Genomic DNA, 56,231 nt, shown 5'->3' on the forward strand with positions numbered 1-56,231 from the left:
GGCGGAGGCGGTTGAGCTGCATGTGTATGCCAACCAGGCCGTTCCGGGGTTGTTGCAGACGGAGGAGTACGCGCGGGCTGTGTTCGACACGCGGCGCCCTCTTCTGGACGAGAGGGTCATCTCTGAGCGGGTGGCGGCGCGCATCGCTCGGCAGGAGATCTTCGACCGGCAGCCCTTCCCGACGATCAGCTTCGTGATCGAGGAGTCGGTACTACGGCGGCCGATCGGCGGGTGGGGTGTGTGGCGTGGGCAGTTGGAGGAAATCTGCCTTCGAGGGCGGAGCCGGAACGTCGAGGTTCAAATCATGCCGACCGAGGTCAGTGAACATGCGGCGCTGGCTGGTCCGTTCACCTTGATCGAGACGGCCAGAGGCCAGAGGATCGCCTATGTGGAGGTGCAGAAGGAAAGTCGTCTGCTCCTTGAGCGGAGTTCGGTGCGTGAGCACGAGGAGCAGTACGGCATCCTCCGGGCACAGGCGCTGACGCCGCGTGAGTCGTTGCAACTGATCGAGAAGCTACTGGGAGAGAGATGAACGCCGTGGACGAAGCTAAGGCGAACGGTGAACTGGTCTGGCGCAAGAGCACCTACAGCAGCGGCGAGGGTGGCGAGTGCGTGGAAGTCGCTGTCGCTGGCGGGGTCGTCCATGTGCGGGACTCGAAGCAGGCACTGGAGCACGGGCCAGTGCTGACGGTTGCCTCGGCGGCGTGGTCGGTCTTGCTCAAGGCGATGTGAGCTGGCCGTTCCACGGTCGGTCGAGGCATATCGTGACTTGCGAGGTCGGCGCTTCTCTCAATGAAGCGCCGACCTGCGCTATGAGGAGCGGCGCTCAGGCCTTGCGGCTCCCAGGCGGAGTCCAGCGGCCAGCGGTGATCTCCTTGTCCAAGCGAGCTTGGAAGTGCGCGTGCGCGGCACGCATCTCGGCCTCACGGTCCGCCTTGACCTTCTCCCTCGGCACCGCGACCTCGGGCGACCGCGGCCAGCCGTCCTCCGCGCCCCACACATCCGCCCGCCGCGAGATCTCCCGCTCGGAGATCTCCAGCCGGCGCACGACCAGTCCCCACCAGCGGGATCGCGAACCGCGTCCACAGCTCGTGCTGGAACTGCTCGAGCACGTGCTGCGGGGTGACGACGAGGATGCGCTCGCCCCGGCCGCGGCGGATCAGCTCGGCCGGCGTGAGACCGATCTCCAACGTCTTGCCGAGGCCGACCACGTCCGCGATGAGCAGGCGGGGGCGCAGGTTGCGGCCGGACAGGGCGAGCTGGGCGGGGCGCTGCTGGTAGGGGAGGGCGTCCAGGAGGAAGGAGTCCGCGAGCCCGCGCTCGGCCTGCGGCAGCGGCGTCTTGCGCAGCACCGCCTCCAGGAACAGGCGGGAGCGGCGGAAGTTCGGGGAGTCTCCCGCACCAGGCGGGTCAGCTTCGGGTCGAGCAGTTCGATCCGGTCGAGCCTGTCGAAGAACACCGCCTCCTGGTCCCGTACGAAGTCCGACGCGCCCACCGCCTCGATCCTGGCCCCGTCGTGCTCGGTCCGCGTGGCGTTGCGCACCGGCCACACCTCGTCCCGTACGAGGATCTGGGCGCCCGGCGGGTACTGGGCGTCCTCACCGCTCGTCGCGGGAGCGGTGCTCAAGTCGGCGGTCACGAGGGGCCTCCTGGGCGATCGTGTCGATGGGGTGGACGTGGGGCGGTGCGGACGACCGGTGGCGGGGGCACGGCCGGACCGGCGGGGCGTGGGGCCGGGGGAGCGGGCGTGAGGCCCGTCCCGGCCGACCGGCCGCCGGTGTCAGAACGGGGCCTTCGCCGCGTACGCGGTACGCAGCCGCTCCGCCGTCCTGCGGGCCTGGACGGAGTGGCGCAGCGAGTGCGTCGGCCCCTTCGGCCGCTGGGGATCCGCGGGCGGGCGGCGGTCCGGCGCCGGCTGTTCGCGCCGGGACCCGTCGGGACGGTCCCGCGGCTCGGCGGGTACGACACCGGGGGAGCCGGGGACCCGAGGATCGGCGGGGCCGGGGGAGTCGTCGTCGTGGGACGGAGCGACGGCGGGGCTGCCGGAGCCGGTCTCGACCGGGGTGGCGGGGGAGACCGGCGGGGCATCGGCCGGGGCCGGTGTCTCCAGCTCGGCCGGGCTGATCTCCGTGGCCGGGGTGTCGTTCGCGGGGGCGGGCCAGGCGACGGTGGGGATGCCGTCGGAGGGTGACTCCCTGTGCCGCTGCCCCGCCGTGTGCGCGGTGAGCCTGCGACGGGCCTGGGCGATCTTCATGCCCCGGGCCTCGATCACCGAGCGGCACCGCTGCACCACCTCGGTCAGCGACGGCCGGACGGCGGCGTCCTGGGCGAGCATGCCGGTCAGCAGCGGTTCCAGCTCGTCCGGCACGCCGGACAGGTCCGGTGCCGTACCGGGGTCCGTGACCAGGTGGAACACCATGTACGGGGTGGCCGCCTCATGCGGGTAGTGGCCGGTCACGGCGAAGAGCAGCAGGGCCCCAGCGCGTACACGTCCACCGCCGCCGTCAGCGGCTTCACGCCCGCGGCCTGCTCCGGGGCCATGCAGATCGGGGTGCCGACGACCTGGTGGGGGGGGCGGTGAGGGAGACGGACGACTCGGTGAACGCGGCCAGACCGAAGTCGATGATCTTCGGGCCGTTCGGTCCCATCAGCACGTTGGCCGGCTTGAGGTCGCGGTGCAGCAGGCCCTGGGCGTGCACGGCCGACAGCGCCTCCGCGAGGACCGCGCCGAGCGCCGCGGTGAGGACGGACGGCAGCGGCCCGTGCGTCTTGGCGTGCCGCGCGAGGTCCGGGCCGTCCACGTACTCGGTGGCCAGCCACGGTTGCTCCGCCTCCGCGTCCGCTCCCAGGAACGCCGCGATGCGCGGACCCCAGATGGTCTTGAGCACCTCGATCTCCTGCGCGAACCGCTGCCGGGACTCGAAGTCCACGACCGACGGTTTGATCACCTTCACCGCGGCGGGCTCACCGCCGAGGGACTCGCCCAGGAAGACCTGGCCCATGCCGCCCTGGCCGATCCGGCCGAGGAGCTCGAAGTCACCCATCGAGGGCGGGTCCTCGGGATTCAGGGGCGTGATCTGCACGTGTGTCCTCGACATTCGGTCCTGGCGAGCGTCCGATCAGCCGCGATGCGTGCCTGGGGACACGGTAGTGGATGGGGGAGGAAGCAGGGACAGGGGTTGCGGAACGGAGATATCCACCTCTATGAGTGAGGAACGCGCGGAGGGTTCGGGCCGGTGGTGGTGCGCCGGCTAGGACCCCGCGTCCCGGGACGGGAGCAACTGCCCCCCGGGTCAGCCCGCCCGCAGGCCCCGACCGCCCGTCCCGTGCGGCCTCGCCCACCACCATCCGCGACCTGGAAGGCCACGTCGGACACGACCTCGACGAGAGCGCCGACGCCTTCGCCCGCGAAAATGCACCGCGGCCCCCTTCCGCCCCGGACGGGGAAGGGGGCCGCGGTGCGGACGCCGGACGGTTCAGGAAGCAGTCGTGGCGACGGGGCTCTCGTTCCGGTCGGAGGTGTCGACGGCCTCGCCCTCGTCGAGCCCCACGTCCTTCGTCTCCTTGCCCAGCAGCAGCGCCACCAGGGTCAGCAGCGCCATCGAGGAGAGGTAGACGCCGACCAGCCACGGCGAGCCGTCGCCGGCCTCCCACAGGGCGACCGCTATGAACGGGGCGACGGCCGCGCCGAGGATCGAGCTGACGTTGTAGGAGATCCCGGAGCCCGTGTAGCGCACGCTCGTCGGGAAGAGCTCCGGCAGCAGCGCGCCCATCGGGCCGAACGTCATGCCCATCAGCGTGAAGCCGAGCACCAGCCACAGCACCACGCCCAGCGTGCCCAGGCCGATCAGCGGCACCCAGACCAGCCCGAAGACCAGGATCCCGGCGGTGACCAGGATCAGCGTGGAGCGCCGGCCGTACTTGTCGGCGAGCGGTCCTGAGACCAGGGTGAACACGGCGAAGAACAGCACCCCGAAGATCATCATCAGGACGAAGGTGGTGTAGTCGTATCCCAGGCCGGGCACGGCGGCGTCCTCGGGGGTGCGGCCGTAGCTCAGCGAGAACGTGGTCATCAGGTAGAAGAGCACGTACGTCGCCAGCATGAAGAAGGTGCCGAGGACCAGTTGCCTCCAGTGGCCGCGGAAGACGGTGGCCAGCGGCAGCTTGCGCACCAGCCCGGCCTCGCGGGTCCTGGAGAAGACCGGCGCCTCCACCAGGCGCATGCGCACCCACAGGCCGATCGCGACCATCACCGCGGAGAACAGGAACGGGATGCGCCAGCCCCAGCTCAGGAAGGCGTCCGAGGGCTGGGACGGGTCGGCGCCCGCCGCGGACGGCAGCAGCGCGCCGATGATCAGGAAGAGGCCGTTGCCGATGATGAAGCCGAGCGGGGCGCCCAGCTGCGGGAACGTGCCGTAGAGGGCGCGCTTGCCCTTCGGGGCGTTCTCGGTGGCGACCAGGGCCGCGCCGCTCCACTCGCCGCCGAGCGCGAAGCCCTGCGCGAGCCGCATCAGCACCAGCAGCGCGGTGGCGACCCAGCCGGCCTGCGCGTAGGTGGGCAGCACGCCGATGAGGAAGGTGGCGATGCCCATGGTGAGGAGCGAGGCCACCAGCGTGCCCTTGCGGCCGAGCCGGTCGCCGAGGTGTCCGAAGACCACGGCGCCGATCGGGCGGGCGACCATCGCGGCGCCGAACACCGCGAAGGACGACAGCAGGGCCGTCGTCGGGTCGCTGCTCGGGAAGAAGAGCTGGGGGAAGACCAGGACGGCGGCGGTCGCGTAGATGTAGAAGTCGTAGAACTCGATCGTCGTGCCGATGAGGCTCGCGATGAGGACCCGGGACCGGGAGTTGGCGGGAGCCGGGGCCGGGCTGGTGGTTGGTGCGGGCATTTCACGGTCTTTCCGGGGAGGAACGGTCACCGGCGGCGTACGCCGGCGGCCCGCACGGCACCACGCGTCCCCCTCGCGGGAGGCCGCGCGAACCGTGTGGGCCGTACAACGATCTCAGACATCTCGCTGGCCGGAAACGTCGTATCAATATGTGAGACGTGGATATTGCGTGGCCCGACCTTCCGCTCCCTCCCTACACTCACCGAGCAGACGCCGCCCGTCCTGGGGCAGCGCATCCATGACCAGTGAGGGGAGACCGGCCGTGCGCGACCACGCCACCGTTGCCGCTCCCCGTTCCCGGTCCCGTCGGTCCGTGGTGATCCTGGTGTCCCGGTCCGTCCGGTGCCCACTGCGCGCCCGGCACCGGATACCCGTGACGCACGTCTGATCTTCGACGCCCCGCACATCGGGGGCGTTCGACGTCGTGCGTCGGGGACATCGCGCCGCCCTTTTCCGGATCATCCGAAAGGCCACGGGCCATGCGCACCAACCCCCTCGCCACCGTCCGCAACCTGGGCATCCTCGCCCACGTCGACGCCGGCAAGACCACCGTCACCGAGCGGATCCTGTTCGCCACCGGCACCACCCACAAGCGCGGCGAGGTGCACGACGGGACCACCGTCACCGACTTCGACCCGCAGGAACGCGACCGGGGCATCACCATCTTCGCCGCCGCCGTCAGCTGCGCCTGGGACGGCCACCGGATCAACCTCATCGACACCCCGGGCCACGTCGACTTCGCCGACGAGGTGGAGCGCGCCCTGCGCGTCCTCGACGGCGCGGTCGCCGTGTTCGACGCGGTCGCCGGTGTGGAGCCGCAGAGCGAGTCGGTGTGGCGGCAGGCGGACCGGCACGGTGTGCCGCGGATCGCGTTCGTCAACAAGATGGACCGGGCCGGCGCCGACCTGGACGCCGCCGTCGCCTCCGTCCGGGAGCGGCTGCACCCCGCGCCCCTGGCGGTGCAGCTGCCGATCGGCGCGGAGGACACCTTCACCGGCGTCGTCGACCTGCTGCGCATGCGCGCCCTGACCTGGACCGACGAGGGCGAGGCCCGCGACGCGGCACCGGTGCCGGACGAACTGCGGGAGGAGGCGCACCGACGGCGCCGGCTGCTGGAGGAGGCCGTCGCCGAGCTGCACCCGGGCGCGCTGGAGGAGTTCTGCGACACGGGCGCGCTCGGCACCGGCACGCTCGCCGCCGCCCTGCGGGACCTGACCCGCAGCGGTGACGCCGTCGTCGTGCTGTGCGGCTCCGCCTACCGCAACCGCGGCGTCGAACCGCTGCTGGACGCCGTACTCGCCTACCTGCCGTCGCCCCTCGACGTGCCGCCGGTCCGCGGTGCGCACGCGGGCGACGGCGCCGAGCAGCGGCGGGCCGCCGACCCGGCGGCACCGCTGGCCGCCCTCGCGTTCAAGGTGAACGCCACCGCCACCGGGCGGCTGACCTACCTGCGGGTGTACTCGGGAACGATCGAGAAGGGAGACACGGTGTGGGACGCCACCGCACGCCGCTCCGAGCGCGTCGGGCGCATCCTGCGCGTCCGGGCCGACCGGCACGCGCGGCTGGACCGGGCCGTCGCCGGGGACATCGTCGCCGTGGTCGGACTGAAGTCCGCCCGCGCCGGCTCCACGCTGTGCGCGCCGGACGCCCCGCTGGTCCTGGAGCCTCCGGGGGTCGCCGAGCCGGTCGTCTCCGTGGCCGTCGAGGCACTGAAGGGCACGGACACCGGGCGTCTGGCGTCGGCGCTCGCGCGGCTCGCCGAGGAGGACCCCTCGCTGGTCGTGCGCACCGACCCGGAGACCGGTCAGACGGTGCTGTCCGGCATGGGCGAGCTGCACCTGGAGGTCGCGGTGGAGAAGATCCGGCGTGAGCAGGGGCTGGGCGTCACCGTGGGCCGTCCCCGGGTCAGTCACCGGGAGACCGTCGGCCGCGGGGTGTCCGGGTTCGTGTTCCGGCACGTCAAACAGGACGGCGGGGCGGGCCAGTTCGCCCACGTCGTCCTGGACGTCGAGCCGCTGGACTCCCCGGAGTCCGGCTTCGAGTTCCGCTCGGCGGTCGTCGGCGGGCGGGTGCCGCAGGAGTACGTCCGTGCGGTCGAGGCCGGCTGCCGGGACGCCCTGGCCGAGGGGCCGCTGGGCGGTCACCCGGTGACCGGGCTCCGCGTCACGCTCACCGACGGGTCGACCCATGTGAAGGACTCCTCGGACACCGCGTTCCGCACCGCCGGCCGGTTCGGGCTGCGAGGCGCCCTGCGGGCCTGCGCGATGGTCCTGCTGGAGCCGGTCGCCGAGGTCACGGTCACCGTGCCCGAGGACGCGGTGGGCGGGGTGCTCAGCGATCTGGCCGCCCGTCGCGGCCGGGTGACCGGTTCGGTCGTCCGGGCGGGTGCCACGGTCGTCACCGCGACCGTGCCGTTGGCCGAACTGTTCGGCTACGCCACGCGGTTGCGCAGCCGCACCCAGGGCCGCGGCACCTTCACCACCCGGCCCACCGGCTACGCCCCCGCGCCGGCCCCCGCGCCCGTGCGGTAGGCGCAGCACGGCGGCCCCTCCCGCGACTCAGCCGGGAGAGGCCGCCACCGGTGCCGCAGGGGCACGCCCGACCGTCGGCGTCGGCCATGGCGTGCCCCCCGGCGCCGGGGTCAGGGGTACGACACCACCGTGGACGGCACGGTGGTGGTGCCCGAGGTGGGGGCGCCGGTGTCGTTGATGACGCACTCGTACTGCCCGTGCCCGCTCAGCGAGACGACCAGCAGGTCGTGGAAGCGCACGCCCGGACGGTCCGGGGCGGCGAAGCCGTGGTGCTGGACGATGCCCGGGTTCACGTTGTAGTAGCAGTAGCTGCCCATGCCCCAGCCCTCGTGGGTGGTGACCCGGTCGCCGACCTTGTAGGCCGCGTAGCCCTTGATCGAGCCGTTCTGGATGGCGGCCTGGTCGGGGGCGTCGTACGCCTTCTCGTTCTGGAAGAAGATCGTGCGGCCGCGCTCGCCGTTCCACTGCACGTCGTACTTGTTGAAGTGCTCGACGAACAGGCCGGTGGCGAGGACGTCGTGGCCGTTGACGACGACGCCGTAGTCGCAGCGGTTGGTCTCCCAGCCGACGCCGTCGCCGTGGTCGGCGCGCCAGACCCAGGTGTGGTCGACGATGGTGTGCCGGGCGTTGACCACCATGCTGGTGGTCGCCCTGCCGGGACCCGCCCCGCCGATCCGGATGAACACGTCCTGCACGGTGATGGGGTTCGCGGAGTGGTTCCGGGACGCGCCGTCCGGCCCGACCTCCAGCAGGACGGGCGAGTCGACCGGCCCGGCGTCGATCAGGAAGCCCGCCAGCCGTACGCCGTCGACGTCGGCGACCTTCAGGGCGGTGACGCCGTTGTCGGGGATCAGGGTGGCGTAGCCGAGACCCAGGACGACCGTGCCGGGACGGTTCACCCGGACCGGCCGGTCGACGTGGTAGATGCCGGGCGTGAGCAGCAGGTGGAGGCCCTGGTCGAGCGCCTGGTTGAGGGTGGCCGCCGAGTCGCCCGGCTGGGCGACGTAGAAGCGGTCCAGCGGCAGGGAGGTGCCGCGCGGGGTGCCGTTGCCCCAGGTGACGCCGCGGGCGTTCGTCCGCAGCGCGGGCAGGAAGACGCGGTACCGGTCGCCGTCGAGGTACAGGAAGGGCTTCTCGCGGGAGATCGGCGTCGTGGCGAGCGTGGTGTACGGCGGGTCCGGGAAGCTCTGTGCGGGGGCGCCCTCGACACCCGAGAACACCATGTTCCAGACGGCGTTGGTCCAGCCGCCGACCGAGCTGTCCCGGGTGTACCACTGCTGCTGCGAGTACGGCCCGACGGTGCCGTCGACGCGGCTGTCGGCGATGTAGCCGCCGCTCGCCCAGCCGTAGCCGGACGGGGCGAGGTCGAGTCCGCCGCGTACGTGCATCCGGCGGAACGGGGCCGCCTGAGCGACCGCCCACCGGTTGGTGCCGGTGACCGGGACGAGCGCCAGGTTCTCCGCCGAACGCCAGAAGTTCTGCGTGGCGTTGCCGTCGAACCAGCCGGCGTCGACCGTCACGTCACCGTTGATGGTGGTGTCGTCGGGGGAGAGGCCCAGTCCGGAGATGGAGGTGTAGAAGCCGAGTTGGGCGTTGAGCCCGTGGTACGTGCCCGGCTTGAACAGCAGCTGGTAGCGGCCGGTGCCGAACTGCGCCGACTCCTGCCGGGCGAACACCTCGTCGAGCCTGGCCTGGATGCCCGGCGTGGACGGGTCGAAGACGATCACGTTGGGGCCGAGATCGCCGCCGCCCTTCAGCCGGCGCGGCTTCTTGCGTCCCGCCGCGGGCGCGGCGGAGGCCGCCGAGGGCAGTCCGGCCAGGACGGGGGCGGCGGCCGCGGCGCCGAGGACGGTGCGGCGGCCGATGGCCGGCGGCCGGGAGGACGACGGGGAGTCGGACGTCATGGGGCTGGCTCTCCTGGTTCGGGAAATGAACGGCGTGGGGTGCTGGGAGCGCTCTCTCGACGCTGAATGGTTCATCCGTGGAACGGGTGAGTCAAGGGGGCCGGCGAGAGTCGGGTGAGTCCGTCCAAACCCTTGACGTGCCGCCTCCGGAGGGTTTAACTCACGTCCTAAATTAAGCCGTGAGGCGCTTTCTTCGTGCGGTGCCGTCCTGTCTTCGTGCGGCGCTGCCTTACGTACGGAGACGCCTCATGCACCCCGGAAAGGGACATCAGGAGCCATGCGCAGTATCCGAGCCGCGGCCACAGGCGCCGTCATCCTGTCTCTCGCACTCGCCGCCTCGGCCTGCGGAGGCGGATCCAGCACGGGCGGCGGGTCCGACGACTCGCCGAAGGAACTCACCTACTGGGCCTCCAACCAGGGCGCCGGCATCGAGGTCGACAAGAAGGTCCTCCAGCCCGAGCTCGACAAGTTCGAGAAGCAGACCGGCATCAAGGTCAAGCTGGAGGTCGTGCCCTGGTCCGACCTGCTCAACCGGATCCTCACCGCGACCACCTCCGGCCAGGGCCCGGACGTCCTGAACATCGGCAACACCTGGTCCGCCTCGCTCCAGGCGACGGGCGCCCTGCTGCCGTGGGACGCGAAGAACTTCGACAGGATCGGCGGCAGGGACCGCTTCGTCGACTCCGCGCTCGGCTCCACCGGCGTCGAGGGCCAGGACCCGGCCGCGGTCCCGCTGTACTCGATGGCGTACGCCCTCTACTACAACAAGCAGATGTTCGCCGACGCCGGCATCGACGGCCCGCCGGCCACCTGGGACGAGCTGGTCGCCGCCGGGAAGAAGCTGTCGAAGGACGGCAAGTGGGGCATCGGCATGGAGGGTTCGAACCCCTCCGAGAACATCCACCACGCCTTCGTCTTCGCCAAGCAGCACGGCGCCGACTTCTTCACCGCCGACGGCGAGGCCGACTTCACCAACGACGGAGCGGTCGCCGCGGTCAAGCAGTACGTCGACCTCATGGCCAAGGACAAGGTCATCGCCCCGGGCAACGCCGAGTACGCCCAGAACCAGTCGGTCAGCGACTTCGCCAAGGGAAAGACCGGCATGCTGCTGTGGCAGTCCGCCTCCGCCAACCTCAAGTCCCAGGGCATGAGCGAGGACGCCTACGGCATCGCTCCCGTGCCGGTGCAGTCCGGCACCCCCGGCCCCGGCAAGCAGGTCAACTCGATGGTCGCCGGCATCAACCTCGCCGTCTTCAAGAACACCGACAACCTCGACGGCGCCACCGAGTTCGTGAAGTTCATGACCAGCGACGCCGAACAGAAGATCCTCAACACGGCGTACGGCTCCATCCCGCCGGTCAAGACAGCCCAGCAGGACCCGGCCTTCAACTCCCCGGCCAACGCCGTCCTGAAGGACACCCTCGCCAAGAGCGCCGTCGCCCTGCCGCAGGTGCCCGACGAGTCCCAGTTCGAGACCGCCGTCGGCACGGCCGTCAAGGAACTGTTCGCCGACGCCGCCGCCGGACGCGCGGTGACCACCGACTCGGTGAAGGCCGCGCTCACCGAGGCGCAGCAGCAGATGCCCGAGAAGTGAGCCCCGACACCACCATGACCGCCACCGCGCCCGCAGCCCGGGCCGCCGTGCGGAAGAGCTCCCCCGGTGCGGCGCGCGGCCCCCGCCGCCGCCCCGGGCGGATCCGCCGCATCGGACTGCCCTACCTGCTCCTGCTGCCCGCCCTGCTCCTCGAACTCCTCGTCCACCTGGTGCCGATGGTCATCGGCATCGTGATGAGCTTCAAGGAACTCACCCAGTTCCACATCCGCGACTGGGGCACCGCCCCCTGGGCCGCCTTCGACAACTACTCGGTGTCGGTGGACTTCGACGCCCCCGTCGGCAAGGCCCTGCTCGACTCGTTCCTCGTCACCATCGCCTTCACCCTGCTGTCGGTCGGCCTGTGCTGGCTGATCGGCACGGCCGCCGCGATCTGCATGCAGGACACCTTCCGCGGCCGTGGCCTGCTGCGCGCCCTGTTCCTGGTGCCGTACGCCCTGCCGGTCTACGCGGCCGTCATCACCTGGGTGTTCATGTTCCAGCACGACAACGGCCTGGTGAACCACGTCCTGCACGACCAGCTCGGCGTCACCGACAAGCCGTCGTTCTGGCTCATCGGCGACAACAGCTTCTTCGCCCTGCTGACCGTCTCCGTCTGGAAGGGCTGGCCGTTCGCCTTCCTCATCGTGATGGCCGGCCTGCAGAACATCCCGCGCGAGCTGTACGAGGCCGCCGCGCTCGACGGCGCCGGAGTGCTCCAGCAGATCCGCCGCATCACCCTGCCCTCGCTCCGCCCGGTCAACCAGGTGCTCGTCCTCGTCCTGTTCCTGTGGACGTTCAACGACTTCAACACCCCGTACGTCATGTTCGGCAAGACGGCGCCCGAGGCCGCGGACCTCGTCTCGGTCCACATCTACCAGGCGTCCTTCGTCACCTGGAACTTCGGCACCGGCTCCGCGATGTCCGTCCTGCTCCTGCTGTTCCTGCTCGTCGTCACGGGCGTCTACCTCGCCCTCACCTCGCGCGAGCGGAGGGCCTCGCATGCCTAGCACCCCGCCGACGGCACCGGCCGCCTCCCCGATGGCCCCGCCCCGCTCCTTCCTGTGGACCCGGCGGATCTTCCTCACCCTGCTGACCGGCTTCGTGCTCGTCCCGGTCTACGTGATGGTCTCCAGCTCGCTGAAGCCGCTCGCCGACGTCACCGGCGCGTTCCGCTGGCTGCCCACCGAGCTGACGATCGACCCGTACATCGACATCTGGTCCACGGTCCCGCTGGGCCGCTACTTCGTGAACTCGCTGATCGTGGCGGGCGCCGCGACCGTCTGCTCGGTCGTCATCGCCGTGTTCTCCGCGTACGCCGTCAGCCGCTACTCCTTCCGCGGCAAGCGCGTCTTCACGGTGACCGTGCTGTCGACGCAGATGTTCCCGGGCATCCTGTTCCTCCTCCCGCTGTTCCTCATCTACGTCAACATCGGCAACGCCACCGGCATCGCCCTGTTCGGCTCCCGCGGCGGACTGATCCTGACGTACCTGACCTTCTCGCTGCCGTTCTCCATCTGGATGCTGATCGGCTACTTCGACTCGGTCCCGCGCGACCTCGACGAGGCGGCGATGGTGGACGGCTGCGGCCCGCTCGGCGCGCTCTTCCGCGTCGTCGTCCCGGCCGCGGTCCCCGGCATCGTCGCGGTCGCCGTCTACGCCTTCATGACCGCCTGGGGCGAGGTCCTCTTCGCCTCCGTGATGACCAACGACACCACCCGCACCCTGGCGGTCGGCCTCCAGGGCTACTCCACCCTCAACGACGTGTACTGGAACCAGATCATGGCCGCCTCCCTCGTGGTGAGCGTCCCCGTGGTCGCCGGCTTCCTGCTGCTGCAGCGCTACCTCGTCGCCGGGCTGACGGCAGGAGCCGTCAAGTGACCGACTTCCCCCCTCCCGAAAGGACTTCCGTGACCATCGACTACGCCGCCCTCCCCGACGACTTCCTGTGGGGCACGGCCACCTCGGCGTACCAGATCGAGGGGGCCGTGGCGGAGGACGGCCGTTCCCCGTCGATCTGGGACACCTTCTCGCACACCCCCGGCACCATCGCGGGCGGCGACCACGGCGACGTCGCCTGCGACCACTACCACCGCTGGCGCGAGGACATCGGCCTGATGCGCCGCCTCGGCACCAACGCCTACCGCCTGTCCGTCGCCTGGCCGCGCGTCGTACCGGGCGGCGACGGCCCGGTGAACGACAAGGGCCTGGACTTCTACGACCGGCTGATCGACGGCCTGCTCGAGGCCGGCATCACCCCGTCGGTCACCCTCTACCACTGGGACCTGCCGCAGACCCTCCAGGACCGCGGCGGCTGGCCCGAGCGCGACACCGCCGAGCACTTCGCCGCGTACGCCTCCGTCGTCGCCGAACGCCTCGGTGACCGCGTCACCCACTGGGCGACCCTCAACGAGCCCCTGTGCTCGGCCTGGATCGGCCACCTCGAGGGCAAGATGGCCCCCGGCCGGACGGACCTGACGGCGGCCGTCCGCGCCTCCTACCACCTCCTGCTGGGCCACGGCCTGGCCGCCCGCGCCATCCGCGCCGCGGCCCCGGACGCCCAGGTCGGCATCGTCAACAACCTCTCCACCATCCACGCCGCGAGCGACCGCCCCGAGGACCTGGCGGCCGCGGTCCGCATGGACGGCCACACCAACCGCTGGTGGCTCGACCCTGTCCACGGCCGGGGTTTCCCGGAGGACATGCGCGAGGTCTACGGCGTCGAACTCCCGGAGCGGCAGGGCGACCTGGAAACCATCGCCGCCCCGCTCGACTGGCTCGGCCTCAACTACTACTTCCCGCAGGTGGTGGCCGCCGACCCGGACGGCCCCGCCCCCCACGCCGCCTTCGTGCGCCGGGACGGGGTGCCGCGCACCGGCATGGACTGGGAGATCGACGCGAGCGGCATCGAGACGCTGCTGCTGCGCCTGACGAACGAGTACGGCGCCCGCAAGCTCTACGTCACCGAGAACGGCTCCGCCTTCCCCGACACCGTCCGCCCCGACGGCACCGTCGACGACCCGGAACGCCGGGACTACCTGACCCGCCACCTGGCCGCCTGCGCCGCCGCCGCCCGCAAGGGCGCCCCGCTGGCCGGCTACTTCGCCTGGTCCCTGCTGGACAACTTCGAGTGGGCGTACGGCTACGACAAGCGCTTCGGCCTCGTCCACGTCGACTACGCGACCCAGGCACGCACGATCAAGGGCTCCGGTCACCACTACGCGGACATCATCCGCGCACACGGAGACCTCGCGCGACGAGCGGCCTGACGTCGACCGGTGGGCGCGGACGGACAGTCCGCGCCCACCGGTGACGGCCGTACCGACCGGTCCGGTCAGCGCACGTGAGACTGCGCGCGCCACACCCGGAAGTCACTGATCCGGAAGTGGCTCCAGGTGGTCCGGAAGGCGAAGTGCCCGGCCGTGTACGGCTCCGGGTCCCGGTGGTCGAAGACGAGACGGCCGTTGTTCCACCAGCGGACGGTGGAGCCGGCGGAGACGATCCGGACGCGGTTCGGCTCGTTGGGGACGAGCAGCGGCTCGGTGTAGTCGTGGATCAGCGGGCGCACGCCCGCCTCACCGACGTACCGGCGCAACCGGGTCGTGGTGTTGGTGTTGGCGCCGTAACCGACGTAGTACGTCCGCAGGTGGTCGTACTCGGCCAGGGCACCGCCGCGGCGGGTGGCGAAGAGGTCGTGCGGGGAGCGGACGTCGGTGGCGTTCCAGAAGTTGTTGAGGTCCGAGACGCGGTCGTTGGCTCCGCCCTCGGCGACCGGCGTGGCGGTGTACTCCAGGACGTACGGCCCTTCCAGCCGCTGCCTGAACCAGACGGTCGCGCCGCTCGGCACGTCGATCTCCAGGACGCCGCGGGACGCGGTGACGGTGCCGCCGTCCTGGAGCTCGACGGCCCACCGGCGCAGTCCGTGACGGAAGTCGTCGCGGGCGAGAAGACGTCCGCGGCCGTGGTGGGCGGAGGACGCCCGTGCGGCGCCGGCCGGGGCGACGGTGGCCAGGGCGGCCCCGGCCGCGAGGGCGGCGAAGGTCCTGCGGGTGGTGGTCACGGAAGACGGCTCCCTTCGGGGGTCGTGAGGGCGGGCCTCGGGACCCGGCGGGTCTCCGTGCCGAGGTAGTAGTCGGTGTAGGTCGACTGGAGGTAGCCGCGCACGGTCCAGCCGAGGCGGTGGGCCGGGTTGTGCGCGAGGGTGTAGAGCCGGGTCGAGGTCGGCTCGGTGGTGGTGTACAGGCGCAGGGCCGTGTGGTCGGCCGTCTCGGCGAGGATCTCCTCGCGCCAGTCGCCGATCAGGTCCCCGTAGAACGGGGTGGCGTTGCGGGCACCGGAGACGACGCCGGAGGGGGCGAAGACCGTGGTGGCGGTCCCGGTGTCCGGGTCCCACTTCTCGACGTGGGTGAAGTCGAGGAGTTCGGCGGCCTTGTCACCGTCCCACCAGATGCGGAAGTTGACGCTGGGGGTGGTCGTGGCGACCTTGCCGTCGCGGACGTTGAAGACGCCCGCGCCGGGACGGGTGACGTCGGCGGTGGAGGTCCAGTACTCGTAGCCGGGGTGCCCGGGGTCGATGTCGGCGGCGTTGCCGCGGCCGACGTCCAGGTCGGCGTCGCTCACCGGGTCCGCCGGGTGCGCGCCGGTCGTGAGGCGCTCGCCGGTGGCCGCGTCGTAGTAGTACCAGGGGAAGTTCGACACGACGCCCAGTTCGGACTGCTGGATGGCGAAGCCCTCCAGGCCGGGGCGGGCGGGGTCGAGGTCGGCGATGTCGAAGCGGTCGCCGTGCCCGGCGCCGTCGATCACGTAGCGCGGTGTGCCGTCGTCGTCGACGACGTGGTTGCCGTCGGCGATCTCGTCCCGGCCGTCCCCGTCGAGGTCGACGGTGCGGACCTGGTGGAAGCTGCTCGCGCCGCTGTCGGCGGGCACCACGTACTTCCAGCGGCGGGTGAGGTCGGTGCCGTCGAAGTCCCAGGTCTGGAAGAGCGTGCGGAACGCGCCGCGCCGGGCGCCGACGCGGGTGACCAGCTTGGTGACCAGGCTGGGGTGTTCGCCGTCGAGGTACGCGATGCCGAAGTGGCCGCCGGAGGGGCCGTCGGCGGTGAAGTCGCCGGGCACCGGCTGCCGGGTGCGTTCGGCGCCGGTCGCCCCGTCGACGACGGAGACGAACTGGTCGGCGGGCGAGGCGGCGTGGACCCGGGAACCGTCGGCGAAGACGGTGCCGTCGGCGGTGTGCAGCAGCACCTCGGCGCGGCCGTCGCCGTCGAGGTCGTACACGGTGACGTTGTCGTCGTTGCGGTACCCGCCGATGGCCGTCGAACCGCTGATGGCGGCGGGCGCCGGGTCGTTGGCGCCGTTGCCGGGCGCCTGGGCGAGCGAGCCCGGCCCGAGGTCGACGCGCCACAGCCGTTCGCCGGTGAGCGCGTACGCCTCCAGCAGGTCGGTGCCGGAGCGGTCGGTGGACAGTCGGCTGACGACGAGTTCGTACCGTCCGTCGCCGTCGAGGTCGCCCGGCCAGGCGTGCTGGACGGTGTAGCCGTCGGCGGCGGCGAGCGGGATCTCGGCGTGCCCGTCGGGGAGTTCGAGCGCGGCGCGGCCCGCCCGGCGCTCCCGGCCGTCGACGACGGCCCGGACGGTGTAGGTGCCCTCGCCCCGGGTGCCGTCCAGGTAGGTCGTCGAGCGGGTGATCGGCGTGCGGTTCAGCCTGCGCCCGTTCTTGTACACGTTGAAGGCGATGTCGTCGCCCTCGTGTGCGTACTCGGTGCCGAGCAGGCGCCAGCTGAGGAAGGTCCCCTTGCCGGAGGGGACGGCGACCAGCCCCCGGTCGAGGTTCTCCACCACCCGGCGGGGGGTCGCCGCCGCGGGTGCGGCGTCGGCGGCGGGTGCGGCGAGCAGGCCCGCCAGCAGGGCGGCGGCGACGGTCGCGCCGGTTCTTCGACGGTGCGTCAGGTGCACGGCCGGTGCTCCTTCGTGAGGGTGGAGGACGGTTCCGGGAGGGATGCGAGGGGCGGACGGCGTGGGCCCGCCGTGAAGATCACCTGCGCTCACCCTGCCGCACCGTCCGCCGCTTCGGACCGTTCCGCCACAAGAGTGAAATGAAACGATCACAAACAAACGAAATCCAATGCTCGATCGTCGTGCGGGCGAGGCTGCTGCGGCAGCGCGGTACCCGCGGACCGCGCCGGCGCGTGAACACCTCGTGACAGCGCCCTCCTCGGCCCGCCTTCGGGTACCGGCCCGTCCTCCGTGGCCCTAACCTGACGCGATGCGCGCGATGACGGGGCTCAAGGAGGTGGCGGAGCGGGCCGGGGTGTCCATGCGGACCGTCTCCAACGTGGTCCGGGGCACCGGGCGCTTCTCGGAGGCGACGCGGGAGCGGGTGCTGCGCGCGGTGGAGGAGCTGGGCTACCGGCCCAACACGGCCGCCCGGCGGCTGCGCACCGGCCGCAGCGGGGTGCTGCTGCTGGCCGTGCCCGAACTGACCATGCCCTACTGGGCGGAACTGGCCGAGCACCTGCTGCGGGAGGCGGCGGCCCACGGCTGCACACTGCTCGTGGAGGTGACCGGCGGCCGTCCGGAGGCCGAACTGGAGATCGCGCTCGGCCGCACGGACCCGCTCGTCGACGGCATCATCCTCAGCCCGCTCGCCCTCGACGACCGGGCCGCCGTCCGCGCCCCGGACCCCGTACCGCTGGTGCTGCTCGGCGAACGCCTCCACGACCTGCCCTGCCCCCACATCACCGTCGACAACACCGGCGCGGCCCGGGAGGCGACCGCCCACCTGCTGGCCCGGGGCCGGCGCCGGATCGCGGTGGTCGGGCGGCAGAGCGCGCCGCACGCGGCGACCTCGGCCACCCGGCTGACCGGCCACCGCCAGGCCCTCGAAGCGGCGGGCCTCGCCTACGACGAGACGCTCGCCCCGCCCGTCGCCGCCTACCACCGGGCCGACGGAGCCGCCGCCGCGCACGCACTGCTCGACCTGCCCGAGCCGCCCGACGCGGTGCTCTGCTTCGCCGACACACTGGCCGAGGGCGTACTGCACGCGGCACGCGAGCGCGGCCTCTCGGTGCCCGGCGACCTCGCGGTCGTCGGCTTCGACGACATCGAGGCGGCCCGCTACACGGCGCCCCCGCTGACCACCGTGGCCCCGGACAAGCGGAAACTGGCCCGGCTCGCGGTGACCGCCCTGCTGGAGGTCGTCGACGGCGCCCGCGCGACCCGGCCGCGGGTGCTGCGGGCGGGACACCGGCTGGTGGTGCGGGAGAGCGGCTGACCCGTCCGCCCCGCGGTGGCCGCCGCCGTCCCTACCCCCGTACCGCCCCCGTCGTCAGACCCGCCACGAAGTGGCGCTGCAACAGGACGTAGACGACGACCACGGGGGCCGAGGCGATGACGACGCCCGCGAACAGCAGGGGGTACTGGGTGAGGAACTCCCCCTGGAAGTCGAGCAGTGCCAGCGGCAGCGTGCGGTGCTCCTGGGAGCGGATGAACAGCAGGGGGTAGAGCAGGTCGTTCCAGTCCATCACGAACAGGAAGATGCCGGTGGTGGCGAGGGCGGGGCGGGTCAGCGGCAGGGCGATCGAGCGGAACGCCCGCAAGGGTGAGGCCCCGTCCAGTTCGGCCGCCTCGTACAGCTCCTCGGGGATGGTGCGCAGGAAACCGCCCAGGACGAACACGGCCGTCGGCAGGGTCGTCACCGTGTCGACGAGGACCAGGCCGAGCAGGCCGTCGGTCAGCCCGAGGCGGTCGAAGAGGACGTACTGCGGGACGATCGCCGCCTGCGCGGGGACCGCGAGCCCGGCGACCAGGACGCCGAAGACGGCCCAGCCCACCCGGCCGGGCACGCGGGCGCAGAAGAACGCGGCCAGGCTCGCCACCACCAGGGTCAGCGTCACCGCGCCCGCCGTGACGACGGCGCTGTTGGCGAACGCGGAGCCGAGACCGCCCTCCTCCACCGCCCGCCGGTAGTTGTCCAGGGTCGGCGAGGACGGCGGGGCCAGCGGCGCGTCGAACAGCTGCGGCAGCGTCTTGAAGGTGCCGAACAGCACCACCAGCAGCGGCAGGACGACGACGGCGGCGCCCGCCGCCAGCGCGACCGCACGGAGGGTCCTGGCGGTCCTGGTCATCGGGTGGCCCTTCCGATCGCCCGTCGCTGCACCCAGGTGAGCAGCGCGATGAGCGCCATGAACACCAGGGACTGGGCGGCGGCGTAGCCGAACTGGTTGTTGGAGAACGTCGTGTAGACGCGGGTGGACAGGATGTCGAGGGCGGGGCCCGGCGGATTGCCCGCCAGGCCGAGGACGAGGTCGAACGCCTTGAACGACTGGACGGTGGTGTACGCGACGACGATGCCGGTGGCCGGGGCGACCAGCGGCCACGTCACGTACCGGAACCGGGCCAGGCGTCCGGCGCCGTCCAGCTCGGCCGCCTCGTACAGCTCCCTCGGTATCGCCTGGAGCCCGGCGATGAAGACCACCATCATCTGCCCGGCGTGGAACCACACCTGGGTCAGCGCCAGCCAGAACACCGCCGTGTCCGGGTCGCCCAGGTAGATCGACTGCAGGGAGTCCAGTCCGACCGCGCGCAGCGCGGAGTTGAACAGGCCGCCGTCGGGGTCGTAGACGAACCGCCACACGAAGGCGACCGAGACCGACGACAGGACCGTGGGCAGGAAGAAGACGGCCCGCAGCAGCGTCGACGCCCGCGTGGTGCGGACCAGCCAGAGGGCCAGCAGCAGGGCCAGGGCGGTCTGGGCGACGACGACGGTGAGGGTCAGCTTCAGGTTGTTCCCGGCGGCGTTCGCGAACGTGTCGTCACCGGTGGCGAGTTCGGTGAAGTTGCGCAGGCCGACATGGTCGTAGGTCACGCTGTAGCCGTCCCAGTCGGTCAGCGCGTACTGCACCGCCTGGAGGACCGGATAGGCGAAGAGGAACAGGTAGAGGGCGAGGGCGGGCACCGGGAAGAGCCACAGTGCCCGCGCCGTGCGCCGCCTACGACCGCTTCTGGTCGATGACACGCTGGGCCTCCTCGGCCGCCTGCTCCGGCTTCTTCCCCCCGACGACCGCCACGGTCGCGTTCTCCACGGCCGAGCGGATGTCGAGGTCGAGGAACTGGAAGCGCGGGGCGAGCAGCGTCTTCCTGGTCAGCCAGGGGGCGACGGCCTTGAGGTCGGCGTTGGTGTACTCCACGCCCTCGACGGTGACGTGCTGCCCGGTGCCGTCGGCGTAGGCGCCCGCGTTCTCCGGGTCGCTGAGGAACTCCAGGAAGGCGTAGGCGGCGGGCTGCACCGTCGAGGCGCTGTTGACGCCGAGGACGAAGGTGGTGTTGAAGACGCCCTCGTACTTCGCCTCCGCGGCGGTGGTGGTGATGGGGGCGACGAGATCGAAGGGGAACTTCGCGCCGAGCGCGCGCACGCCCGCCATCTGGAAGGAGCCGGTGGCCAGCAGACCCGCCCTGCCGGAGGCGAAGAGCCGGGTGACGGCGTCGGTGGAGGAACCGGTGGCACGCTCCTGGAGATAGGGCCGCAGGGCGGCGTACTGCTCCAGCGTGGTGAGGAACCAGTCGTCGGTGACCTTGGCGTCGCCGGACTCGATCCGGCTGAAGGCGTCGTCGCCCGGCGCGTTGTTCATCACCATCACGTTCAGCAGCTGACCCGCGTTGGCCGCGTCGCCGCCCGGCCAGGCGAGCGGGGTGTAGCCCTTGGCCAACAGGTCGTCCAGGAGCTGGAGGAAGCCGTCCCAGTCCTCGGGCGCGCCGGTGTGTCCGGCCTTGTCGAGGGCGTCGGTGTTGGCGAGCGGCATGTTGAAGACGAGCTGGTAGGGCAGGCCGTACTGGGTGCCGTCATGAGCGCCGGGGCCTATGAGGTTCTTCCGGTACCGGTCGACCACGCCGGTCCCGGTCAGCGGCGCGTACACCCCCGCCTTGACGATCTGCTCGAACTGCGCGCCCCGGAAGGCGGTGAACACGTCGCCGGTCCTCGAGCCCCGGATGCGGCGCAGGGCGGTGGACTGGTAGTCGGCGGACGGGGCGATGTCCTGCTCGACGCCCGCGTCCGGGTGCTTCTTCACGAACGCCTCGATCAGGTCGGCGAGCACCGCCTTGTCCTCGGCCCGCCAGTGCGCGAAGGAGACGGTGCCCTCCACGGTCCCGGAGGTGGCGAGGCCGGAGGGGGAGGCGCTGCTCGCGGTACCGGTGGAGCCGCCGGGTCCGGCGCAGGCGGCGAGGCCCAGGCCGAGGCCCGCGGCGCCGAACAGGCGGAGGGCGGACCTTCTGTCGAGGGAGCTGGTCATGGGGGAGTCCTTGTCTCGGGGAGGGGGTGTCGACGTGCGTCAGACGAGGGCGGGTTCGCGGGTCAGCAGGGGCCGGACGCACTCGCCGAACCTGATGGCCTCCTCCAGGTGCGGCTGTCCGGAGAGGACGAAGTGCTCGATGCCGAGGGCCGCGTACTCCTCGATCCGCTCGGCGACCTGCTCGTGGCTGCCGACGAGCGCGGTGCCCGCGCCGGGGCGGACCAGGCCGAAGCCGGCCCACAGGTTGGGGTGGATCTCCAGGCGGTCGGTGCGTCCGCCGCTCAGCGCGGCCATCGCCCGCTGCCCCGCCGACTCCGAGCGGCTGAAGCGCTCGTGGGCGGCCCGGATCGAGGCCGGGTCGAGGGCGTCCAGGATGCGGTCGGCCTCCGCCCACGCCTCGGCCGCGGTGTCCCGGCTGATGACGTGCAGCCGGATGCCGTAGGAGAGTTCGCGGCCTTCCGCGGCGGCGAGATCACGCACCCGGGCGATCTTCCGCGCGACGGCGGCCGGGGGCTCGCCCCAGGTGAGGTAGGTGTCGGCGTACCGGGCGGCGACCGGCAGGGCGGCCTCGGAGGAGCCGCCGAAGAAGACCGGGGGCCGGGTCAGCGGAGGCCGGCGCAGGCGCCCGCCCGCGACCCGGTAGTGGGCGCCCTCGAAGTCGTACTCCCCTCCGCTCCAGGCGGTGTGCAACAGGTGCAGGAACTCGCCGGTGCGGGCGTAGCGCTCGTCGTGGGCGAGGAAGTCGCCGTAGGAGCGCTGCTCGTCGGCGTCGGACCCGGTGACGACGTTGAGGAACAGGCGTCCGCCGGACAGCCGTTGGTAGGTGGCGGTCATCTGGGCGGCGAGCGGGGGCGCGATGACGCCGGGACGGAAGGCGACCAGGAACTTCAGCCGGTTGGTCTGCGGGATCAGGGCGGCCGTGGTCAGCCAGGAGTCCTCGCAGTCGCTGCCGGTCGGGGTCAGCACCGCCTCGAACCCGGCGGACTCGGCGGCGCGGGCGACCTGGGCGAGGTAGTCGAGGGTGGGCGGGCGGGTGGTGGCGCGGGACTGGAGGGAGTCGCGGGCGGTCACGCCCACCACGTCGCGGTCGTCACCGGTGGTGGGCAGGAACCAGTGCAGGCGCACGGTCATGAGATCTCCAAGGGGGTTCCGGATGCCGGAAGTTGGAGTGGAAAAAGGGGTGGGGAAGGCCCCGGCGGTCACGGACGGACGACAGCTGCGGCGTGGATGCAACGTTGAACCACACCGGCCGCACCGGGAATGAGCGAAACCGGGAGAACGGGGGAGAGGAGCCCCTGAAGGGCGCGCGGAATCAGCTACAGAGCGCTGCGGCGACCCTGAGCAGGTCGATGTGCGCGCGCTTGACGAGCTCGACGCCGGATTCCATGGGCCGGGACTATACACACCGCGGGTGACGGGTGGGGCTCAGGTCCCACGGACTGGACAACAGGGCGGGCTCGGACGGATGTTGTCCCGTGACAGGAGTGTGTCCTCGTGTTGCGCACGTGTTGCCGACGGGCGTTTCTCCCCGCCCGGTCCGCGACGGCGTCGGCGGGCACCGCACCGGGGCTCCTCCACGATCCCGACGGTGAGATCGGTGCCGGGGCGGTTCGGCCCCGGCCGTCCCGGCCGTCCCGACGGCCGGGTCCGGGTCCGGGCCCGCGCCCCGGCCCGACCGGTTCGGCGTCGCGGTCCCGGCTTCGCGCCGCACGGGCGCGGCCTCAGCGTCGTTCGTACCCCCGCAGGAACGCGCGCACCCCGGACGCGATCAGTTCGTCCCGCTCCCCGTCCGGAATGGCCAGGCCCCCCTGGTAGGTGCGGTCACTGATCTCGCCGGCGGTCAGCTGCAGGAAGTGGCTTGCGGCGCGCTCCGGGTCCGGGGCGTCGAGCAGGCCGTCCTCGGCCAGTTCGCGGAAGCGGTCCGCCACCCCCTTGAGGGCGCGGTCGGGACCGGCGGCACGCCAGGCGTCCAGGAACTCCCGCGGGACGTGGCCCACCTCGGCCCGCAACTGCCGCACGACGGCGAAGTGGTCGTGGTGCCGGTGCATCGGCGCCAGCCAGGCGTGCGCGAAGCCGATGAGGTCGGCCTCCAGGTCCGTGACCTTGTGGAGTCGCCGGTCGACGGCGTCCAGATGGGACCGCACGACCTCCTCCGAGCCCTCCACGACGACGACGCGGAAGAGCTGCGCCTTCCCTTCCGGGAAGTGGTTGTAGATCGTGCGGGTGGAGACCCCGGCCTCCTTGGCGATGGAGTCCATGCCGGCGCGGGTGTAGCCGTCGCGTCCGAAGACGCGGCGCGCTCCCCGCACGATCGCCTGCCGCTTCTCCGCCAGCCCTTGTCTCACGCGTCCTGCCCCTTCCTGTCACCGGCCACGGTATCCGGGCCGGAGTGATTACAACGCTCGTTGCATTCATTGCCATGGTCGTTGTAGTTTCTCGGCATGACCAACTCATCGGCTTCCTCTCCGCGTTCGCACGCCTCCTCCACCGCGACCGATGCCCCCCTGCGCGTCGCCGTCCTGATCGGCTCGACCCGCGAGGGCCGCTTCGCCCCGGTCGTCGCCGACTGGTTCCTGCGGTTCGCCGCCCAGTACGACGACCTCGAACTGGACCCCGTCGACCTGGCCGAGCACCCCCTGCCCGACGTCGTCTCCCCCGCGGCCCACCCGGAGGCCGCCGAGGTCACGGAGCGTCTGGCGGCGGCCGACGCCTTCGTCGTGATCACCCCCGAGTACAACCACAGCTTCCCCGCGCCCCTGAAGAACGCCATCGACCTGCACTACACCCAGTGGCAGGCCAAGCCGGTCGGCTTCGTGTCCTACGGGGGCCTGGCCGGCGGGCTGCGCGCGGTCGAGCAACTGCGGCTGGTCTTCGCCGAACTGCACGCCGTCACGGTGCGGGACACGGTGAGCTTCCACAACGCGTGGGAGAACTTCGCCGAGGACGGCTCACTGCTGCGGCCCGAGGTGCCCGAAGGGGCGGGCAAGGCGATGCTGGACCAGCTGGGCTGGTGGGGGCGGACGCTGCGGGCCGGGCGTGCCCACGCCCCGTACGGGGAGCGATGAGCACCGCCCTCCCGGCACGGACCGGGGGAGGCGGGGGTCCGTCCCTGCCCGCCGTCCCCCGGCACGTCCTGGCCCTCGCGGGCGTCGTGGTGCTCGGTTCGTTCATGACGGTGCTCGACATGACCATCGTCAACGTCGCCCTGGACCATCTGGCGCGCGCCTTCGACGCGCCCCTGTCCGTCGTCCAGTGGACGGTGACCGGCTACTCGCTGGCGCTGGCGACCGTCATCCCGGTCACCGCGTGGGCGGTGGGCCGGTACGGCGCCAAGCGGGTCTTCCTCACCGCCGTCGCGCTCTTCACCCTCGGCTCGGGGCTCACCGGCCTGGCGTGGAACGCGGGTTCACTGATCGTGTTCCGCGTGGTGCAGGGACTCGGCGGCGGCATGATCGTGCCCGTCGCGATGACGGTCGTCCTGCGCGCCGCCCCGCCGGAACGCAAGGGCACGATGATGGGCATCCTCGGCATCCCGGTCCTCGTCGGCCCGATGGCGGGTCCGGTCCTCGGCGGCGTCCTCACCGACGCGCTGTCCTGGCGCTGGATCTTCTTCGTCAACGTCCCGGTCGGCGCCCTCGCCCTGCTGCTCGGCGCCCGGGTCATGCGTGACGACGACGAGCGGACCGGCCGCCCGCTGGACCTGGCCGGACTGCTGACCCTCTCCCCGGGCCTGGCGGCCCTGCTGTACGGGCTGACGCTGGGCGGCGAACGCGGCGGCTTCGGCACTCCGGGGGCGGCCGTCCCGGTCGTCGTCGGCACGGCGCTGGTGGCCGCCTTCACCGTGCGGGCGCTGCGGGCGGACCACCCCCTGCTCGACCTGCGACTGCTGCGGAGGGCGTCGGTCGGCCGTGCGGTGGCGACCATGGTGCCGTTCTCGGCCGCGTACTTCGGCTCGATGATGCTCGTACCGCTGTACTGGCAGCAGGAGCGCGGTCTGTCCGCCACACAGGCCGGGCTGCTGATGGTTCCCCAGTTCCTCTGCAGCGGCACGGTGATGCAGATCTCCAGCCGGATCTCGGACCGTGTGGCGCCGCGCGCGATCGTCGTCCCCGGCGTCCTGGTCGCCGTCGCGGGCTTCCTCGCCTTCGCCGTCCAGGCCGGCTCCGACGCCCCGTACTGGCGCCTGGTCGCCTCCCTCGCCGTCATGGGCACGGGGGTCGGCATGACGAACATGCCCGTCATGGCCTCCGCCACGCGCGGCCTCACGGGCACCGAGGTGGCCGCCGGCAGCACCGCGCTGAACATCGTCTCCCAGGCGGCGGCGTCCGCCGGCACGGCGCTGGTGGCTTCGCTGCTGACGGCGACGGACGGATTCCGTACGACGCTGCTGTGCGGGGCGGTCCTGATGGCGCTGGCGCTGCCGATGGCGACGCGCCTGCCGGAGCGCCGGCCGTGAACGCGGACGCCGGGCGGCCGGACTCCCGGACCTGAAAGGGAAGAACGGCTCCTCGTCGCCCGGGACGAGGAGCCGTTCCATGCGGTGCGGGCGCCGGGTCAGGCGTGGCGGTGGGAGTGGCGGTCGCCGGTGACCAGGCGGTAGAGGACGAGGAGGATGACGGAGCCGACGATGGCGGCGATCCAGGTGGACAGGTCGAAGAAGCCGTCGATGGAGTCGACACCGAAGATCACCTTGCCGAGCCAGCCACCGAGAAGGCCGCCCGCGATGCCTATGAGCATCGTGATGATGACGCCGCCGGGATCCTTGCCCGGCATCAGGGCCTTGGCGATGAAGCCCGCGAGCAGGCCGATGAGGATCCACGCGATGATGCCCATGAACAGGTCTCCTACCTCGTCGTATAAAGCTTCTGTCAGTGCACCGTCTTTACCGTCGGGCCACTTCCAAACACTGTGCGCGCGACCACCTGTCGGGCCGGTGGGGGACGGGCGGCCGTCCGCCGGTGAGGGGATCGGGCCGCACCCGCCTCCACCGCGCTCGGGGTTACGGCCCCCGTCTTGATAGGCAAGTCGCCACTTGCCTATGCTGGTGGTCGTGGAAGAGGATGTCTTCAAGGCGCTGGCCGACCCCACCCGCCGCCGCATCCTCGACGAGCTGGTGGAACGGGACGGCCAGACCCTGTTCGAGATATGCGCGCGGCTGGTGACCAAGCACGGCCTGGGACTGTCCCGTCAGGCGATCAGCCAGCACCTGGCCGTACTGGAGTCCGCGGGCCTGGTCGTCTCCAGGCGCCAGGGCCGCTACAAGTTCCACGACCTGAACACCGAACCCCTCGAGCACATCGTCACCCGATGGCTCAGGCCCGACCCCCCGGAGGGCACCCCATGAGGATCCACCTCACCAGCGTCTTCGTCGACGACCAGGAGAAGGCCCTGCGCTTCTACACCGACGTACTGGGCTTCGCGAAGAAGAACGACGTCCCGATGGGCGCGGACCGGTGGCTGACCGTGGTCTCGCCGGAGGACCCCGACGGGACGGAACTGCTGCTCGAGCCCTCCGGCCATCCCGCGGTGCGGCCGTACAGGGCTGCGCTGGTCCAGGACGGCATCCCGGCCGCCTCCTTCGCCGTGGACGACGTACGGGCGGAGTTCGACCGGCTGCGCGGGCTCGGGGTGCGCTTCACCCAGGAGCCGCTGGAGATGGGCCCGGTCACCACCGCGGTGCTGGACGACACCTGCGGCAACCTGATCCAGATCGCCCACAGCGAATAAGGCGCCGGCCGGGAACTCGGCTGCCCGGAAGCCGGGACGCTGCGAGGCTTCCGCCGTGCCCGCCTTCTCGCGTCACACCGGACGGCCGGTGTCATGGTGCTTTCCTCCCCGCTCCGGCTCCGGCTGCTTCCCGACGCCGTCCCCCTCGCGGCCCCGGGCGTCTGGGACGCTGTCCGCTACTCCCACCCGCCGGAGCGGATACCGAAGCACATCGGTGTCGACGGAGTGGACGCCCGGACGGACCGGTCGATCGGCGGCGCGTTCGTCCGGGTCCTCGTGATGCACGGGCGTGACGGTGCCGATGACCGGCTGCGCCGAGTTGACCCTGTGCATGGCACCATGCGATGAACTGCTGGACACGAACAGGCCGTCGTTCGCCACCGGGTCGTCCTCGTCCGTGCTCGACGGACCCCACAGTCGTGCATCGGCACGCCGGATCGCCCGAGCCCTGTTGCCGTTCCACACGTCTACCGGCCTCACCGTCCCCGCGCGAGGAGTTCACCGTGCCGCCCCGTTTCCAGACCGCCCGCTTCCACGTCGGGTCAGGTCCCGACTCCCTCTTCACGCGGGTCCGGTACGTCCTGGACGAACCGGTGCGGCTGAGAGCCCGCGGCGCACACGTGACCGAACGGCTGGAGCAGCGAGGCGCACCCCTGGAAACGCTGACCCGCTTCGACCCGGGAAGCTGGGAGCTGGTCTCCGCCGAGGTGCGCACGGACACCGGGAAGTGGGTGAAGTCGACCTGGCGGGTGCGGGCCGACGAGCGGAGCTGGTGGGTGGTGATCGGACTGGGCGACGCGCTCGTCACCGTGATCGACGTGGACCCGCGACGCCGGGGCATGGGGGAGGACATCGTCACCGGAGGGCCCCTGTACGCACAGGTCGATGCCGTCAACATGGAGCTCATGCGCGGTACGTGAGAGGCGCACCGCCTTCCCCGGCGTCCGGACCGCACCGGTTCCCGGTACCGCCCGGGGCCTTCACGCGTCGCGGGAGACGGCCGGTGCACGAGTGAGCGACGAGGGGAACCGCTACGAGCCGGTACGTTCCGTGGGTGCCGGTGCGCCTCGGTGCGAGAAGGACACGTACCGGAGCCGCCCGTGCAAGGGCACCGGCCGCTTCGACGCCCGACGCCGGGGTGCTCGTACGGGCCGGTGCCGCTCGGCGAACAGGCGCGCGACGAGCTCCCCCGGCTGGGGACCTCCGTCTTGCCGAAGACGGCTTTGAGGCGGTCGCGCACGCACCCGGAGCCGTACATGTCCGGGACTCCGAGGAGGAGGACGGAGCGACGCTGAGGTTCGAGCCCGTGGTGGGGGACCGGTTCCTCGGAACCGTCGTTCCGCGGATCCGACCCGGACCGCTCCCTCACGGTGCCGACGGCGCGCGGGGCGTCCGGAGCCGCCGGCACGGAGGCCCGCCGTCACCCGGCCCCGGAACGAAGGCGGTACGGCATGTTCCGCTGTGGGGGACGGAACAGCGCCGACATGTCGAAGGGGACGTGCTCGACGCTTGTCATCGTCCTTCCGGCCCGGAGCCTGTTCGCCTTCCCGTGGTTCGACCAGGGCCGCGGCATCGCGGAGGCGTACACGGCAGTCATCACGTACGGGGTGCCGGAAGGGCTGGAACCCCTGCCGGCTCGTCACGGCTGAGGACCTGCCGGGCAGGTGCCGTCGGCTACGGGACGCGGGCCCGTACCCCCAAGGGCTCCGTTCACCGGTGGGCGCGGACATCGTCCGCGCCCACCGGTGCCGGCGTCAGGCGTCGCCGTCGAGCATGGCGGCGGTGAGGACGTCGCCGGCCACTCCCCAGCCCCCGTCGACGACCTCGTCGACGAGCACGACGGTGGTGGCACGGGCCCGCTCACCGTAGATCTCCGCATACAGATCGGTGGTGCGCTCGACGATCTTCTTCTTGTCCTCGGCGGTGACGGTGCCCGCGGGGACCTTGAAGTTGGCGAAAGGCATGGCTGTCCCTGAGTGGTCGGCGGTCCGGAAGGACCGGGCGTGGCTCACAACGACGGCAGGGCCGCCCCGGTGAACCGGTGCGGAACGAAGGTCGCTGGTGGTCGTGTCCTCCACCCTGCACGCCGACGGCCGGCCGAACCAGGTGATGTCGTCCCCTGGGCCGGTGCCCCGGCCCGGCACACAATGGCGGACATGGGTTCTGTGAAACACACCGAGCTGGGAGCATTCCTACGGTCGCGGCGTGACCGCATCCGCCCGGGCGACGTGGGGCTTCCGGCCGGGCCCCGGCGCCGGGTGCCCGGGCTGCGCCGGGACGAGGTCGCCCAGCTCGCCGGGGCATCGGTGGACTACTACAACGAGCTCGAACGCGGAGCCGGGTCCCAGCCGTCCGAGCAGATGATCGCCGCACTGGCGAGGGCGCTGCGCCTGACCGCCGACGAGCGGGACTACCTCTACCGTCTGGCGGACCGCCCGGTGCCCGTCCCGGGCAGCGCCGCCTCGCACGTCCACCCCGGCATGCTCGACCTGCTGCACCGGATGCCGTCGACTCCCGCGCAGGTCATCACCGATTTGCATGTCACGCTGGTGCAGAATCCGCTCGCGGCGGCACTCCTGGGGGACCACTCCCGATTCCAGGGGACCCGGGCCAGCTTCGTCCACCGGTGGTTCACGGAGGCCGACGCCCGGAGCCTGTACCCGGAGGCCGACCACGAGGCCCAGTCCCGTGCCTTCGTCGCCGACCTGCGGGCCGCGGCCGCCCGGCGGGACGCCAAGGACGCCGAAGCCACGTCGATGATCCGTTCGCTGAGGGACACCTCGCCCGAGTTCGCCGCGCTGTGGGCCGACCACGAGGTGGCCTTCCGGCGCGACGACCGCAAACGCATCCGGCACCCCGCGCTCGGGGTCGTCGAGGTCAACTGCCTCAACCTGTTCAGCGAGGACGGCCGGCAGCGGCTGCTCTGGTTCACCCCCGCACTCGGCACCGACAGCGCCGACCTGCTCGACCTGCTCGCGGTCCTCGGCACCCAGGACGTCGTCGACCCCGCACCCTGACAGGGCTCCGGCCGAGCCGGGTACTCCCCACCCCCGGGACGACATCACCTGGTTGCCCCAGCCGCGGACAGGAACACTGGACGGGCCGAAGCCACCTGCTTCTGACGGAAACCAGGCCCTGTGACAAGGAGTTCCTCATGCAGCGGCGGACAGTACTGCTCCTCGGCGCCGCCCTGGCGGTGTCCCCGGCCGTCGAGGCCCACGCGCATCCGGGTCACCCGACCTCCCCCGGTGGAACGCCCCCCGTGGAAGAAGGGCCCTACCGCAGGGGTTGGCGGCGACTCGCACCGATCGCGAGCGGACCCCGGCAGGAGCACAGCGTCGCCGCCGTCGGCGACAAGGTCTACGTCATCGGCGGCATCGTCCCCGGGGAGTCCGGCGGCGTCACCACCACCCCGCGGGTCGACGTCTACGACACGCGCCACGACACCTGGTCGGGCGCGGCACCGCTGCCCGTCGCGATGAACCATCCCAACGTGGCGGTGGTCCACGGCCGGATCCACGTCCTCGGCGGGCTGTCCGGCGGATCCGAGTGGCAAGCCCTGCGCGACAGCTTCGTCTACTCCCCGCGCGCCGACCGGTGGCGACGGCTTCCCCCCATGCCCGCGGGCATCGAGCGGGGGAGCGCCGCGATCGGCGTGCACGGGACGAGGATCCTCCTCGCCGGCGGCATGCGCGTCCTCGTGCCGGGCGCGGGCGGCCTTCAGGACACGGTGGACACCGTGTCCGCGTACGACGCCGTGACCGGCCGGTGGGAGAACCTGCCGAGCCTGCCGCAGGCCCGCGACCACGTGGGCGGAGCCGTGGTCGGCGGGACGTTCTACGTGCTCGGCGGCCGGGACCGGGGACAGGTGAACGTACGGGACACCGTCTACGCGCTCGACCCGCGCGCCCACCGCTGGTCCGAGCGGGCACCGATGCCCACCGCCCGCGGCGGCATCGCCGCCGCGGCCGTGGGGACGAGGATCTACACCTTCGGCGGTGAGGGGCGGCACGACGGCGGCAACCCGAACACGGTCTTCGACGAGACCGAGGCCTACGACACCGAGCGCGACCGGTGGCAGCGGCTGGCCCCCATGCCGGTGCCGCGCCACGGCACGGCCGCCGTCGCCGTACGCGGCACGATCCACATCCCCGGCGGCGGCGTCCGGGGCGGTGGCGCCCCGGTGGATGCCAACGACTCCTACCGTCCCGCCCACCGGTGAGCGTGCCCGCCGACACCGTGGACACCCGAGGCACTCGGAGACCGGCCCGCCGTGCCGCTCGACGACGCTCTCACCGGGCGACACGGCCGTCCGCGGTCAGTGACCGGCGAGCAAGGACGCCAGGGCGTCGGCAGTCGCAGGGTGACGGCTTGTCAGCGCGGCACCCGACGGGCCGGGACCGGCCGTCGCCCACACCCCTTCGCAGCCCAGCAGCTCCGCCACCGCGTCGCACGTCGCCGGATGCGTGGCCAGCAGCGCCACGCCCGACGCCGACGGGACGTCGGCCCGGGACCACCCCTCCGTGCAGCCGAGCAGCTCCGCGACCGCGTCGCACGCCGCCGGGTGTGCCGCGAGCAGCGTGGCGCCCCGGCGGACCTCGGCCACGGGCTTCGCGGCGAACGGGTCCGTCTCCGGCGTCCGCCACGGCGGCACCCACGCGTCCAGTGCCGCCAGCCGGCCCGGGAAGATCCGGCCGGCCTCGCGGACCATCAGCGGGGCGAGGTCCGCCGCGCCGGAACGCAGGGTGGTGATCAGCAGCGGCAGCCACGGCAGCAGCACCGGGTCCGGCAGCCGCCCGAACGCGTTCGACACCGCCTCCACCACCACGTCCGCCAGCCCCGGCACGGGCTCCAGCGCGTGCACGAAGCCGCTGAGGTAACGCGGGTAGGTGGGCACCACCAGTGGGTTGTCCAGCAACTCGTCGCAGCGGGACCGCAGTTCGGCCCGGGACAGGGTGCCGAGCTGCACCTGCGCCGCCCACAGCAGTGCCGTCTTCGACGGGTCGTCCGGGTGCGACTGGGCGACCGCGAGCTCCAACTGGGTCCGGTCGCAGCCCAGCGACAGCGCGAGGCCCTCCATGGAGAACAGGAAGCCGAGCATCGCCGCGACCTGCCCCACCGTCGCGTCCTCGTCCCGGAACGCCGTCGGCAGCAGCGTGCAGTAGTGGGCGTAACCGGTCTTGACGAACGACTCGATCCAGGCCGGCAGCACCGGCTCGCCGGTGCGGTAGTACGCCAGCAGCGCCCGCACCCGGCGCAGCACCTCCGGCGCCCCGTCGACGCTCCGCTCGGCGGCGAGCAGCTTCAGCGCGTGCGTGCCGAGCTCGTCGGCGAGCCGGCGGCCGCCCAGGTACAGGAGCGAGTCCTCGACCGCCGCCAGCACCGTCGCCGTCGTCGCCTGCGGCCCGTACGCGTCGCGCCGCAGCCGCTGCTCCAGGACCTGCTCGAGGCTGACGCCCTCGTAGCCCAGCTCGATCAGGGCCCGCTGGTGCGTCCCGAGCGCCAGGTCCCACGACTCCTGGATCGACCGCTCACCGAGCCGCCGCTCACCCATGATCGGCCGTGCCGCCCCCTGCGGAAGCAGCCGCCGCAGCATCCACAGCACATCGGAGCAGGCCCGCAGTTCCGGCCGGGACGCCATGTCCAGCAGTGCCCTGCGCACCCCGCGCTGTTCGAGCTTCAGCTCCAGCGGCGCGAGCCGGTCGTACACGTCACGGGCGAGCGGCGGCAGCGAGTCGTATCCGACCTGCCCGATCCGGTCGCCGCCCATCATGATCTCGACGAGGCGCCGCACGTCCCGCCGCCCCGGGACGCTGTCCTTCTCGATGCAGGTGACCGCCGCGTCCTGGAAGTCGTACGGCGTCGGCCTGGCCCGGTCCCGCAGGCCGGCCAGCAGGATCGACGTCTCGAAGACGGCGATGGCGTCGGCGGTCGAGGCGAGATAGCCGTTGCGCCGGGCCGCGCGCACGATCTCCACCGACCAGCCGAGCAGCTCGGCCTCGTCCAGACCGTCGAGCACGGGCGGCCGGCGCAGGAAGCCGGACAGCTTGTCCGCGTCGGCCGCGGCCGCCGGCGCCGGGACGACGGCCGTTTTCTTCGCCGCGGACTTCTTCTTCCCGGCCTGCCCCTCCAGCACGTACGGCTCCACCCGGGTCCGCCTCAGGCTCTTCGCCCACTCCGTAGCCGCGATCGACACCGACCCGGCGGCGAGGCCGAACTGCGCCTCGATCGCCGCGTGGCTGGACGGGATCAGCCCGTACTGCCAGGTGGTGGCGGTGCGCGGGGAGATCGTGAACGTGTCCGAGCCGCCGTGCACGCCGAACTCCTCCACGTGGCTGGCCGCGTGGAACGCCCCGCACACGTACAGGCAGTCCTCCGGGTCCGTGCCGGTCGCCGCCAGGTGCTCCCGCATCCGGGTCCACATGTACCGCTCGCGGTCCTCGTCCACCCGGACGCGGGACCCGTCGCCGGGGGCGAGCCGCCGGAACAGGCTGCCGATGAGGAACATGACCTGGCGGTAGGTGTCGTGGTCGGCGGCGCCGTCGCCGAGCGGGACCTCGACGTACTGGTGCCACCACTCCGACCAGTGCCGCACCCTGCCGTGGCGCAGCAGGTGCTCCTCCAGCTCGGCGAAGCGCGGCCGCAGGTCGCCGATCCCGACGCCGACGGCCTCACCGTGCAGCGCGGCCCCGGCCTCCTCCGGAGGCTCGGTGCCCTCCTGCGCCTGCTCGTCCCTCCTGTCCCACTGGAAGACGTGGTCCGCCGACCGGTCGACCAGGACCAGTTCCACGCCCGGGGTGTCCAGGGCGTACGCGATCGCCTGGTACTCGGCGGACGCCTCCGTGATCGGTGCCACCACCGACAGCGGGGCCCAGTCGGCGGGGAAGCCGTCGACGTCGCCGGCGAACGCCTGCACCGCCACCGGCAGCCGGCAGTTGCGCAGCTCGGTCAGGAGCGGCGCCATGTCCTCGCACAGCTCCAGGTACACCACCTTGGGCTGCTTCTCGCGCAGGCGGCGGGCCATGGCGAGCGCGGACGCGGGGGAGTGGTGGCAGACGGGGAAGATCTCCAGCGGCTCGCGCACCGCCCGGTCGACGTCGTCGACCATGCCGAGCAGGATGCCCTCCAGGGCGTCCGGCCCGTCCGCGAACGCGGCCGCGGCGTCCTGCAGCTGCCCGCGCAGTCCGGCGAACGACGTGCTCTCCCGGTGCCCGCTCATGACAGGGTGGCGATCGCGTCGCGGCCGCCCTCGAGGAACTCGGGCCAGGAGCCGCCCTCCTCCTTGCTGCGCGGCTCGACGACACCGTGCAGGTACTTGTTGAGGATGGCCAGGTCCTCGGGCTCGCGCCGGGTGAGGGAGCCGACCAGCGAGGAGGCCAGGGCGCGGGCGGTCAGGGTGCGCTCGCCGAAGAAGTTGCTGTGCAGGACGGCGTCCTCCAGCACACCGATCTGCTCGGCCGTCGACAGCGCGGACTCCAGCTTCTCGTCGTCGCTGCCGGCCGCGGCGGCGGACGCCCGCAGGTCGGCGAAGCTCCGCAGCAGCACGTCCAGCAGGGTCGGCGGCACGTCCAGGTCGATCGAGTGGCGGCGCAGCAGCTCCTCGGTGCGGAAGCGGACGATCTCCGCCTCGCTCTTCTTGTTCGTCACGACCGGGATGCGGACGAAGTTGAAGCGCCGCTTCAGCGCGGAGGAGAGGTCGTTGACACCCCGGTCGCGGCTGTTGGCCGTGGCGATGATCGAGAAGCCGGGCTTGGCGAAGACGATGTTGTCGTCGCCGCCCCCGCTCTCCAGTTCCGGAACGGAGATGTACTTCTCGGAGAGGATCGAGATCAGCGCGTCCTGGACGTCGCTCGTGGAACGGGTCAGCTCCTCGAAGCGGCCGATGGCCCCGGCCTCCATCGCGGTCATGATCGGCGAGGGGATCATCGACTCCCGCGACTGGCCCTTGGCGATGACCATCGACACGTTCCACGAGTACTTGATGTGGTCCTCGGTGGTGCCGGCCGTGCCCTGCACCACCAGCGTGGAGTTGCGGCAGATCGCTGCGGACAGCAGCTCGGCCAGCCAGCTCTTGCCCGTGCCGGGGTCACCGATGAGCAGCAGACCGCGGTCGGAGGCGAGGGTGACGATCGACCGCTCCACGAAGCTGCGGTCGCCGAACCACTTCTGCGACACCTCGCGGTCCAGGCCGTCGGCACGCTCGGAGCCGAGGACGAACAGCCGGACCATCTTCGGGGACAGGCGCCACGAGAAAGGCTTGGGGTTGTCGTCGATCGACTCCAGCCAGTCGAGCTCCTCGGCGTACTTGATCTCGGCGGGCGCGCGCAGCAGGTCGGACATCAGGGAAGGCCTTTCGGAACGGTGATCACAACGGGACGGACGTCTCTTGGGTGATCAGGTGAGGAACGTCTTGAGTTCGTGCACGAGCTTCTTGATGTGGCCGGAGATCACCGGCGTGCCGAGGTCCTTGAACTTCTCCCGGAACCACGGGTTGACGCTGCCGCGCCCGGAGCTGGTCACCGAACCCACCGGGATGAACTTCGCCCCCGAACGGTGGATGGCGGCCATGCTCTCGAACAGCTCCTCCGTGCGCCATTCGTAGAAGTCGGAGATCCACACCACGACGGTGTTGCGCGGCTCGGCGATCTTCGGCTGGGCGAGCGCCATCGCCACGGTGCCGTCGGTGCCGCCGCCGAGCTTGGTCCGCAGCAGCGTCTCGAACGGGTCGTGCGCCCAGGGCGTGAGGTCCAGCGCCTGCGTGTCGTACGCGATCAGGTGGACGTCCACCTTCGGCAGCCCGGCGAAGATGGACGCCAGGATGGTGCAGTTGACCATCGAGTCCACCATCGAACCCGACTGGTCCACGACCACGATCAGCCGCTGGGGTGTCGTCTTTCGGCTGGTGTGCCGGTAGTAGAGCCGGTCGACGTAGAGCCGCTCCTCCTCCGGGTCCCAGTTGGTGAGGTTCTTCCAGATGGTGCGGTCGAGATCGAGATTGCGGTAGACGCGCTTGGGCGGGACGGACCGGTCGAGCTCACCGACCGTGGCCTTCTCCACCTGGGTGCGCAGCACCTCGGTGACCTCGTCGACGTAACGCCGGATCAGCGCCTTGGCGTTGGCGAGGGCGACACCGGAGAGGTTGTTCTTGTCGCGCAGCAACTGCTCGATCAGCGACATGCTCGGCGTCAGCCGCGAGGCCAGCGCGGGGTCGGCCAGCACCTCGCGCAGCCGCATGCGCTTGACGAGACCGGCCTCGATGGAGCCGAGCTCCGGCCCGATCTCGGGAACGAGGCGGCTGAGGTCGGGTGCGGGCGCGCCGAGACCGGTGCCGGTCGGGCTGACGCCCTGCCCGGCTCCCGCGCGGTTGACGCCACCGCGTCCGCCGCGCAGCTCACCGGGCCGGCAGCCCAGCGCCCGCTCCAGCCAGCCCGCGTCGGACTGCCAGCGCGCCAGCTGCTCGGCCGTGACGTTGCCCGAGCCGGTGGCGAAGACGTTCAGCAGCACCTTCGACGCGAGCGCCGCACGCCGCACCTCGGCGGCCCGGTCACGCGCACCGTCCCCGTCCGGCTCGGGCGTCATCAGCCCGTCGAACTCGGCGGCCAGTTCCGGGTGCCGCTGCACGACGGAGTCGACGGACGCCCCCGGGTCGAGCAGCGCGGCCGGCAGGCCGACGTCCTCGACGACGGCGAGACTCGCCGACTCCAGGGACGCCTGCTCCTCGGGGTCGAAGAGCCGGGCCAGCAGCCGCCAGTACAGCACCTGCCGCCGGTTCTCGTCGGGATCGGGCGCGCAGGCCCCTTCGACGGTCTGCCCGCTCATTTCCGCAGCAGCTTTCCGGCACGCTCGCGCAGCACCTTGACGGCGTCGGTGGCGGCCTTCTCGGCCCGCACCCCGGCCTTGTCGGCCGTACCTCCGGCCCACGCCCCGGCGTGCACGGCGACGGCCTTCTTCCGCACGGTCCGCTCGACGGCGAGCGGCTGGAGCAGGAACTCCCCGGCGTCCCAGCGCAGCAGCCCGAGACACGCACCGGACGAGGCGACCACCTCGGCGGTGAGCGGACCCGCGGCCGGAACCCGGTCGGTGTCGACGGCGAGGCGCTGCCCGGCCACCCGGAACGCCACCCCGTCCTCGTCCTCCTCCACGGCGTACCCCTCCAGCAGGACGGGCACGGCGATGCGGGCCGGGTGCCGGTCGAGCGGAGCGGTCGCGAAGGCGACGGCGACGGGCAGCGCCACCCGCGCGGTGGCGAACGCCTCGGCGGGCTCGCCCGCACGCGCCCGGGCGTCGTCCCACAGCAGATCGCCCTCACCGGTGACGGGCATCGCGTCGAGGTCCACGGCACGCCCCTCGCTCACGGCGGCCAGCAGGGACATGTGCGGCCGGAGCAGCTGCCACAGCCCCGCACCGACGACGGTGTCGGGCTTCGGCGCGGACACACTGGCCCGCACCAGCCGGGCCGGGCCGCCGTCCGCCGGCTCGAACACCGCGTGCACCTGTGCCTGTACGGCGGTGGCGTGCTCCTGCACGTCGACACCGAGGGGCAGCAACCGGCCGGTCGCCCCGGTGACCGCGGGGGCGGACGCCGCGCCGGGCAGGGTCAGCAGCACGGCGCGCGACCACAGGTCGGCCCAGCGGCGTACGGGAACGTGCTCCAGGGACGCGCCGGGACAGGAGGCGGCGAGTTCGGCGGCGAAGCCGTCGAGCAGCGTGGCCAGGCGGCGCAGCGCCGGGTCGGGCAGCATGGCGGACACGACGGGCGCGGCACCGGCGACCAGCTCGTGGTCGATGCCGTGCCAGCCGGCCCGCGCGAGATCGCACAGCCAACTGCGGGCGGCGGCACGCAGGTTGACCGCGTGTTCCCCGTCGGCCGCGGCCGTGCCGCTCTCCCCGTCCCGCGCCCGCCCGACGGCCTCCTCGGCCCGCTGGAGGAGCGCGTCGTGCACGGAACCGAGCAGGGCGGTGCGAGCGGCCGCGAGCGCCACGAAGTGATCCTCGCCGGCCGCCCCGGCGGCCGTCTTCCCGGCCGCCTCGGCGACCCGCGCCGCCAGCGGCGACCCGGCGACGGCGTCCGCGAGGGCGGCCAGCCCGCTCGCCTGGGCGGGCCCCGGACGCAGCAGACCGGCGACCAGGACCTCGTCGAAACCGTCCACGGCCGCGAGGGCCTCGTCGAGCCCGTCGACGGCGTCGGTCAGCAGATCGGCGCGCATCAGGCCACCGCCCTCGTCGTCGGGAACCACTGCATCTCGGGCAACGGAGCGGTGACCGGGGCGAGTTCGAGGTAGGCGAGGTGCCGCAGGAACCGGCTGAACACCTGCGCCGCCGCCGAACTGTCGCCCTGGGCGGGCCGCGTGGCGGTCATCGCGTCGGTGACGGAGTCCGCGTCGGGCGCCTCACCGGTGACCTCGACCTTCAGGTACCGGGCCACCCGCTCGACGCCGTACTGCAGCACGGCCTCACCGACGAGCGCGCGTATGTGGTTGCAGAACCACCCCCGCGCCCCGCCGCAGGGCCGGTTGTTGTTGGTGCTGCACGCGAACGCGTACGTCCCCGCCTCGACCGACGAGACGTACACCCGCCCGATGTCCGACCCGCTGGACACCACGCCCTGCAGCCGCCCGTCGGCCAGCTCCACGAACGGCACCTTCGCGAGCTTCCGCGGCCGCGCGGACGGCACCACCCGTGCCGTGCTCGACTTCTCCCGGACCGACAACGCACCATCTCCCATGCATGCGAAAGGGGACGTCAACGCCAGAGCGGCGCAACGGGATCAAGCTATCGGGGGCCACTGACAACGCCCCCTGCCCGGGACGGGCGCGGAGACGGCGAACGGGGCGGTCGTCGTTGACGTCGTCAACGGCCGTTTTTCATTGATGCGCGGCCGGGACGCTGTGTACCGTAGCCGGTATGCCACAGACCCCGGCCACGCCGACGAACCCGTTGGTCACCGGCTCCGAGATCGCCCGTATCGCGGGTGTCACCCGCGCCGCCGTGTCGAACTGGCGACGGCGGTACGACGACTTCCCGGCACCGGTCGGCGGCGGCGCCAACAGCCCTCTCTTCGACCTGGCCGAGGTCCAGGCCTGGCTGGACAAGCAGAGCAAGGGACAGGACGTCACCGACGAGGTCCAGCTGTGGCAGGTGCTGCGGGGTGCCTACGGCGACGACATCCTCGGTGGGCTCGCGGACATCGCGCACGCCCTCGCCGCCCCCGGGGAGGAGGCGCCGGCCGCGTTGCCCGAGCAGGGGGTCCGGCTCGCCCGCCGGATGGCCGGCGGCGGCTCCGCCGCGGACGTGGTGAACGGCCTCGCCGAGCGCTTCACGGAGTCCGTGCGGCGAGCGGGCTCGGACCAGGTGACCTCGCCCCGGGTGGTCCGGGCCGTCCGGCACTTCGCGGGCGACGTGGCCGCCGACGCCGTGCTCTTCGACCCCGCCTGCGGAATCGGTACCCTCCTGCTCGCCGTCGGCGCCGGACCGGGCGCCAGGCGGTGCGGTCAGGAAGCGGACGCCCGCAGCGCGCGCCTCGCGCAGTCGCGGGCCGACCTCGCGGAACTTCCCCGTACCGAGATCAAGCAGGGCGACTCCCTGCGCGCGGACCAGTGGTCCGGCCTCAAGGCCGACCTCGTCGTCTGCGATCCGCCGGTCAGCGACACCGACTGGGGCCGGGAGGACCTCCTCCTCGACCCCCGCTGGGAGCTCGGCACCCCCTCCCGCGCGGAGGGCGAACTCGCCTGGCTCCAGCACGCCTACGCGCACACCGCGCCCGGTGGCCGTGTGGTCATGGTCATGCCTGCCTCGGTGGCCTACCGCAAGGCCGGCCGCCGCATCCGCGCCGAGCTCGTCCGCCGGGGCATCCTCACCCAGGTCACCGCGCTGGCCCCGGGCACGGCCGCCGCGCACTCCCTCCCCGTGCACCTGTGGCACCTGCGGCGTCCGGTGTCGCCGGACGACGCGGCCACCGCGGTCCGCATGGTCGACCTCACGTCCAACGACCCGGACGACCCCCTGGAGCCGCGGCCCCAGCAGATCACCGAGGTCCCCCAGATCGATCTGCTCGACGACCTGGTCGACCTCACCCCGAGCCGTCACGTCGAGGAGTCGCACCGCGACTACGTGACGGAGTACGACACCTTGCGCCAGGAGCTGACCGAACAGGTGCGGCGCCTGGCCGAACTGCTCCCCGCCCTGGTCGCCGGCGAGGGCACCGGCGCCCTGGACGGCCCCAGTGTCAGCGTCGCCGACCTGATCAGGGCCGGTCTTGTCGAGTACGCGGATCCGGAACCGGTCTCGGTCAGCGACCAGCTCGACACGGACTTCCTCCAGGGCTTCCTGCACAGCGCCGCCAACAGCCGCCGTTCCACCACCGCCAGCGGCACCTTCCGCCTCGACAGCAAGGGCGCCCGCATCCCGCAGATGGACATCACCGCACAGCGCGGCTACGGGACCGCCTTCCACGCGCTGCGCGAGTTCGAGGAGCGGGCCCGGCGGGTGGCGGAACTCAGCCGGCAGATCGCGGCACTGGCGCGGGACGGACTCAGCAACGGGGCGCTGAAACCCGGCACCTGACACCTCCGTGTCGAAAACGTGTACGCGCACCCCCCGGCTGTCTGGCACCATGAGTCGCCGCACCGATGCGTCTTCACGCGGGCCGAGCGTCCTGACCGAAGGGGATTCCATGGCGGACTGGATCTACATCCTCGATCCGCGCAAGGACACGCTGGACGGGGAGCCGTCCGACAAGGAGACGATGCTCCAACTCGCCGAGGAGGAACCGGAACTGGAGCTCTGGCTCAGCCGCCGCAACCGGATGGAGCCGGGCGACCGCCTCTGGTTCTACTTCGCGCGACCCGAGGCGGCGGTCGCCGCGGTGGCCGAGGTCGACGAGGAACCCCGCCCGGACGACGAGGACCCCGGCGTCCCCTTCCTGGTCCCCGTGACCTTGCTGACCGAGGCGACGAAGGCCCTCTACCGCGACCCGGTGAGCCGCGGGGAACTGGGCCTGGGCCAGGTGAGATCGGTACAGAAGGTGAAGCCGGAGGCCCTGCCGGTGCTGCTGGCACGGGCGGGGCTGTAGCACGGCCGACGCCTCCGGCCCCCGTCCGCCCCGGTCGGACCGTTCACGCAGCGACGAACCGCCCCTCAGGGAGCCGCCTTGTCAGCGACCACGACCGCCGTCCCGACCCTCCGCTCCAGAGCCCTGCTCGTCCTCGCCACGGTCCTCCTCACCCTCGCACCGACCGCACCGGCACGCGCCGTCACGGGGCAGGGGGCCGAGGCCCCACCCCGTTCGCCGCATGCGCGCGGCGCCGAGGTCGTCGCCGTCACCCGGGTCGCCGACCGGCAGGTCGACCTGTCGGTGAGGTCGGCGGCCCTGGGCGGCCGTACGGTCGGGGTCCGCCTCCTCACCCCCGACGGCTGGGACCCCGGCGACCGGCGCCGGCACTGGCCGACCCTGTGGCTCCTGCACGGCTGCTGCGGCGACTACACCTCGTGGACCGCCATGACCGACGTCGCGGAGACGGACAGCCTGCGCGACGTCCTGGTCGTCATGCCGGAGGCCGGCTGGAACGGCTGGTACAGCGACTGGTGGAACCACGGCGAGGGCGGCGACCCGGCGTGGGAGACCTTCCACACCGCCGAGCTGCGCCACCTCCTCGAACGCGACTGGGGCGCCGGCCGTGACCGCGTCGTTGCCGGGCTGTCGATGGGAGGCCAGGGCGCCCTGCTGTACGCCGCCCGGCACCCCGGCATGTTCAAGGCGGCCGCCGCGTACTCCGGCTCGGCCCACCCCCTCCTCGGCGACGAGTCGGTCGACCGCGTCATGGGGTTCTTCGCCGGCCAGGGCGGCGACCCGCTGCGGGTCTGGGGCGACCCGGTCGCGCAACGCCGCATATGGCAGGCTCACGACCCCTTCCACCTGGCCCGACGACTCAAGTCGATTCCCGTGTACCTGTCCTGCGGCGACGGCACCACCGGCCCCCTGGACCCGCCGGGCGGCACCAGCGCCCTCGAGGCCGACTTCAACCGCCAGAACCACGCCCTGGCCGCCGAGTTGGAACGCGTGGGCGCCAAGTACCTGACCACCCACTTCTACGGCCCGGGCACCCACGCCTGGGCGTACTGGGAACGCGAGTTGCACGCCTCACTGCCGATGCTGCTGGGCGCCCTCGACCTGAGGGGGTGACGCCCGGGTCCGGGGGCCGACCGCGGCCGGGGCCGTGTCCAGGAGGCCGAGGGCGGCGGCCCCGGCCAGGCTCCCGGTGGCACCGAGCACACGGCGTCTGCTCACAGCGGTCATGAAGTGCCCTTCCTGTTGGTACGGAGTCGGATGACGGTCAGGCCCACGGCCCGGGCCAGGCAGAGCAGCGCCAGGACCGGGAGCACGACCAGGACCGGGTTCACCCAGGCCGGGACCAGGTCGTACCCCGCATGACACTTGTCGTGCAGTGGGAACCACCGCGTGTACTCCTCGAAGTTCGCCCTGCGGTACGCCCGGTCGTAGGTCTGGCCCGCCCTGTGGCACGCCTCCTCCGGGTCCAGCGACGCCCCGGCGAGGGAGCCGATGAGGTAGCTGACACCGGCTCCCAGCAGCAGGAGCACCGCGCTCCAGGTGAACCACGCGGGACTGCGCCGCCACGTGCCGGAGAGCAGCGGGCGGCTCCAGAACCACAGGACGACCAGGAGGGGCAGGAGAACCGGGATGAGAATGAGGGCCATGGGTTGAACTCTGCAGGTTCTTCCCGGCCTACCGGGCCGCGGCCCGCTGTGCGGCCTGCTTGCGGTAGACGGCCAGGTTCTCCTTGTACTTGGCGGCCAGGCTGTTCTCCAGGCCGATGAGGGCGAGCTGACGGTCGGAGAAGCCCTGACAGAACTGGGCCGGCTTCTCCGTGTTGCCGGGAACGAGGACGTAGTCCGTCGGCAGGGCGACGCCCGCGCCCGTGATGAGCGCGAGCCGGGCCGCGTCGACGGTGACGTCGGACGGGACGGCGAGGATGTCCCAGCAAATCGCCCGCGCGTTGGTGGCGTTCTCCCACCGCCGGTCGAAGTGGCTGCGGAAGCGGGTCAGGGCGCCCCCGTTGTTGTAGTGCGCCTTCATCCAGTCGACGACGTTCCCGCCCCCGGCGACGTGCTTGGCCAGCAGGTAACCGTCGACGTCCTCCAGCATGTCCGTGTAGCCGAAGCTGGAGACGGTGCCGGGAATGGCCAGCTGGCCTGGCAGAACGTGAGCGGCGAGGCGTACTCGTCCACCGAGTTCCGCCAGTCCGCCCAGAACGTCATGAGGTCCCCGCCCCAGCCGGCGATGTCACCGCCGGTGGACTCCTTCTCGTCGGACGGGTCGGAGTTCTCCGGGAAGCCGTTGGCCGTGGCCATCAGGTGGGTGGCGTCGAGCTGGCAGCCCGTGACGGTGTCGGTCTGGCCGCACCGGGCGAAGGGGCGGCGCACGGAGGGCGCCGCCGCGGCGCGAGCGGAGAGCGAGGACCCCGCGCTGTGACCCTGCTCACCTCGGCCGGCGTGGTGGCCCGGGCCGTCACCGACCCGGTCGAACTCGCCGCGTGTCCCGTTGCGGCCGGCCCTCGCCGAACCACCCGCGCCCACGGGGTACGAGTCGGGCACCGGGGCGCCGGGGGTCCTCACGTGCGCGTGCGCAGGTACGCCTCCAGCTCCGCCGCCCCGGTCAGCATCGCGCGCGAGCGGGCGGACAGCCGCCCCTGCCAGTCGCGCAGCGCGCCTTCCAGGGGCTCCAGCCCGCCCGCTGTCCGCACCTGCCGGATCAGGGGTGCGATCTGCTCCAGCAGGTAGCCACCGCGCCTGAGTTGGTGTGCCAGCCGGGCGTCGCGTACGTCGGATTCGTCGTAGACCCGGTACCCGGTCACCGGATCCCGGCGCGGTCCTACGAGCCCTGCGTCCTCCCACTTGCGCAGCGTCGCCGGCCGGATCCCGAGTTCCTCGGCCAGTGCCCCGATGAACATGCGGCCGGACCGGGACGGCGAGGCGACGTGTGCGGCGCCGGTACGGCGGGAGAGGTCGCGCACGGCCCTCTCGACGGCCTGGAGCGTGCGCCGGTCGTCGAGCAACCGGGCGTGGCTCTCGTCGATCAGCCGGAACGCCTCGTCGTCGGCGCCCCGGTTCACCGCCTGCATGATCGCCGTCGCCGTCGGGTGGCCGTGGCCGGGCACCAGGGCGAGGAACGCGCGCAGGGCTCGTGCGTGCAGCGGTCCGAAGGTGCGGTAGCCGTGGGCCGTACGGTCGGCGGCAGGGAGGATGCCGGCCTCCTCGTAGTTCCTGACCGCCTGGGTGGACAGACCGTGCCGTCGTGCCAGGTCGATCGGCCTGAGTTTCTCACCGCTTTGAAGGTTCCGCCCCACAAGGCGGACGATATCGCGCCCAAGTCTCCACCGAAAGTTCAACGATACCGTTGAAGGCATGGCAACCGACATCAGGGACATCGCCCGTGCCGTCGAGGCCGCGGCCGTCATGGAGCTGCTCCCGGCCCGTCCGCGCGTCCTCGCCCTGGGCGAACCCACCCACGGCGAGGGCACTCTGCTCGACCTGCGCAACGAGCTCTTCCGGCAGCTGGTCGAACAGGAGGGCTGTCAAACGATCGCCATCGAGAGCGACTGTGTGAAGGGCCTGCTCATGGACGCCTACGTCACCTCGGGCGTGGGCACCCTCGACGAGGTCATGGAACACGGCTTCAGCCACGGGTGGGGAGCGTTCCCGGGCAACCGCGAACTGGTCCGCTGGATGCGGGCGTACAACGAGGACCGCCCCGAACCGGGACGGATCCGCTTCGCCGGTTTCGACGGCCCGCTGGAGATCACCGGCGCCGCGAGCCCGAGGCAGTCCCTCACCGCACTCCACGACCACCTCGCGGCCCACGTCGACGCGGACCTGCTGCCCTGCACCGCGGAGACCCTCGACCGCCTGCTCGGCGCCGACGAGCCGTGGACGCGTCAGGCGGCCATGACGGACCCGTCCCGGTCCGTGGGCCGCTCGGCCGAGGCCGGGGAACTGCGGCTGCTCACCGACGACCTGGTGGCGCTGCTCGACACACAGACGCCCCACCTGATCACCGCGACCTCGCGGGACGACCAGGACCGCGCGCGCCTGTACGGCCGTACCGCCGCGGGCCTGCTGCGCTACCACTCCTGGATGGCCGACACCTCACCGGCCCGCATGACCCGCCTGCTGGCCACGCGGGACGCGATGATGGCCGGCAACCTCCTCGCCCTCGCCGAACGGGGCCCGGTGTTCGTCCACGCGCACAACAGCCACCTCCAGCGGGACAGGAGCACGATGCGCATGTGGGACCACCCGCTGCTGGAGTGGTGGAGCGCCGGCGCGCTCGTGAGCGCCCGGCTCGGCGAGCAGTACGCCTTCCTGGCCACGGCCCTCGGCACGATCCGGCACCACGGGGTGGACACCCCGCCCCCGGACACCCTCGAGGGACTCCTGTACGCGCTCCCGGAGGACCGCCGCCTCATCGACGCCTCCCGACTGGCCACCGCCCTCGCCGACGCGCGCCCCGCTCCCCGGGTGTCCCCGTACTTCGGCTACGCCCCACTCGACCCGGCCCACCTGACCCGGACCGACGGGGTCGTGTACGTCAGGGACGTCCCGCGGGACTAGGGTCTTCGTGACACGGGGCTCGGAGGGGGAGTGACGGGAGTGCTGTCGGGCCTGGGTCTGTCCGCGGTCTGCGCCGTCGGCGCGCGCGTCGCCGCGGTGGGAGTCGTCGCGGTGGCGTTCCCCGGCCGGCCCCAGCCCTGGGCGACGCGTCCGCCGCGCCGTGCGGCGGCAACGGCCGCGTGGGCGGCCGCAGCCGTCTACTCCCCGGGACTCTTCTCCGTCCTGGCGTCGGAACAGGCGTTCGGCGACGGCGCGGACTCGATCCCCGCCCCGGCCTGCCGCGACGGCTTCGACGCCGGGACGAGACAGGGCCTGTCCCACCACCGGTCCTCGTACCTGCCGCTCCGCTTCGACTGCGTCCGCGACGACGGCAGCGTCCACTCCACCGATCCCGACCACGTGTGGATGAACCGGGCGTCCGCGTCCCTCGCCCTGACCACCGCCCTGCTCGTCATCGACGCGGGCCGCGCGCCCGGGTTCCGCGCCCGGGAGAAGACCGCGGTGGTGTCATGACGCTGCTCCCGGTCTTCGTCGGGCTCGTGGTCGGCTGGGTCGCGCTGCGCGGGCTGCTGGTGCATCCGCTGCTGCCGTCGTGGGTGCGGACCGCGGTGTTCTGGTCGGTGCCGCTCGGCGCCGTCACCTGGTTCGTGATCATGACGGCGGACGACGCCTTCCTGTTCCCGGAGACCGCCCCCTGCCCCAGGGAGCCGATGCGCGAGGGCGTCCTCGGGGACGGGAAGGTCTCGGGGATCTCCACCCCGTTCCCGCCGCGCGCCTACTGCCGGTGGGAGGACGGCACCGTCTACGACCTCGCGCCCGGGGCCGAGTTCGTGTTCTGGGTCTTCTTTGCCATGACGGTCGTACCGCTCGCGGCGGGACTGTGGCACGCGCTGCGGGAACCGAAGTCGCTTCTGCGCTGAGCGTGCCGGCCCGCGGTGGCGGTCAGCCCCGCCGCACGCCCTTGACTGCTCGGTTCCGCCACAGGCAGTACACGGCGGCCGGGTCCTCCCAGTACCGCCACGGCAGGGCGCCCACGTACCCGTCGACCAGCCGGAACTGCAGCAACGCCGCCTCGTGGCGGCCCTGCCGGGTCAGGAAGTACGCCAGCAGGTGCCGCACGGCCGCCGTGTCCGGGTGGTCCTGCGGAGCCGCGGCCACGTCCGCCAGAGCCGCGTCGACCATGGCGACCAGATACGGCGCCCGGAAGTCGTCCCCCTCCGCGGCGTCGTCACGGTGCTCGTACCACGCGATCAGCGGCAGCGCGCTGAGCAGGCTGCCACGCGGCGCCTTGGCCACGGCCTCGCGGGCGAACGACACCGCCAGATCCTCCGAGCCACGCCACTTCGCGCACCAGTACTGCAGCGCCGCGCAGTGCGCGCCGAAGTGGTACGGATCCCGTGCGGTGGCCTCCTGCCAGATCCGGCGCATCCTCTCCCGCGAGTAGCCCATGCCGAGCGCGGTCCAGATCTCGGAGACGTACGGCGAGGGGTCGTCCGGGTTCAGTTCCGCCGCGCGCGCGTTCACCTGCGGTGCCCGCGCCAACGTCTCGTGAAAACCGGCGAACTGCTCCCGGCTGGTGTCCTTCGCCCAGCCGCCGCCCCGCAGGTGCCAGGCCAGGGACACCGTCGCCCGCGCCCGCACCAGCGCCACGTCCGGGTCGTCCGCTCCGGCCGCCGCCTCCCACGCCTGCAGCCAGCTGCCCGGCCGCGCGGCCCGGTGCGAACCGAGGGCGTCGGAGTAGAACGAGCGGCGCGCCCAGTCGCGCCGCTCCCTGGTCCGGGCCAGCAACCGCGCCGCCGGTTCCCAACGGCCCTGCGCGGCGGCGGCCTCGGCCCGCTCCAACTCGGCGTCACCGGCCGCCTGCCGGGTGTTCTGCTCGGACTGCGGCAGAAAGCCCAGCGCCTCGGCCCTCCGCGACGACCGCCCGGAGGACGAAGGGCCGCCCATGAGCCGCCGGTAGTAGGCGACACCGACCGCGGCGACGAGCGCGACGACGACGATACGGGCGATCTCCACGGGTCACACACCACCTTGGGAGGCCACGACCACCACGGAGCCTTGCGCACACACGAGTACACCCATCGGGGCAGAGTCCTTCACGGGGAGACACACGACTGGGACAGGCGGGGGGAAGAGTCGGAGTATGACCCGCGGAGGTCACCTCTCGCAAACGTGTTCCCGATGGCTGACCTGGGAGGAACGCCGGAGATGGAGGGGGCCGGGGAAGGCCGCCTCGTGCGCGGCGCACCTGACGAACACCGATGCCGTCGGTCCGCACCGCACGGCTGTTCCCCGCCGGGGCCGGCCATGTCGCCGTCGGCCGGGCGCCGTCGGTCGACGGCCTCTGCTGCCCTGACCCCGAAGGGAGTTGACCCCGGGCCATGGCCTGTCGTGCGGCACCGCGGCGTTCACCGTGTGACGGCAAGGACGAAAGACGCAACGGCCAGCGCCAGATAACCGCCGGGAAAGGCGAAGTTGTAGTACACGCGAGCGCGGATGTGCGCGGCGACGGCGCCGAGGTAGAACAGGACGAGCCCGGTCGCGGCGGCGACGCCGACGACCGGGACACCCAGGAGCCCGAGGAGGAGACCGGCGGCCCCCGCGGCCTTGAGCAGGGCGAGCCACGGGATCCAGGTCCGCGGGAGGCCGACCTCTGCCGAGTTGGCGAGCACGAACCCGGCCCCGAGGAGGTCCGCGGCGGCGATTCCGGCATTGGCCAGGACCGTGACGACGGTGGTGATCGCGTAGGCGGTGAACATGTACCCCGTCCTTCGGTCGAGCGCGGAGTGAGTCCGGCGAACCCGGCACGCTCACCCCGCCAAGCCTCCTGGGGACCTTGAACAGCGTCCAATACCTGCGCCCATAATCTGTGGGCATGGATGTGGACACCCGGTTGCTGCGCTACTTCCTCGCCGTGGCGGAGGAGGGGACCCTCACCCGTGCCGCGGAACGGCTGTTCGTGTCCCAGCCGGCGCTCACCAAACAGATCAGGCAACTGGAGACCCTGCTCGGAGTGCGGCTGTTCACGCGGTCCCGCGCCGGCATGACCCTCACCGAAGCGGGCCGGACCCTGACGGAGCGGGTACCGGCCCTGCTGGCCGACTGGGACCGGGCACTGCGGGAGACCAAGAACACCGCCGGCCGGACGGCCCGCCTGCTGCGGGTCGGCTTCCTGGCCAGTGCCGCCAACGAGACGACCCCGCGCATCGTCGCGGAGTTCACCCGGCGCCGGCCGGGCTGGCGGGTGGACATGCGGCAGGCCGCCTGGTCGAATCCGAGCGCCGGTCTCGCCGACGGGGACGTCGACGTGGCCCTGCTGCGGCTGCCCTTCCCCGACCGGAGCGCTCTGCGGACGGCGGTGCTGTTCACCGAGCCCCGCTGGGTCGCTCTCCCCGAGGGGCATCCGCTCGCCGCTCGCGACACGATTCCCTTCCGGGACCTGTGGGACGAGCCGTTCGTGGCCGCCCCACCCGAAACCGGCTGGTGGCGGGAGCACTGGCTGGCCGTCGACGAACGCGACGGCCACCCGGTCCGCATCGGCGCCGTCACCGACCAGCCGGACGACTGGCTCAGCGCCATCGCCAACGGCTACGGCATCGCCCTCGCCCCCGCGTCCGCCGCCCGCTTCTACGCCCGGCCCGGTATCGCCTACCGCCCCGTCGGAGGCGTCAGCCCCAGCCAGGTCGGCGTCGCCTGGGCCCGCTCCGACGACGGCGACCCCGTCGTCCAGGACTTCGTCCACTGCTGCCTGGAGGCGCTACGGCCGGAGGGGACCGCCGCACCGGAGACGGTACCGAAGGCGAGCCGCAGCCGGTGGGTGCGCCCGGTCACCGCGATGCCCGGTGAACCGAGGGACACCTTCGAATCGTAGATGCGCTGGTACGGGTCACCCGCCTGTGACGAACGGATCGTCGCTGCCGGGAGCCGCCGCGCCCCGCAGCACCCGCCACCGCGCGGGATGCGGATCCTGCGCCTCGTCCACCACGACATGGTCGTGCGCGGGCGCCGAAGCGGCCGGCAGCTCGGCCGCCCGCGTCGCGGAGTTCGTGGTGCAGAGCCGCTCGGCGGCCCAGGTGCAGGCGTCGTCGTGCCGTACGACGTCGACGAGTGCGAGCTGATCATACGTGCGGTGCCCTCACCAGCCGGGCGGCCACCTCCGCGACGTCGGCGAGCAGCCCCGCCGGGTCCTGGTCGAGGTCCAGGGCGTGCTGGTGGAGGACGATGCCCGCGTGCCGCACCCGGTGGGCGGCGTGACCGGCGTTGCCCTTCGCGTACACCAGGTGCCCCTCGTCCAGCCCGAGGGCGGTGCAGTAGGCGAGCATCTGGTACAGGTCGGCGTCCGGGTAACCGCCCGGTCTCTCCACCTTGTACTTGGCGTCGGCCACCGCGCACGGCGCGCGGTCGGGCCCGTGGAGGACGAGGTCCGGCTTCATGCGGATCGTCCGCGCCTCGTCCAGGTGAAGCGGGTCCTGGAACCGCGCGACGTACCCGGAACCGCGCAGCGCCTCCCCCAGGGCGACGGTCACGAAGTCCTCGAAGAGCTTGTTCATGTCGAACAGGAACCCCTCGACGCGCAGCCCGCCGGGCCCGTGCTCCGGGGAGGCGTCCTCCAGCACGGCCCGCGCCAGGCGCAGCGCGTGGTGGTACCGGGCGTTGAGCCGGCTCGGACGCCACTCGGGCAGGGGCCGGCCGCGCACGAGCAGCGTGACGTCCGCCAGCCGCGCCCGCTGGTGCAGCAGCCTCCGGCGTACCTCGCGCGGCACGCCGGGCAGCCGCAGCAGCCGTTCGACGGCCGCCCGCAGGATCCGGTTCTCCGTGATGTCCGTCGTGAACTCGTCGTACACCACCTCCACCGGCAGCGCCGCCCCGAACCGGCGCCGTATCTGCTCGGCCTCCCGGATCCGCCCCCGCACGACCGGCGAGGTCTCCTCCGTCACCCGGTAACCCTGCAACAGCCCCTGTCGCAGAGCCCGGTCCACCTGCCGCTCCACGGCGTGGGCGAGCGCCGGCAGCACCTCCCGGTGCTCGGCCACGTCGACCTCACCGTCCCGCCAGGCACCGGCGGGATCGAGGCTGTAGCCGAGCAGGAAGAAGAGACGACCGATCGGCACCTTGGGGGTGATACGGACCGTGAGCGGACCCTCGTGCCCCGGCACGGCAACCGTGACGGCCCCGACCTTGCTGCCCGCCCGCAGTGACCAGTGTCCGGGGGAGTACGGATCCGGCGCCGCGTCCACGATCCGCAGCGCGGCGAGCGCCCGCCCCACGTCGTCGGGCAGCGCGACGCCGACCGCCGGCGCGTGCTCGACCAGCTCGACGACTTGCGTCACCCCAGCGACTCCCGCAGCGCCGCCAGCCCGTACCGCTTCTCGGTGTCCACGCCCTCGCCGTAGTGGTGCTCCTCCAGCAGCGGCAGGATCTTCGTCCGCCAGGTCCGCTCCAGACCGCCCTCCCGGTACACGCCCTTCTTCATCAGGTACGAGGGCCCGATGCGGAAGTCGGGATCGTCGATCCGCGCGTTGAGCGCGTCGAGCAGGTCCGCGGGCTCGGAATCCCTGCCCTCCCGCTCCAGCCACCGGCGCAGCAGGCCGCTCGTCGGCTCGGTGCGCGGCGACAGCTCGACGAACGCGAACCGTCGGCGCATCGCCGCGTCGACGAGGGCGATGGACCGGTCGGCGGTGTTCATCGTGCCGATCACGAACAGGTTCGGCGGCAGCGCGAAGTCGTCACCCGAGTACGTCAGCCGCACCGACTTGTTGCGGTACTCCAGCAGGAAGTACAGCTCGCCGAAGACCTTCGCGAGGTTGGCCCGGTTGATCTCGTCGATGATCAGGAAGTGCGGGATGTGCCGGTTGCCCTCGCGGGACGCCAGATCGGCGAGTTCGCGCAGCGGCCCGGCGGTGAGCCGGAACGCCACCTCGCGGGTCTCCGGGTCCTCCTGCGGCCGGAACCCCTCGAAGAAGTCCTCGTAGGAGTAGGAGGGGTGGAACTGCACGAGCTTGACCTGCTCAGGACCGCCGCCCAGGAACTCGGCGAGCTTGAGGGCGAGATAGGTCTTGCCGGTGCCGGGCGGGCCGTAGAACACGAGCTGCCGCTCGTCCCAGAGCAGATCGCGCACCTCGCGCAGCCATTCGGTCCCGTGCACGAGCAGCTCGGTGGCCAGCTCGTCCGTGGGCTCGGGCAGCTCCAGCTCCCGCCGGGCAGCGAGCGCGGGGGTCTCCACGCTCGGGTCCCGCTCCGTCGCCCCTGCCTCCTCGGCCAGTTCCTGGTCGGTGAGACCGAGCCCCTCGACGTGGGCCTGGACGGCGGAGAGGTCGACGACGTCGTGCTGGACGGACAGCTTCTGCTGGAGCTCCTCGGGCAGGTCGTCGTAGGGGAAACCGGTCGGCTGCCACTCCACGGGCCGGCGCAGGTTGGACCGGCGGTCCTCGGACTCCGTCTGCTCGGCCTCGCCGGTGACCTCGCCGACGTAGAGCCGGCCGCCGGAGATCGTGCACACGGTGTCGCCGGGCTTCATGCGCGACAGGAAGGCGTGGAGGTCCTCGACGAGCTGCTGCCGCTGGCTGTACGTGGCGGTCGACTCGTAGTCCTCCTGGACCAGGATGCGCAGCTCGTCCTTGCTGACGCCCTGCCGGACGCCCTGCCGCAGTCGGGAGGCGGCGAGGGTGACGCGTCCCTCGGACAGCCACAGGCGCTGGACCAGGTCCAGACCGGTGACGTTGGAGCCGCGCACGAGCCAGGTCCGGTTGGGACCCGCCCACACTCCGGACATGAAGTCGGACAGAGGCCTGTCGTCCTCGGTCCGCCACTCCTCCCATCCGTTGCGCGGCGCCCCCACCAGTACGACGGCGGCGAAGGAGGGGGAGCCGAACACCACGTCCTCGGTCAGCTCCAGCCAGCCGGGCCAGCGCACCGACGGCACCAGCACGCCTTGTGCCCGGAGCTCCTCACGGCGTTTGGTCGGCGCCTTGAAATGCTTGCCCAGCGAGGGCATCACATGATCCCGCGCCGGAGAACCGGCCCGGACGAGGAACTTCCGGCTGCCGTTGGTTCCCGTCTCGTCCAGGAGCACTCCGCGTGCCCGGTCGATGCCGTCACCACTGGGCAGCCGGAGCCGGAACTCCGGATATTCGTCGGCCATAAGACCCTCTCGCACCTGCTGGTCGATCCGTCTGCAGCGTACTGGCAGACACGGACAATCCTGCTGCGACGCCGGCATCGGTGGGCCGGTCCTCGATGACGAGAGGGCCGGCCCACAGCAGACTCGCTGAACGCCTCCGGGTGGTCAGCGGTCCGTCACGTCAACGTGTTGGACAGATGGGGCCCGATGTACCCGATGTAGATGCCGTACTCGGCACAGGCCCCGTCGAAGTAGTGCAGCCGCGGTGCGATCGTGTTGCCGCCGCCGACGCGTACGTGCGCGCCCATGAACACCTTCCGTGCCGGATCGACGTGCTCCGGCACGGGGAACGTACGCTGCCAGCGCCAGCTCGAGTTGCCCTTCACCGACTTGGACTCGTCCCGCACGATCTTCCGGGGTGAGATCGTGTGGGCCCCGCCCGGGGCGTCGGCACACCACTGCTTGAAGTCCCGGCCGACCTGCCCGGCGGTTGTCGCCCGGGCGAAGTCTCCGAGAGCCAGCAGCGCGTCCCAGGTCATGCGCACCCAGGACGAGCCGTACGCCTGCGCGTCGAGGTCGATCGTCACCTTCCGGGAGCCGGTGAAGTGCAGGCGGGGCAGGGAACCGAGGCGGTCCAGGAGTTCCTCGAAGGACTCCGGGCCGTCCTCCGGCGCGGTGAGCGGGGTGTACGCGGCCGCGGCGGCGCCCAGTTCCACCATCTGCTTGCGCAGCGCCTGCAACTGCGCACGGGCGGTGTGCAGTTCCCGGTACTGCTCGTCGTACTCGGCGATCAGCAGGGTCTCGTTGTCCTCGGCCTTGCGCAGCTCGTGCTTGAGGTCGCGGATCTCGTCGGCCCGTACCCGTTGTTCCCGCCCCGCCTCCTCCAGGATCTCGTGGAGGACCTCGTTCTCGACACGCAGCCGTTCCAGCTCGGGCGCGGCGGAGTCACCCGGTGCGCGGGTCCGCATGACCGGCACGGAATCGAGCTCGGCGGGCAGGGGAGCACGGGCGGCCAGCCGCTGGGGCAACTGGGCGATGATCCTGCGGGCCTGGGACGGGCGGTCGGTGATCAGCCTGCGGGACATCACCCGGTGCCGCTGCCCGTCGGCGGGCCAGGCCGGGTCGACTCCCGGGAGGTAAGTGCGCACACCGCCGCCGTAGACCCGGTGGTACTCCAGCGCGCGGTTGAAGCGGGCCTCCGCCTCGGGGGTGAGCACGTAGAGGATCGCCAGACCGGCCAAGGGCCGGACCAGCGGGTCCACGGTGTCCTCCAGCCAGGTGTCGAAGTCGGCTCCGTACGGCGTGCTGGCCACGACGACCGGCAGGCGCCGTGTCTCGTCGCACAGCTCGTCTATGACGGCGTCGACGTCCTCCGCCTCGACCACCTGGGGATCGGCCGTGACGTCGGCGCGGCCGTCGCGCGCCTCGAGGACCTCGAGGAGACCGCGCGCGAGCCGGGGCGTCTTGGCCGGTACGGGCACGGCCTCGGGGTCGTCCGGCAGGTGTTCCACGTCCAGCTGGACCCTGGTCGGGCCGTCCCCGGCCTGACGGATCACCAGGGTGGTCTGCCAGGTTCCGCCGGGCAGCGTCTCGCGCAGCCGCCAGCGCCCGTACGTCCCCGAGGCGCCGGTGGCGGAGTCGTGGTCGAGGGTGACGCCGCGGGCTATCTCGTTGCGGCCCTCGGTGAAGGCGTCGACGTCGTAGCTCTTCGGGGGTTCCCTGAGCCATCGACGCAGCCGGTCGTCGACCTGCGCACCGGTCGTGACGTAGTCCAGTCCGCTGGTGACGACCATGCGGTAACGGCGGGTGTCCAAGGCGGGATCCTCGTGTCCGGAGATGTGCGGGGGTGTAGGGGGAGACCGCTCAGTCCTCCGCGGCGCCGAGTACGGTCAGCAGGTCGGTGACCTCCCGCAGACGGGTGTGGATCTGCGCCGGGGCCGGAGGCAGTTCGCAGGTGCGGTAGTGGCAGGCCGCACTGAGCGCGGACCAGGTGGTGTGGCAGCGGCGGGCCGTCTCGTGGCCCGCGTACCAGCCCAGGCACAGCAGCCGGTGCTTGCCGACCCGGGTCATCGACGGGGTGACCCGCCGCCAGTACGCGTCCAGGGCCTCGTCGAGCGCCATCCGGAGCAGCATGGCGGCGGCGCGGGCGCGCAGACCGGGCGTCAGGGTGTGCGCGGTGCCGGGCTCGGGAAGCAGGAGGTGGCGGGCAGCGGTCACGAGGGACTGCGGGGACGCGTTCACCGGACACCCCCGACGCTCTCGGAGCCGCCGCTGCGCCGGATGGCCGCCGCCAGCGCCTCGGTCCGGCGCACCAGTCTCTTACGGTCCTCCACCGTCGGAAGAGGCCCGTGCGCACCGGAGTTGAAGGCTTCGACCAGTGCCCAACCGCCCGCACAGATCCGTTCGACGGCCTCACGGGCGTGCTGCCGCCCGTCCCCGAGCAGCGCGAGGGACACGTACGTCTTGGTGCGGTCCAGGGAAGCGACGCGCTCCTCGACGTCCCGCAGGCCGAGCCCTCGTTCGTCCCGCAGTCGGCGCCGCGCGGTCTCCAGACAGGCCGCCTCCACCGCCACCCGGCACATGGCGGGCAGTACGTGATCGGCCACGTCCTGCGGAAGGTTCGGGTCCAGGGAGATGTCCCGCGCCTCCTTGAGCGCCTGCTCCACCGGGTCGGTCACCGTCTCCACGCCCACCACCGAGTCGGGCTGACGGGTGACCCGCAGGACGGTCGCCTTGATGCCGAGGTGGACGAGGGCCTGCTGGAGCCGGGTGTCGTGGGTGAAGACGATCACCTGCCGGTCACGGGAACAGGCGTCGAGAACCCGTGCCAGCCCTTCGACCTTCTCCGGGTCCATCGACTGCACGGGGTCGTCGATGACGAGGAACCCGAACGGGCTGGCCGCGTGCGTGGCGCGCGGCAGGAACAGGGACAGCGCCAGCGAGTGCAGCTCGCCCTGGCTCATCACGCTGTAGGCGGGGGCGTCCATGTCGTCCACGGAGACGCCGAGTTCGACCTTGCCGCGACCGGGAGTGCCGGCGAGGGTGACGGAGCCGAGCGTGACGCTGCTGTGCTCGCACAGCTTCTGCCACACCTCCTGCGACCGCTGCGCGAAGGGACGCAGCCGCTCGTCGCGCAGCTCGTCGATGATCGGCCGTAGCCAGCCGCGGGCCTTCCGCGCGTGCTTGCGCCGCTCCCGCGCCACCTCCGCGGCCTCCGCCGCGCCCAGCCACTCGGTGAGCTGCGCGGCCGTCGGCTGCCAGGCGCCGTCGTGCTCGGCGAGGCGCAGGGAGGCCTCCTCCCGTACCTGCCGGCAGGCGTCGTCCAGGGTGGCCGCGGCACGCTCGACGCGGTCCGCCAGCTCGCGGGGATGCGTGACGTCCCGGCACTGCGCCCACTCCTGCCACACCGCCGCGAGCGGGGACGTCTCGCCGCGCAGCCACACCGGGACCGGCTGTACGAGGTCGTGGACGGCCCGTACCGCCACCGCCACGTCCTGCCGGGCGGCCTGCGCGTCGGCGGCCTCGGCCTGGAGCCGCTCCGCTTCGGCCCGCGCCT

The 56,231-nt window shown here is 72.2% G+C and carries 53 protein-coding genes and 2 pseudogenes (1 of these 55 running past the window's edge); 24 read left to right on the forward strand and 31 right to left on the reverse strand.

Annotated elements, in window-relative coordinates; translation table 11 throughout:
• On the forward strand, positions 1-532 hold a 532-nt coding region (locus tag AB0A94_RS08740; RefSeq protein ID WP_361740935.1), incomplete at its 5' end, for a DUF5753 domain-containing protein.
• Positions 529-732: a DUF397 domain-containing protein gene (locus AB0A94_RS08745; protein WP_361740938.1), complete on the forward strand. Its 204-nt coding sequence runs from the start codon at positions 529-531 to the stop codon at positions 730-732. The genes AB0A94_RS08740 and AB0A94_RS08745, both read left to right, overlap by 4 nt.
• Positions 733-1,058: 326 nt before the next feature.
• On the opposite strand, the pseudogene AB0A94_RS08750 reads toward AB0A94_RS08745, so the two are convergent.
• The 4 genes and pseudogenes from AB0A94_RS08750 to AB0A94_RS08765 form a co-directional block, all read right to left on the reverse strand.
• Positions 1,059-1,639, reverse strand: a pseudogene (locus tag AB0A94_RS08750) (helicase); the annotation flags it as partial.
• Positions 1,640-1,780: 141 nt separating this feature from the next.
• Positions 1,781-2,458 (reverse strand): hypothetical protein, encoded by a 678-nt coding sequence (locus AB0A94_RS08755; RefSeq protein ID WP_361740940.1) that lies wholly within the window; start codon positions 2,456-2,458, stop codon positions 1,781-1,783.
• 55 nt (positions 2,459-2,513) lie between these two features.
• The gene (locus tag AB0A94_RS08760; RefSeq protein ID WP_361740943.1) at positions 2,514-3,083 is read right to left on the reverse strand and encodes a serine/threonine-protein kinase; all 570 of its coding nucleotides are present in this window, start codon (positions 3,081-3,083) and stop codon (positions 2,514-2,516) included.
• 393 nt (positions 3,084-3,476) lie between these two features.
• On the reverse strand, positions 3,477-4,889 hold the full coding sequence (locus AB0A94_RS08765; RefSeq protein WP_361740946.1) for an MFS transporter: 1,413 nt from the start codon (positions 4,887-4,889) through the stop codon (positions 3,477-3,479).
• Positions 4,890-5,368: 479 nt separating this feature from the next.
• On the opposite strand from AB0A94_RS08765, the gene fusA reads away from it, so the two are divergent.
• Positions 5,369-7,420 carry an elongation factor G gene (fusA, locus tag AB0A94_RS08770; protein WP_361740949.1) on the forward strand — a complete coding sequence of 684 codons (2,052 nt, stop codon included), beginning with the start codon at positions 5,369-5,371 and terminating at the stop codon, positions 7,418-7,420.
• Between the two features lie 110 nt (positions 7,421-7,530).
• Here the strand turns inward: fusA and AB0A94_RS08775 are convergent, their stop codons facing one another.
• Positions 7,531-9,324 carry a coagulation factor 5/8 type domain-containing protein gene (locus AB0A94_RS08775; protein ID WP_361740952.1) on the reverse strand — a complete coding sequence of 598 codons (1,794 nt, stop codon included), beginning with the start codon at positions 9,322-9,324 and terminating at the stop codon, positions 7,531-7,533.
• Positions 9,325-9,601: 277 nt separating this feature from the next.
• Here AB0A94_RS08775 and AB0A94_RS08780 point away from each other — a divergent pair, with 277 nt between their 5' ends.
• Genes AB0A94_RS08780 through AB0A94_RS08795 form a run of 4 tightly spaced genes read left to right on the forward strand, consistent with a single transcriptional unit; the run spans position 9,602 to position 14,184 of the window.
• Positions 9,602-10,918, forward strand: a complete 1,317-nt coding sequence (locus tag AB0A94_RS08780; RefSeq protein ID WP_361740954.1) for a sugar ABC transporter substrate-binding protein — start codon at positions 9,602-9,604, stop codon at positions 10,916-10,918.
• A 14-nt stretch (positions 10,919-10,932) separates the two neighbouring features.
• Positions 10,933-11,925, forward strand: coding sequence for a sugar ABC transporter permease (locus AB0A94_RS08785; protein ID WP_361741333.1), 993 nt, complete (start codon positions 10,933-10,935; stop codon positions 11,923-11,925).
• Between the two features lie 31 nt (positions 11,926-11,956).
• Positions 11,957-12,796: a carbohydrate ABC transporter permease gene (locus AB0A94_RS08790; protein ID WP_361741336.1), complete on the forward strand. Its 840-nt coding sequence runs from the start codon at positions 11,957-11,959 to the stop codon at positions 12,794-12,796.
• 29 nt (positions 12,797-12,825) lie between these two features.
• A complete protein-coding gene (locus AB0A94_RS08795) occupies positions 12,826-14,184 on the forward strand; it encodes a GH1 family beta-glucosidase (RefSeq protein WP_361740957.1) in 1,359 nt (452 codons plus the stop codon).
• Between the two features lie 65 nt (positions 14,185-14,249).
• Here the strand turns inward: AB0A94_RS08795 and AB0A94_RS08800 are convergent, their stop codons facing one another.
• Both AB0A94_RS08800 and AB0A94_RS08805 read right to left on the reverse strand, forming a co-directional pair.
• Positions 14,250-14,975, reverse strand: a complete 726-nt coding sequence (locus AB0A94_RS08800) for a DUF6250 domain-containing protein (RefSeq protein WP_361740960.1) — start codon at positions 14,973-14,975, stop codon at positions 14,250-14,252.
• Complete coding sequence (locus AB0A94_RS08805; RefSeq protein ID WP_361740963.1) at positions 14,972-16,867, reverse strand: hypothetical protein; 1,896 nt, start codon at positions 16,865-16,867, stop codon at positions 14,972-14,974. The genes AB0A94_RS08800 and AB0A94_RS08805 overlap by 4 nt, the downstream gene beginning before the upstream one ends.
• A gap of 310 nt (positions 16,868-17,177) precedes the next feature.
• Here AB0A94_RS08805 and AB0A94_RS08810 point away from each other — a divergent pair, with 310 nt between their 5' ends.
• Positions 17,178-18,185, forward strand: a complete 1,008-nt coding sequence (locus tag AB0A94_RS08810; RefSeq protein WP_361740966.1) for a LacI family DNA-binding transcriptional regulator — start codon at positions 17,178-17,180, stop codon at positions 18,183-18,185.
• A gap of 31 nt (positions 18,186-18,216) precedes the next feature.
• Here the strand turns inward: AB0A94_RS08810 and AB0A94_RS08815 are convergent, their stop codons facing one another.
• From AB0A94_RS08815 to AB0A94_RS08840, 6 genes are all read right to left on the reverse strand, one after another.
• Complete coding sequence (locus AB0A94_RS08815) at positions 18,217-19,038, reverse strand: carbohydrate ABC transporter permease (protein ID WP_361740969.1); 822 nt, start codon at positions 19,036-19,038, stop codon at positions 18,217-18,219.
• Positions 19,035-19,928 carry a sugar ABC transporter permease gene (locus AB0A94_RS08820; protein ID WP_361740972.1) on the reverse strand — a complete coding sequence of 298 codons (894 nt, stop codon included), beginning with the start codon at positions 19,926-19,928 and terminating at the stop codon, positions 19,035-19,037. Before AB0A94_RS08820 ends, AB0A94_RS08815 begins: the two co-directional genes overlap by 4 nt.
• On the reverse strand, positions 19,903-21,201 hold the full coding sequence (locus AB0A94_RS08825; RefSeq protein WP_361740975.1) for an extracellular solute-binding protein: 1,299 nt from the start codon (positions 21,199-21,201) through the stop codon (positions 19,903-19,905). The genes AB0A94_RS08820 and AB0A94_RS08825 overlap by 26 nt, the downstream gene beginning before the upstream one ends.
• 39 nt (positions 21,202-21,240) lie before the next feature.
• Complete coding sequence (locus AB0A94_RS08830; RefSeq protein ID WP_361740977.1) at positions 21,241-22,332, reverse strand: LLM class flavin-dependent oxidoreductase; 1,092 nt, start codon at positions 22,330-22,332, stop codon at positions 21,241-21,243.
• A gap of 181 nt (positions 22,333-22,513) precedes the next feature.
• The gene (locus AB0A94_RS08835; RefSeq protein WP_361741339.1) at positions 22,514-22,588 is read right to left on the reverse strand and encodes a putative leader peptide; all 75 of its coding nucleotides are present in this window, start codon (positions 22,586-22,588) and stop codon (positions 22,514-22,516) included.
• Positions 22,589-22,922: 334 nt separating this feature from the next.
• Positions 22,923-23,546, reverse strand: coding sequence for a TetR/AcrR family transcriptional regulator (locus tag AB0A94_RS08840; RefSeq protein WP_361740980.1), 624 nt, complete (start codon positions 23,544-23,546; stop codon positions 22,923-22,925).
• Between the two features lie 96 nt (positions 23,547-23,642).
• Here AB0A94_RS08840 and AB0A94_RS08845 point away from each other — a divergent pair, with 96 nt between their 5' ends.
• Positions 23,643-24,266, forward strand: a complete 624-nt coding sequence (locus tag AB0A94_RS08845) for an NAD(P)H-dependent oxidoreductase (RefSeq protein ID WP_361740983.1) — start codon at positions 23,643-23,645, stop codon at positions 24,264-24,266.
• On the forward strand, positions 24,263-25,657 hold the full coding sequence (locus AB0A94_RS08850) for a DHA2 family efflux MFS transporter permease subunit (protein WP_361740986.1): 1,395 nt from the start codon (positions 24,263-24,265) through the stop codon (positions 25,655-25,657). The genes AB0A94_RS08845 and AB0A94_RS08850 overlap by 4 nt, the downstream gene beginning before the upstream one ends.
• 98 nt (positions 25,658-25,755) lie before the next feature.
• Here the strand turns inward: AB0A94_RS08850 and AB0A94_RS08855 are convergent, their stop codons facing one another.
• Entirely contained in the window at positions 25,756-26,034 is a 279-nt protein-coding gene (locus AB0A94_RS08855) for a GlsB/YeaQ/YmgE family stress response membrane protein (protein WP_361740989.1), read from the reverse strand.
• Positions 26,035-26,251: 217 nt separating this feature from the next.
• Between AB0A94_RS08855 and AB0A94_RS08860 the strand changes: the two genes are divergently transcribed.
• The 4 genes from AB0A94_RS08860 to AB0A94_RS08875 all read left to right on the forward strand — a co-directional run bounded on the left by AB0A94_RS08860 (position 26,252) and on the right by AB0A94_RS08875 (position 28,577).
• Positions 26,252-26,545 (forward strand): metalloregulator ArsR/SmtB family transcription factor, encoded by a 294-nt coding sequence (locus AB0A94_RS08860; RefSeq protein ID WP_361740992.1) that lies wholly within the window; start codon positions 26,252-26,254, stop codon positions 26,543-26,545.
• Positions 26,542-26,928 carry a VOC family protein gene (locus AB0A94_RS08865; protein WP_361740995.1) on the forward strand — a complete coding sequence of 129 codons (387 nt, stop codon included), beginning with the start codon at positions 26,542-26,544 and terminating at the stop codon, positions 26,926-26,928. The genes AB0A94_RS08860 and AB0A94_RS08865 overlap by 4 nt, the downstream gene beginning before the upstream one ends.
• Positions 26,929-27,431: 503 nt before the next feature.
• The gene (locus AB0A94_RS08870) at positions 27,432-27,848 is read left to right on the forward strand and encodes a hypothetical protein (protein ID WP_361740998.1); all 417 of its coding nucleotides are present in this window, start codon (positions 27,432-27,434) and stop codon (positions 27,846-27,848) included.
• 564 nt (positions 27,849-28,412) lie between these two features.
• Entirely contained in the window at positions 28,413-28,577 is a 165-nt protein-coding gene (locus tag AB0A94_RS08875) for a hypothetical protein (protein WP_361741001.1), read from the forward strand.
• Between the two features lie 105 nt (positions 28,578-28,682).
• Here the strand turns inward: AB0A94_RS08875 and AB0A94_RS08880 are convergent, their stop codons facing one another.
• On the reverse strand, positions 28,683-28,892 hold the full coding sequence (locus AB0A94_RS08880; RefSeq protein WP_361741004.1) for a tautomerase family protein: 210 nt from the start codon (positions 28,890-28,892) through the stop codon (positions 28,683-28,685).
• Positions 28,893-29,075: 183 nt separating this feature from the next.
• On the opposite strand from AB0A94_RS08880, the gene AB0A94_RS08885 reads away from it, so the two are divergent.
• On the forward strand, positions 29,076-29,945 hold the full coding sequence (locus tag AB0A94_RS08885; RefSeq protein ID WP_361741007.1) for a helix-turn-helix transcriptional regulator: 870 nt from the start codon (positions 29,076-29,078) through the stop codon (positions 29,943-29,945).
• A gap of 137 nt (positions 29,946-30,082) precedes the next feature.
• Positions 30,083-31,150, forward strand: a complete 1,068-nt coding sequence (locus AB0A94_RS08890; RefSeq protein ID WP_361741014.1) for a kelch repeat-containing protein — start codon at positions 30,083-30,085, stop codon at positions 31,148-31,150.
• 96 nt (positions 31,151-31,246) lie between these two features.
• Here the strand turns inward: AB0A94_RS08890 and AB0A94_RS08895 are convergent, their stop codons facing one another.
• Genes AB0A94_RS08895 through AB0A94_RS08915 form a run of 5 tightly spaced genes read right to left on the reverse strand, consistent with a single transcriptional unit; the run spans position 31,247 to position 38,653 of the window.
• Complete coding sequence (locus AB0A94_RS08895; protein ID WP_361741017.1) at positions 31,247-34,147, reverse strand: hypothetical protein; 2,901 nt, start codon at positions 34,145-34,147, stop codon at positions 31,247-31,249.
• Positions 34,144-35,268 (reverse strand): AAA family ATPase, encoded by a 1,125-nt coding sequence (locus AB0A94_RS08900; protein WP_361741020.1) that lies wholly within the window; start codon positions 35,266-35,268, stop codon positions 34,144-34,146. The genes AB0A94_RS08895 and AB0A94_RS08900 overlap by 4 nt, the downstream gene beginning before the upstream one ends.
• A 54-nt stretch (positions 35,269-35,322) precedes the next feature.
• Positions 35,323-36,747, reverse strand: a complete 1,425-nt coding sequence (locus AB0A94_RS08905) for a VWA domain-containing protein (protein WP_361741022.1) — start codon at positions 36,745-36,747, stop codon at positions 35,323-35,325.
• Complete coding sequence (locus AB0A94_RS08910; protein ID WP_361741025.1) at positions 36,744-38,165, reverse strand: hypothetical protein; 1,422 nt, start codon at positions 38,163-38,165, stop codon at positions 36,744-36,746. Before AB0A94_RS08910 ends, AB0A94_RS08905 begins: the two co-directional genes overlap by 4 nt.
• Complete coding sequence (locus tag AB0A94_RS08915) at positions 38,135-38,653, reverse strand: hypothetical protein (RefSeq protein WP_217130849.1); 519 nt, start codon at positions 38,651-38,653, stop codon at positions 38,135-38,137. The genes AB0A94_RS08910 and AB0A94_RS08915 overlap by 31 nt, the downstream gene beginning before the upstream one ends.
• A gap of 179 nt (positions 38,654-38,832) precedes the next feature.
• Here AB0A94_RS08915 and AB0A94_RS08920 point away from each other — a divergent pair, with 179 nt between their 5' ends.
• The 3 genes from AB0A94_RS08920 to AB0A94_RS08930 all read left to right on the forward strand — a co-directional run bounded on the left by AB0A94_RS08920 (position 38,833) and on the right by AB0A94_RS08930 (position 42,109).
• A complete protein-coding gene (locus AB0A94_RS08920) occupies positions 38,833-40,491 on the forward strand; it encodes an N-6 DNA methylase (protein ID WP_361741028.1) in 1,659 nt (552 codons plus the stop codon).
• A 109-nt stretch (positions 40,492-40,600) separates the two neighbouring features.
• Positions 40,601-40,999, forward strand: coding sequence for an EVE domain-containing protein (locus AB0A94_RS08925; RefSeq protein WP_361741031.1), 399 nt, complete (start codon positions 40,601-40,603; stop codon positions 40,997-40,999).
• 78 nt (positions 41,000-41,077) lie between these two features.
• Positions 41,078-42,109 carry an alpha/beta hydrolase family protein gene (locus tag AB0A94_RS08930; protein ID WP_361741033.1) on the forward strand — a complete coding sequence of 344 codons (1,032 nt, stop codon included), beginning with the start codon at positions 41,078-41,080 and terminating at the stop codon, positions 42,107-42,109.
• A gap of 110 nt (positions 42,110-42,219) precedes the next feature.
• Here the strand turns inward: AB0A94_RS08930 and AB0A94_RS08935 are convergent, their stop codons facing one another.
• Both AB0A94_RS08935 and AB0A94_RS08940 read right to left on the reverse strand, forming a co-directional pair.
• Positions 42,220-42,642 carry a hypothetical protein gene (locus tag AB0A94_RS08935; RefSeq protein ID WP_361741036.1) on the reverse strand — a complete coding sequence of 141 codons (423 nt, stop codon included), beginning with the start codon at positions 42,640-42,642 and terminating at the stop codon, positions 42,220-42,222.
• Between the two features lie 28 nt (positions 42,643-42,670).
• The gene (locus tag AB0A94_RS08940; protein ID WP_361741038.1) at positions 42,671-43,090 is read right to left on the reverse strand and encodes a hypothetical protein; all 420 of its coding nucleotides are present in this window, start codon (positions 43,088-43,090) and stop codon (positions 42,671-42,673) included.
• 57 nt (positions 43,091-43,147) lie between these two features.
• Between AB0A94_RS08940 and AB0A94_RS08945 the strand changes: the two genes are divergently transcribed.
• Positions 43,148-43,417: a hypothetical protein gene (locus AB0A94_RS08945; protein ID WP_361741041.1), complete on the forward strand. Its 270-nt coding sequence runs from the start codon at positions 43,148-43,150 to the stop codon at positions 43,415-43,417.
• 139 nt (positions 43,418-43,556) lie between these two features.
• Here AB0A94_RS08945 and AB0A94_RS08950 read toward each other — a convergent pair whose 3' ends face one another.
• Positions 43,557-44,291 carry a TioE family transcriptional regulator gene (locus tag AB0A94_RS08950; protein WP_361741044.1) on the reverse strand — a complete coding sequence of 245 codons (735 nt, stop codon included), beginning with the start codon at positions 44,289-44,291 and terminating at the stop codon, positions 43,557-43,559.
• Positions 44,292-44,349: 58 nt separating this feature from the next.
• Between AB0A94_RS08950 and AB0A94_RS08955 the strand changes: the two genes are divergently transcribed.
• From AB0A94_RS08955 to AB0A94_RS08965, 3 genes are read left to right on the forward strand one after another with little or no spacing between them, the layout of a single operon-like run.
• Positions 44,350-45,555 carry an erythromycin esterase family protein gene (locus AB0A94_RS08955; protein ID WP_361741047.1) on the forward strand — a complete coding sequence of 402 codons (1,206 nt, stop codon included), beginning with the start codon at positions 44,350-44,352 and terminating at the stop codon, positions 45,553-45,555.
• A 39-nt stretch (positions 45,556-45,594) separates the two neighbouring features.
• The gene (locus AB0A94_RS08960) at positions 45,595-46,068 is read left to right on the forward strand and encodes a hypothetical protein (RefSeq protein ID WP_361741050.1); all 474 of its coding nucleotides are present in this window, start codon (positions 45,595-45,597) and stop codon (positions 46,066-46,068) included.
• Positions 46,065-46,475 carry a hypothetical protein gene (locus AB0A94_RS08965; RefSeq protein WP_361741053.1) on the forward strand — a complete coding sequence of 137 codons (411 nt, stop codon included), beginning with the start codon at positions 46,065-46,067 and terminating at the stop codon, positions 46,473-46,475. The genes AB0A94_RS08960 and AB0A94_RS08965 overlap by 4 nt, the downstream gene beginning before the upstream one ends.
• 22 nt (positions 46,476-46,497) lie before the next feature.
• Here AB0A94_RS08965 and AB0A94_RS08970 read toward each other — a convergent pair whose 3' ends face one another.
• Both AB0A94_RS08970 and AB0A94_RS08975 read right to left on the reverse strand, forming a co-directional pair.
• Entirely contained in the window at positions 46,498-47,571 is a 1,074-nt protein-coding gene (locus AB0A94_RS08970) for a hypothetical protein (RefSeq protein WP_361741055.1), read from the reverse strand.
• 392 nt (positions 47,572-47,963) lie between these two features.
• Positions 47,964-48,314, reverse strand: a complete 351-nt coding sequence (locus AB0A94_RS08975) for a DoxX family protein (RefSeq protein WP_361741058.1) — start codon at positions 48,312-48,314, stop codon at positions 47,964-47,966.
• Positions 48,315-48,430: 116 nt separating this feature from the next.
• Between AB0A94_RS08975 and AB0A94_RS08980 the strand changes: the two genes are divergently transcribed.
• The gene (locus tag AB0A94_RS08980) at positions 48,431-49,426 is read left to right on the forward strand and encodes a LysR family transcriptional regulator (protein WP_361741060.1); all 996 of its coding nucleotides are present in this window, start codon (positions 48,431-48,433) and stop codon (positions 49,424-49,426) included.
• On the opposite strand, the pseudogene AB0A94_RS08985 reads toward AB0A94_RS08980, so the two are convergent.
• The 6 genes and pseudogenes from AB0A94_RS08985 to AB0A94_RS09010 form a co-directional block, all read right to left on the reverse strand.
• A pseudogene (locus AB0A94_RS08985) lies at positions 49,351-49,588 on the reverse strand (DNA helicase UvrD); the annotation flags it as partial. The gene AB0A94_RS08980 and the pseudogene AB0A94_RS08985 overlap by 76 nt on opposite strands.
• Before the next feature lie 85 nt (positions 49,589-49,673).
• A complete protein-coding gene (locus AB0A94_RS08990) occupies positions 49,674-50,885 on the reverse strand; it encodes a restriction endonuclease (protein WP_361741063.1) in 1,212 nt (403 codons plus the stop codon).
• A complete protein-coding gene (locus AB0A94_RS08995) occupies positions 50,882-52,696 on the reverse strand; it encodes a DUF4357 domain-containing protein (RefSeq protein WP_361741066.1) in 1,815 nt (604 codons plus the stop codon). Before AB0A94_RS08995 ends, AB0A94_RS08990 begins: the two co-directional genes overlap by 4 nt.
• Before the next feature lie 155 nt (positions 52,697-52,851).
• Positions 52,852-54,489: a hypothetical protein gene (locus AB0A94_RS09000; protein ID WP_361741068.1), complete on the reverse strand. Its 1,638-nt coding sequence runs from the start codon at positions 54,487-54,489 to the stop codon at positions 52,852-52,854.
• Between the two features lie 49 nt (positions 54,490-54,538).
• The gene (locus AB0A94_RS09005; RefSeq protein WP_361741071.1) at positions 54,539-54,916 is read right to left on the reverse strand and encodes a hypothetical protein; all 378 of its coding nucleotides are present in this window, start codon (positions 54,914-54,916) and stop codon (positions 54,539-54,541) included.
• On the reverse strand, positions 54,913-56,231 hold the 3' portion of the coding sequence (locus AB0A94_RS09010; RefSeq protein WP_361741074.1) for an AAA family ATPase. The gene runs 1,117 nt beyond the window's last position; 1,319 of the gene's 2,436 nt are visible here — the last part of the coding sequence; its start codon lies beyond the right edge, outside the window; it ends in the stop codon at positions 54,913-54,915. The genes AB0A94_RS09005 and AB0A94_RS09010 overlap by 4 nt, the downstream gene beginning before the upstream one ends.

Source organism: Streptomyces sp. NPDC044984 (assembly GCF_040646935.1).
Lineage (GTDB): Bacteria > Actinomycetota > Actinomycetes > Streptomycetales > Streptomycetaceae > Streptomyces.

Bases quoted from the DNA above. Each gene is read 5' to 3' on its own strand.
- AB0A94_RS08865 (WP_361740995.1), top strand. From the start codon at position 26,542: ATGAGGATCCACCTCACCAGCGTCTTCGTCGACGACCAGGAGAAGGCC.
- AB0A94_RS08980 (WP_361741060.1), top strand. From the start codon at position 48,431: ATGGATGTGGACACCCGGTTGCTGCGCTACTTCCTCGCCGTGGCGGAG.
- AB0A94_RS08785 (WP_361741333.1), top strand. From the start codon at position 10,933: ATGACCGCCACCGCGCCCGCAGCCCGGGCCGCCGTGCGGAAGAGCTCC.
- AB0A94_RS08895 (WP_361741017.1), bottom strand. From the start codon at position 34,147: ATGAGCGGGCACCGGGAGAGCACGTCGTTCGCCGGACTGCGCGGGCAG.
- AB0A94_RS08925 (WP_361741031.1), top strand. From the start codon at position 40,601: ATGGCGGACTGGATCTACATCCTCGATCCGCGCAAGGACACGCTGGAC.
- AB0A94_RS08765 (WP_361740946.1), bottom strand. From the start codon at position 4,889: ATGCCCGCACCAACCACCAGCCCGGCCCCGGCTCCCGCCAACTCCCGG.
- AB0A94_RS08995 (WP_361741066.1), bottom strand. From the start codon at position 52,696: ATGGCCGACGAATATCCGGAGTTCCGGCTCCGGCTGCCCAGTGGTGAC.
- AB0A94_RS08850 (WP_361740986.1), top strand. From the start codon at position 24,263: ATGAGCACCGCCCTCCCGGCACGGACCGGGGGAGGCGGGGGTCCGTCC.
- AB0A94_RS08965 (WP_361741053.1), top strand. From the start codon at position 46,065: ATGACGCTGCTCCCGGTCTTCGTCGGGCTCGTGGTCGGCTGGGTCGCG.
- AB0A94_RS08875 (WP_361741001.1), top strand. From the start codon at position 28,413: ATGTCGAAGGGGACGTGCTCGACGCTTGTCATCGTCCTTCCGGCCCGG.
- AB0A94_RS08920 (WP_361741028.1), top strand. From the start codon at position 38,833: ATGCCACAGACCCCGGCCACGCCGACGAACCCGTTGGTCACCGGCTCC.
- AB0A94_RS08815 (WP_361740969.1), bottom strand. From the start codon at position 19,038: ATGACCAGGACCGCCAGGACCCTCCGTGCGGTCGCGCTGGCGGCGGGC.
- AB0A94_RS08935 (WP_361741036.1), bottom strand. From the start codon at position 42,642: ATGGCCCTCATTCTCATCCCGGTTCTCCTGCCCCTCCTGGTCGTCCTG.
- AB0A94_RS08885 (WP_361741007.1), top strand. From the start codon at position 29,076: ATGGCGGACATGGGTTCTGTGAAACACACCGAGCTGGGAGCATTCCTA.
- AB0A94_RS08830 (WP_361740977.1), bottom strand. From the start codon at position 22,332: ATGACCGTGCGCCTGCACTGGTTCCTGCCCACCACCGGTGACGACCGC.
- AB0A94_RS08825 (WP_361740975.1), bottom strand. From the start codon at position 21,201: ATGACCAGCTCCCTCGACAGAAGGTCCGCCCTCCGCCTGTTCGGCGCC.
- AB0A94_RS08890 (WP_361741014.1), top strand. From the start codon at position 30,083: ATGCAGCGGCGGACAGTACTGCTCCTCGGCGCCGCCCTGGCGGTGTCC.
- AB0A94_RS08745 (WP_361740938.1), top strand. From the start codon at position 529: ATGAACGCCGTGGACGAAGCTAAGGCGAACGGTGAACTGGTCTGGCGC.
- AB0A94_RS08900 (WP_361741020.1), bottom strand. From the start codon at position 35,268: ATGTCCGACCTGCTGCGCGCGCCCGCCGAGATCAAGTACGCCGAGGAG.
- fusA (WP_361740949.1), top strand. From the start codon at position 5,369: ATGCGCACCAACCCCCTCGCCACCGTCCGCAACCTGGGCATCCTCGCC.
- AB0A94_RS08845 (WP_361740983.1), top strand. From the start codon at position 23,643: ATGACCAACTCATCGGCTTCCTCTCCGCGTTCGCACGCCTCCTCCACC.
- AB0A94_RS08940 (WP_361741038.1), bottom strand. From the start codon at position 43,090: ATGCTGGAGGACGTCGACGGTTACCTGCTGGCCAAGCACGTCGCCGGG.
- AB0A94_RS08855 (WP_361740989.1), bottom strand. From the start codon at position 26,034: ATGGGCATCATCGCGTGGATCCTCATCGGCCTGCTCGCGGGCTTCATC.
- AB0A94_RS08915 (WP_217130849.1), bottom strand. From the start codon at position 38,653: ATGGGAGATGGTGCGTTGTCGGTCCGGGAGAAGTCGAGCACGGCACGG.
- AB0A94_RS08790 (WP_361741336.1), top strand. From the start codon at position 11,957: ATGGCCCCGCCCCGCTCCTTCCTGTGGACCCGGCGGATCTTCCTCACC.
- AB0A94_RS08975 (WP_361741058.1), bottom strand. From the start codon at position 48,314: ATGTTCACCGCCTACGCGATCACCACCGTCGTCACGGTCCTGGCCAAT.
- AB0A94_RS08880 (WP_361741004.1), bottom strand. From the start codon at position 28,892: ATGCCTTTCGCCAACTTCAAGGTCCCCGCGGGCACCGTCACCGCCGAG.
- AB0A94_RS08810 (WP_361740966.1), top strand. From the start codon at position 17,178: ATGCGCGCGATGACGGGGCTCAAGGAGGTGGCGGAGCGGGCCGGGGTG.
- AB0A94_RS08905 (WP_361741022.1), bottom strand. From the start codon at position 36,747: ATGAGCGGGCAGACCGTCGAAGGGGCCTGCGCGCCCGATCCCGACGAG.
- AB0A94_RS08775 (WP_361740952.1), bottom strand. From the start codon at position 9,324: ATGACGTCCGACTCCCCGTCGTCCTCCCGGCCGCCGGCCATCGGCCGC.
- AB0A94_RS08780 (WP_361740954.1), top strand. From the start codon at position 9,602: ATGCGCAGTATCCGAGCCGCGGCCACAGGCGCCGTCATCCTGTCTCTC.
- AB0A94_RS08955 (WP_361741047.1), top strand. From the start codon at position 44,350: ATGGCAACCGACATCAGGGACATCGCCCGTGCCGTCGAGGCCGCGGCC.